Annotated in this window: 48 protein-coding genes and 3 tRNA genes (2 of these 51 cut by a window edge); 15 read left to right on the top strand and 36 right to left on the bottom strand. The window is 48.5% G+C overall.

All coding sequences use genetic code 11. The features are described 5' to 3' along the window. The 5 genes from V8Q34_RS21370 to V8Q34_RS21350 form a co-directional block, all read right to left on the bottom strand. Window positions 1–1138, bottom strand: the 5' portion of a protein-coding gene (locus tag V8Q34_RS21370; RefSeq protein WP_335836279.1) for a M18 family aminopeptidase. 131 nt of this gene lie to the left of the window's left edge; only the first 1138 of its 1269 coding nucleotides appear in the window; the start codon lies at window positions 1136–1138; the stop codon falls past the left edge of the window. Window positions 1139–1273: 135 nt separating this feature from the next. Beyond that, window positions 1274–2692, bottom strand: coding sequence for an APC family permease (locus V8Q34_RS21365; RefSeq protein ID WP_033141414.1), 1419 nt, complete (start codon window positions 2690–2692; stop codon window positions 1274–1276). A gap of 95 nt (window positions 2693–2787) precedes the next feature. After that, window positions 2788–5097, bottom strand: a complete 2310-nt coding sequence (locus V8Q34_RS21360) for a xanthine dehydrogenase family protein molybdopterin-binding subunit (protein ID WP_103731107.1) — start codon at window positions 5095–5097, stop codon at window positions 2788–2790. Beyond that, a complete protein-coding gene (locus tag V8Q34_RS21355) occupies window positions 5094–5573 on the bottom strand; it encodes a (2Fe-2S)-binding protein (RefSeq protein WP_335836278.1) in 480 nt (159 codons plus the stop codon). Before V8Q34_RS21355 ends, V8Q34_RS21360 begins: the two co-directional genes overlap by 4 nt. Beyond that, window positions 5563–6381: an FAD binding domain-containing protein gene (locus V8Q34_RS21350; RefSeq protein WP_103731117.1), complete on the bottom strand. Its 819-nt coding sequence runs from the start codon at window positions 6379–6381 to the stop codon at window positions 5563–5565. The genes V8Q34_RS21355 and V8Q34_RS21350 overlap by 11 nt, the downstream gene beginning before the upstream one ends. A gap of 284 nt (window positions 6382–6665) precedes the next feature. Between V8Q34_RS21350 and V8Q34_RS21345 the strand changes: the two genes are divergently transcribed. The 3 genes from V8Q34_RS21345 to V8Q34_RS21335 all read left to right on the top strand — a co-directional run bounded on the left by V8Q34_RS21345 (window position 6666) and on the right by V8Q34_RS21335 (window position 9871). Next, a complete protein-coding gene (locus V8Q34_RS21345) occupies window positions 6666–7700 on the top strand; it encodes a serine hydrolase (RefSeq protein ID WP_335836277.1) in 1035 nt (344 codons plus the stop codon). A gap of 79 nt (window positions 7701–7779) precedes the next feature. Beyond that, on the top strand, window positions 7780–9147 hold the full coding sequence (locus V8Q34_RS21340) for an MATE family efflux transporter (protein WP_118593795.1): 1368 nt from the start codon (window positions 7780–7782) through the stop codon (window positions 9145–9147). Between the two features lie 76 nt (window positions 9148–9223). Beyond that, the gene (locus V8Q34_RS21335; protein ID WP_335836276.1) at window positions 9224–9871 is read left to right on the top strand and encodes an SH3 domain-containing protein; all 648 of its coding nucleotides are present in this window, start codon (window positions 9224–9226) and stop codon (window positions 9869–9871) included. Between the two features lie 336 nt (window positions 9872–10207). Here the strand turns inward: V8Q34_RS21335 and V8Q34_RS21330 are convergent, their stop codons facing one another. The 15 genes from V8Q34_RS21330 to V8Q34_RS21260 all read right to left on the bottom strand — a co-directional run bounded on the left by V8Q34_RS21330 (window position 10208) and on the right by V8Q34_RS21260 (window position 29468). After that, entirely contained in the window at window positions 10208–11779 is a 1572-nt protein-coding gene (locus V8Q34_RS21330) for a BCCT family transporter (RefSeq protein WP_052099452.1), read from the bottom strand. Continuing rightward, window positions 11780–13342: a BCCT family transporter gene (locus tag V8Q34_RS21325; protein ID WP_052099454.1), complete on the bottom strand. Its 1563-nt coding sequence runs from the start codon at window positions 13340–13342 to the stop codon at window positions 11780–11782. It lies immediately after the preceding gene. A 30-nt stretch (window positions 13343–13372) separates the two neighbouring features. Further along, complete coding sequence (locus V8Q34_RS21320; RefSeq protein ID WP_227210987.1) at window positions 13373–14806, bottom strand: trimethylamine methyltransferase family protein; 1434 nt, start codon at window positions 14804–14806, stop codon at window positions 13373–13375. Between the two features lie 187 nt (window positions 14807–14993). Beyond that, complete coding sequence (locus V8Q34_RS21315) at window positions 14994–15644, bottom strand: cobalamin B12-binding domain-containing protein (protein ID WP_335836275.1); 651 nt, start codon at window positions 15642–15644, stop codon at window positions 14994–14996. A 21-nt stretch (window positions 15645–15665) separates the two neighbouring features. Continuing rightward, window positions 15666–16970 carry a PocR ligand-binding domain-containing protein gene (locus V8Q34_RS21310; protein WP_227210988.1) on the bottom strand — a complete coding sequence of 435 codons (1305 nt, stop codon included), beginning with the start codon at window positions 16968–16970 and terminating at the stop codon, window positions 15666–15668. Between the two features lie 548 nt (window positions 16971–17518). Next, window positions 17519–18265 carry a nickel pincer cofactor biosynthesis protein LarB gene (gene larB / locus V8Q34_RS21305; RefSeq protein ID WP_033141423.1) on the bottom strand — a complete coding sequence of 249 codons (747 nt, stop codon included), beginning with the start codon at window positions 18263–18265 and terminating at the stop codon, window positions 17519–17521. A 13-nt stretch (window positions 18266–18278) separates the two neighbouring features. Beyond that, window positions 18279–19286: an aspartate--ammonia ligase gene (gene asnA, locus V8Q34_RS21300; protein WP_033141424.1), complete on the bottom strand. Its 1008-nt coding sequence runs from the start codon at window positions 19284–19286 to the stop codon at window positions 18279–18281. Window positions 19287–19459: 173 nt separating this feature from the next. Beyond that, entirely contained in the window at window positions 19460–20800 is a 1341-nt protein-coding gene (locus V8Q34_RS21295) for an MATE family efflux transporter (protein WP_103731114.1), read from the bottom strand. 113 nt (window positions 20801–20913) lie between these two features. Continuing rightward, window positions 20914–22428, bottom strand: coding sequence for an arabinosylfuranosidase ArfA (gene arfA, locus V8Q34_RS21290; protein WP_033141426.1), 1515 nt, complete (start codon window positions 22426–22428; stop codon window positions 20914–20916). Window positions 22429–22515: 87 nt separating this feature from the next. Then, window positions 22516–23376 carry a carbohydrate ABC transporter permease gene (locus V8Q34_RS21285; protein WP_033141427.1) on the bottom strand — a complete coding sequence of 287 codons (861 nt, stop codon included), beginning with the start codon at window positions 23374–23376 and terminating at the stop codon, window positions 22516–22518. A gap of 1 nt (window position 23377) precedes the next feature. After that, window positions 23378–24271, bottom strand: coding sequence for a carbohydrate ABC transporter permease (locus tag V8Q34_RS21280; RefSeq protein WP_033141428.1), 894 nt, complete (start codon window positions 24269–24271; stop codon window positions 23378–23380). Window positions 24272–24349: 78 nt separating this feature from the next. Further along, a complete protein-coding gene (locus tag V8Q34_RS21275; RefSeq protein WP_033141429.1) occupies window positions 24350–25714 on the bottom strand; it encodes an ABC transporter substrate-binding protein in 1365 nt (454 codons plus the stop codon). Window positions 25715–25738: 24 nt separating this feature from the next. After that, window positions 25739–25867 (bottom strand): hypothetical protein, encoded by a 129-nt coding sequence (locus tag V8Q34_RS21270; protein WP_255611035.1) that lies wholly within the window; start codon window positions 25865–25867, stop codon window positions 25739–25741. 34 nt (window positions 25868–25901) lie between these two features. Continuing rightward, window positions 25902–27854: a glycoside hydrolase family 127 protein gene (locus tag V8Q34_RS21265; RefSeq protein WP_227210989.1), complete on the bottom strand. Its 1953-nt coding sequence runs from the start codon at window positions 27852–27854 to the stop codon at window positions 25902–25904. A gap of 540 nt (window positions 27855–28394) precedes the next feature. Beyond that, window positions 28395–29468 (bottom strand): LacI family DNA-binding transcriptional regulator, encoded by a 1074-nt coding sequence (locus tag V8Q34_RS21260; RefSeq protein ID WP_033141431.1) that lies wholly within the window; start codon window positions 29466–29468, stop codon window positions 28395–28397. 163 nt (window positions 29469–29631) lie between these two features. Here V8Q34_RS21260 and V8Q34_RS21255 point away from each other — a divergent pair, with 163 nt between their 5' ends. The 4 genes from V8Q34_RS21255 (at window position 29632) to V8Q34_RS21240 (ending at window position 35680) form a co-directional block, all read left to right on the top strand. Continuing rightward, the gene (locus V8Q34_RS21255; protein WP_335836274.1) at window positions 29632–31335 is read left to right on the top strand and encodes a family 43 glycosylhydrolase; all 1704 of its coding nucleotides are present in this window, start codon (window positions 29632–29634) and stop codon (window positions 31333–31335) included. Between the two features lie 128 nt (window positions 31336–31463). Further along, window positions 31464–32840 carry a YfcC family protein gene (locus V8Q34_RS21250; RefSeq protein ID WP_335836273.1) on the top strand — a complete coding sequence of 459 codons (1377 nt, stop codon included), beginning with the start codon at window positions 31464–31466 and terminating at the stop codon, window positions 32838–32840. A 398-nt stretch (window positions 32841–33238) separates the two neighbouring features. Continuing rightward, complete coding sequence (locus tag V8Q34_RS21245; protein WP_335836272.1) at window positions 33239–34660, top strand: MFS transporter; 1422 nt, start codon at window positions 33239–33241, stop codon at window positions 34658–34660. Window positions 34661–34690: 30 nt separating this feature from the next. Further along, entirely contained in the window at window positions 34691–35680 is a 990-nt protein-coding gene (locus V8Q34_RS21240) for a uroporphyrinogen decarboxylase family protein (RefSeq protein ID WP_033141435.1), read from the top strand. Window positions 35681–35738: 58 nt separating this feature from the next. Here V8Q34_RS21240 and glyA read toward each other — a convergent pair whose 3' ends face one another. The 4 genes from glyA to V8Q34_RS21220 form a co-directional block, all read right to left on the bottom strand. Then, window positions 35739–36977, bottom strand: a complete 1239-nt coding sequence (glyA, locus tag V8Q34_RS21235; protein ID WP_033141436.1) for a serine hydroxymethyltransferase — start codon at window positions 36975–36977, stop codon at window positions 35739–35741. Between the two features lie 123 nt (window positions 36978–37100). After that, a tRNA-Phe gene (locus V8Q34_RS21230) sits at window positions 37101–37173 on the bottom strand. 165 nt (window positions 37174–37338) lie between these two features. Further along, window positions 37339–38232, bottom strand: a complete 894-nt coding sequence (locus V8Q34_RS21225) for a fumarylacetoacetate hydrolase family protein (RefSeq protein ID WP_335836271.1) — start codon at window positions 38230–38232, stop codon at window positions 37339–37341. Between the two features lie 146 nt (window positions 38233–38378). Beyond that, window positions 38379–38810: an Lrp/AsnC family transcriptional regulator gene (locus V8Q34_RS21220; RefSeq protein ID WP_052099459.1), complete on the bottom strand. Its 432-nt coding sequence runs from the start codon at window positions 38808–38810 to the stop codon at window positions 38379–38381. 232 nt (window positions 38811–39042) lie between these two features. Between V8Q34_RS21220 and V8Q34_RS21215 the strand changes: the two genes are divergently transcribed. Next, window positions 39043–39978 (top strand): agmatinase, encoded by a 936-nt coding sequence (locus V8Q34_RS21215; protein ID WP_335836270.1) that lies wholly within the window; start codon window positions 39043–39045, stop codon window positions 39976–39978. A gap of 65 nt (window positions 39979–40043) precedes the next feature. Continuing rightward, a complete protein-coding gene (locus V8Q34_RS21210; RefSeq protein ID WP_054351972.1) occupies window positions 40044–40730 on the top strand; it encodes a site-2 protease family protein in 687 nt (228 codons plus the stop codon). Between the two features lie 20 nt (window positions 40731–40750). On the opposite strand, the gene V8Q34_RS21205 is transcribed toward V8Q34_RS21210, so the two are convergent. The 7 genes from V8Q34_RS21205 to V8Q34_RS21175 all read right to left on the bottom strand — a co-directional run bounded on the left by V8Q34_RS21205 (window position 40751) and on the right by V8Q34_RS21175 (window position 45876). Beyond that, entirely contained in the window at window positions 40751–41248 is a 498-nt protein-coding gene (locus V8Q34_RS21205; protein WP_033141441.1) for a DUF2798 domain-containing protein, read from the bottom strand. A gap of 240 nt (window positions 41249–41488) precedes the next feature. Further along, the gene (locus tag V8Q34_RS21200; RefSeq protein ID WP_335836269.1) at window positions 41489–42796 is read right to left on the bottom strand and encodes a sodium/glutamate symporter; all 1308 of its coding nucleotides are present in this window, start codon (window positions 42794–42796) and stop codon (window positions 41489–41491) included. A 10-nt stretch (window positions 42797–42806) separates the two neighbouring features. Next, window positions 42807–43508, bottom strand: a complete 702-nt coding sequence (locus tag V8Q34_RS21195; protein ID WP_335836293.1) for an RraA family protein — start codon at window positions 43506–43508, stop codon at window positions 42807–42809. Between the two features lie 60 nt (window positions 43509–43568). After that, window positions 43569–44492: a hydroxyacid dehydrogenase gene (locus V8Q34_RS21190; protein WP_335836268.1), complete on the bottom strand. Its 924-nt coding sequence runs from the start codon at window positions 44490–44492 to the stop codon at window positions 43569–43571. Window positions 44493–44773: 281 nt separating this feature from the next. Continuing rightward, window positions 44774–45637 (bottom strand): MurR/RpiR family transcriptional regulator, encoded by an 864-nt coding sequence (locus V8Q34_RS21185; RefSeq protein ID WP_033141445.1) that lies wholly within the window; start codon window positions 45635–45637, stop codon window positions 44774–44776. Between the two features lie 90 nt (window positions 45638–45727). Then, window positions 45728–45800, bottom strand: a tRNA-Gly gene (locus tag V8Q34_RS21180). Between the two features lie 5 nt (window positions 45801–45805). After that, window positions 45806–45876: transfer RNA gene (locus tag V8Q34_RS21175), tRNA-Gly, on the bottom strand. 288 nt (window positions 45877–46164) lie between these two features. On the opposite strand from V8Q34_RS21175, the gene V8Q34_RS21170 reads away from it, so the two are divergent. Genes V8Q34_RS21170 through V8Q34_RS21160 form a run of 3 tightly spaced genes read left to right on the top strand, consistent with a single transcriptional unit; the run spans window position 46165 to window position 48478 of the window. Next, window positions 46165–46539, top strand: coding sequence for a metal-dependent transcriptional regulator (locus V8Q34_RS21170; protein WP_033141473.1), 375 nt, complete (start codon window positions 46165–46167; stop codon window positions 46537–46539). Between the two features lie 17 nt (window positions 46540–46556). Continuing rightward, window positions 46557–47756, top strand: a complete 1200-nt coding sequence (locus V8Q34_RS21165; protein ID WP_244806498.1) for a glycosyltransferase — start codon at window positions 46557–46559, stop codon at window positions 47754–47756. After that, window positions 47720–48478 carry a lysophospholipid acyltransferase family protein gene (locus V8Q34_RS21160; protein WP_052099464.1) on the top strand — a complete coding sequence of 253 codons (759 nt, stop codon included), beginning with the start codon at window positions 47720–47722 and terminating at the stop codon, window positions 48476–48478. The genes V8Q34_RS21165 and V8Q34_RS21160 overlap by 37 nt, the downstream gene beginning before the upstream one ends. A gap of 29 nt (window positions 48479–48507) precedes the next feature. Here V8Q34_RS21160 and V8Q34_RS21155 read toward each other — a convergent pair whose 3' ends face one another. Further along, window positions 48508–51729, bottom strand: a complete 3222-nt coding sequence (locus V8Q34_RS21155) for a YhgE/Pip domain-containing protein (protein ID WP_335836267.1) — start codon at window positions 51727–51729, stop codon at window positions 48508–48510. Window positions 51730–52434: 705 nt separating this feature from the next. Here V8Q34_RS21155 and V8Q34_RS21150 point away from each other — a divergent pair. Next, entirely contained in the window at window positions 52435–53013 is a 579-nt protein-coding gene (locus V8Q34_RS21150) for a TetR-like C-terminal domain-containing protein (protein WP_033141447.1), read from the top strand. Window positions 53014–53196: 183 nt separating this feature from the next. Here V8Q34_RS21150 and V8Q34_RS21145 read toward each other — a convergent pair whose 3' ends face one another. The 3 genes from V8Q34_RS21145 to V8Q34_RS21135 form a co-directional block, all read right to left on the bottom strand. Continuing rightward, window positions 53197–53919, bottom strand: coding sequence for a DUF975 family protein (locus tag V8Q34_RS21145; protein ID WP_033141448.1), 723 nt, complete (start codon window positions 53917–53919; stop codon window positions 53197–53199). A gap of 147 nt (window positions 53920–54066) precedes the next feature. Next, the gene (locus tag V8Q34_RS21140; RefSeq protein WP_225305190.1) at window positions 54067–55014 is read right to left on the bottom strand and encodes a carbohydrate kinase family protein; all 948 of its coding nucleotides are present in this window, start codon (window positions 55012–55014) and stop codon (window positions 54067–54069) included. Window positions 55015–55091: 77 nt separating this feature from the next. Next, entirely contained in the window at window positions 55092–56174 is a 1083-nt protein-coding gene (locus V8Q34_RS21135) for a helix-turn-helix domain-containing protein (protein WP_335836266.1), read from the bottom strand. Between the two features lie 276 nt (window positions 56175–56450). Here V8Q34_RS21135 and V8Q34_RS21130 point away from each other — a divergent pair, with 276 nt between their 5' ends. Further along, window positions 56451–56963 (top strand): ferritin, encoded by a 513-nt coding sequence (locus V8Q34_RS21130; RefSeq protein WP_033141451.1) that lies wholly within the window; start codon window positions 56451–56453, stop codon window positions 56961–56963. 1 nt (window position 56964) lies between these two features. Further along, window positions 56965–57153 carry a (2Fe-2S)-binding protein gene (locus V8Q34_RS21125; RefSeq protein WP_033141452.1) on the top strand — a complete coding sequence of 63 codons (189 nt, stop codon included), beginning with the start codon at window positions 56965–56967 and terminating at the stop codon, window positions 57151–57153. 69 nt (window positions 57154–57222) lie between these two features. Here V8Q34_RS21125 and V8Q34_RS21120 read toward each other — a convergent pair whose 3' ends face one another. Further along, window positions 57223–57671 carry the final stretch of a YeiH family protein gene (locus V8Q34_RS21120; RefSeq protein ID WP_033141453.1) on the bottom strand. 583 nt of this gene lie beyond the right edge of the window, so 449 of the gene's 1032 nt are visible here — the last part of the coding sequence; the start codon falls outside the window, past its right edge; it ends in the stop codon at window positions 57223–57225.

Genomic DNA, 57671 nt, shown 5'->3' with positions numbered 1-57671 from the left:
AGATATTTCCAAGTGTGGAGCCTCCCAGAATGTCGGAACGGTTTGTAAATGTCTGGAAAGGCACACCTGCCTCCCTGCACAGATCCTTGAATATGGCAGCGGATACGCCGTCTGTACAGTATTTCTGGTTTGCGCTGTGTTTGATAACAATACCCTCGTTCATATAAGGACGGTTCACCGGGTCTGCCACCTCCTTGTGATTCGGATGTACTGCATGGGCATTGTCAGCGGAGAGCATGAAGCTCTTTGCAAGTCCTCTTAAATACTCCTCATAAGACAGCCCCAGGCACTCATTCACACGCACCAGTGTATCATACAGGAATGTGGATGCAGCGCCCTGTTTTGTTCCGCTTCCCACTTCCTCATTGTCAAGCACACAGTGTACTGCCACGTACTCCTTTTTCTCCCCCTTTAAAAATCCCCGAAGAGAGGAAAATGCGCACTGCAGATCATCCAGACGTGAGGAGGATACAAACTCCTCATTTGCGCCCCAGATACTGCCCTTAACACGGTTGTACAGGAAAATGTCATGTCCTAAAATGTCCTCTTCCTTCACTCCTGCAGCCTTTGCGATGGTCTTCATAAAGGTAGCTTTTGAAGAGATATCACCGTACAGCGGAAGCATATCCACCTGGGCATTATATTTATATCCGTCATTGACTTCCCTGTTCATATGGATTGCCAGATTGGGGATCATCAGCAGGTCCCTGTCCACATCCACAAGCTTTGTGACAAAGCTATCCCCTTCTTTCACGATCACCCTTCCCGCTACGGAGAGCGGACGGTCAAACCAGGGGGCGCAGAGCATACCGCCGTAACGCTCCACATTCAGCTTCACATACTTATTATCCACTTCCATCTCCGGATTTTCCTTGATCTTAAAAGTAGGGGAATCGCTGTGGCTGGCCATGATGCGGTATCCGGTAAATCCGGTTTCCGGTATGGTGAATGCCACGATGGAGGAGTCATTTCTGGTGACAAAATATCTGCCGCCCTTTTTGATCTCCCATTTCTCTTCCTCTTTCAGCTCTGCGAATCCGTCTGCCGAAAGAATCTCCTTCATATTTTTAATAGCATGAAAACAGCTTGGGCTTTTTTCAATAAATGCAAGAAGCTGTTCTGCAGTCTCTCTGTACATTAATTTTTCCTCCTGTAGTTCTGCCCGCCAATGTGGGCTTTTTCTTCTATTGTACCTGTCCGGCGCTGTTCTGCCAACAGGAATTTTCATACAACAAACGCCCGGCCGCTTTTGGCAGCCAGACGCTTCTTTTACTTATGCCTGATTCTTTGCTTTGGAACGTTTTGCGATCTGAGGCATAATGAATCCCAGTCCGATCAGTACGAAAGGAGTCACAATATTCAGTACGAACTGGAAGGTATCCTCAGAGTAAATACCCAGAACACACGCAAACGCGGTAAACAGGAAACACCACGCTCCCAGAACAACGCCAAGCGTTTTGTTCTTCACAAAACGGTACTGTGCCGGGAATCTCTCCCCTGCTTTTTTCAGCGCAATATATGCCACGAATACCCACAGGTAACGCAGAGGCATACACACGGAATTCACCTTTACCAGCCAGCGTACCAGTGTATCCACGCTGCCGATGCCGATTGCCGGAACAATGATCAGAATAGAAACAATGATCATGACCAGCTTATGGCCGTTGGTGTATGTGCCGTGTTCGTTCTGTTTGAACATGGATGCAGGGATGAAGTTGTCATCCGCATTGTCAAGCAGCATACGAAGAGGCGCGTCGATGGAAATGATCATAACTGTAAACTGACCGATCAGGTTACAGATTGCATAGACCACCACGAAGAAATTACCCAGTCCGTAATACTCTCCCAATGTCTGGAATGCATAGTAAGCACCGTTTGTCATAAGGTCTTCCGGAATGTTGTTGGAGTCAAACATCATGCCCATGGCAATGGTTCCCAGCATAGCGCAGACAGCAACCATAATAGCCAGGGCGATCATGCCCTTTGAGAAATCCTTTGCGGGATTTTTCGTCTTATTTACATATGGAGAAATTTTCTCACATCCGCCCACGGCAAATACCAGAATGGACAGGTTTAATAAGAATTTCGCATCAAAGGACGGCATAAAGGTCTTCACAGACCAATCTATATCCAGTACATTTGCATGGGTGATAGCCGGAGCTGCAAGCATCATGACCACAAACAGCAGGGACATAATGAACATGGTGGAGCCTGCCAGTGTGGAAAGCTTTTTCAGCACATTGATTCCTTTGGATGCCACCCAAACGGCAAACAGGAACAATACCAGACAGAGTACCTGCAGTACCCTGGTGTTCATGGAGCTGATCCTGTTGTCCCTAAAGATTGCCCAGCTCGCTGCAATAAAAGATGCACTGGGCTTCTGGGAAATATAAGGCATATGGACGATCCAGTAAGTCCATCCCGCCATATAAGCCATCCTTGGGCTTATGGTTTCCAGAATCCAGGAACTGACACCGCCGCCTGCGTCCTTGAAGGCACTGCCCAGTTCACCTACCATCAGAGCATATGGCACAAAGTAAATGGCAAATATGATCACCCAGGATATGATTGCCTTTAATCCGCCGTACTCTGAGAATCCGTTGATCACATTTCCGAATCCCCACACCGTGGAGAATGCCATAAATGCAAGGCTGTACCACAAGATTTTCTTTTCACTTTCGTGTTGTTTCATTGTTTTCCTCTCCTTGATTTTTTCTCCCGGTTTTTATCAGTCTCACCGGGAATCGCCAGCCAGTTCAAGGTAACAAAGCAGCCGTCAAAATTTCGTCAAAATTCATCTTTTTTGCAATTTTCGCATTCAATTCCTGCAATTCCCATGGCTACTTTTTCCGGCGTGATGGGCATCTCCGAAACCCTTACACCTGCGGCATTATAAACGGCTGCCGCTATTGCCGGGCATGGAGTGTCAATCACAATCTCACCGATGGATTTGGCACCAAAGGGATGGCTTCCTTCAAAGCTGCTCTCAAAATCCACGCGGATCTTACCTACGTCTAAGCGGGTGGGAATCTTGTACTGCATCAGGGAATTGTTCAGCATCTGTCCCCGTTCACTGTACTGGATATCCTCAAAGAGGGCCATGCCGATCCCCTGGGCGATACCGCCCTCTGTCTGCACCCTGGCAAGGTTCGGATTGATCGGGGTGCCGCAGTCCACCACTGCCACGTAGTCGATCATTTCCACAGACCCGGTCTCTCTGTCCACTTCCACTTCCGCCATGCCCACCATGAATGGCGGCGGGGATATGGGTGAGGATGCATTTTCTGTCACCTGAAGGGAATCGTTGTTGCCGAAGGTACCGCGGATGCCGATCTCCTCCAGGCTGACCGCCCCGCTTCCGTCCTTCCTGCTGACTCTGCTTCCGTCAAAATCCGTCTCCTCCCTGGGAACCTCCAGCATCCCGGCACCCAGATCCCAAATCCGTTCTTTCAGACTTTCACAGGCCTTCACCACAGCCTTGCCTGCAATATAAGTGGTGGCGGAGGCGTAGGAACCGGAATCATACGGTGAGATATCCGTATCCACCCCAAACACCACAATGTTGTCATAATCCGTCATCAGCGTATCTGCTGCCATCTGGGAGAGCACCGTGTCACAGCCGGTACCCATATCCGTGGCCCCGAGGCTTAAGGTGTAAGAACCGTCCTCGTTAAGCTTCACGCTGGCGCCTCCCACATCCACGCCTGCGATGGAGGAGCCCTGCATGGCCATGGCAACACCCACGCCGCGCACTTTTCCGTTCTCCATCACTCTGCGGGGGAACTTCTCGTCCCAGTGAAACATCTCCTTTGCCCTTGCCATACAGCGGTCCAGAGCACAGCTTGTGACCTCTGTGCCGCCGTCGTATCCGATAAACCTGCCGCCCTCTTTTGTCATATTTTTCTCGCGCAGCACAACCGGATCCATATGCAGCTTTTCCGCCAGCTCATTCACAGCGGATTCCACTGCGAAGATTCCCTGGGTAGCTCCGTATCCCCTGTAAGCGCCTGCTGACATCTGGTTGGTATACACAACGTCGTATACAAAGCGGTATGCCTCTGTATTCCGGTAAAGAGCAATGGATTTGTGGCCGGAAAGTCCCACTGTGGTAGGACCGTGCTCACCGAAAGCCCCTGTGTTTGACAGGGTATAGACGTCAATGGCCCGGATGGTCCCCTCCCTGTCCGCACCGATGCGGACCTTTAACTCCATCTCGTGACGGGGGGAAGAACATATCTGGGATTCATAGCGGGAAAAGATCATTTTCGCCGGCTTTCCTGTCTTCACCGTCACGATCGCTGGGTAGACCTCAGATACCAGCGTCTGCTTTGCGCCGAAGCCTCCGCCGATACGCGGCTTGATCACACGGACTTTCGATGCCCCGATTCCCAGTGCCCGCCCCAGGATTCTCCTCACATGGAAAGGCACCTGTGTGGAGGATACAATATTCAGCCTTCCGAAATGGTCCATATAGGTATAGCTTCTGAATGTCTCCATCATTGCCTGCTGATTGGCCTTTGTATGGTATGTGCGTTCCACCACACAGTCACAGTCTGCCAGGATCTTCTCCACATCCCCGTCCCCTTCCTCGGCATGGGCACAGAGATTCCGCTTATTGTCTGCTCCCACAGGAAAACGTGACTCCCAGTTGTCCTCCGGGTGGATACAGACCGCATTGTCCTTTGCCTTATGGAAATCCAGAACCGGCTCCAGCACCTTGTATTTCACCTTAATGATCTTCAGTGCCCGGTCCACGGCCTTTTCCGTCTCCCCTGCGACAATGGCAGCGGCATCTCCCACAAAACGCATTCTTCTGTCAAGGATCAGCCTGTCATAGGGGCTGAATTCCGGATAAGTCTGTCCCGCCATGGTAAATCTGTCCTGGGGCACATCCTCGTAAGTGAGGATACACGCGATTCCCGGAACCTTCATGGCATTCTCTGTCCTGATCTCCTCGATCCACGCATGGGCATGGGGGCTGCGCAGAACCTTTACCACCAGACAATCCTTCGGCGCCAGGTCATCCGTGTACACAGGCTGGCCTGTCACAAGGGCCATGGCGTCCTTTTTCCTCACCGGTTTGTTTACATAACTCATCTGTCGCTGCCCCCTTCCCTCTGCTCCTTCTTATATTTTAAAAATGCCAGAATACTTCTCGTCTGCCCCATGAATCCGGAACAGCGGCAGAGATTTCCGGCAAGATATTCGCCGATCTCCTCCTCCGTTGGCTCCTTCATCTCCTCCAGCATGGAAAAGACATTCATGATAAATCCCGGATTACAGAAACCGCACTGCTCTGCTCCCTGGTCTGCTAAAAAGGAACCGAACTCCTCCGCTTCCCTCTGCATTCCCTCCAGGGTCACGATTTCATGTCCGTCCGCGCGGACCGCCAGCATACTGCAGGAGAGCACCGGCTTTTTGTCCATCAAAACAGTACAGAGGCCGCAGTTGGCAGTCTCACATCCCCGTTTCACGCTGTAGCAGCCCTTCTCCCGAAGAAGGTCTAAAAGCAGCAGATCCGGCGCTGCATCCACCTGCATTTTCTTTCCGTTTAAAATAAATTTAATTTCCATTTTCCATACCTCCTGCTGCCAGCAGCGCCCTTTTGGTCAGAACACGGACCAGATGGGTTCTGTACTCTTTGGAAGCCCGCATATTGCTTCCCGTGACAACGCACTCTGCAGCCTTTTTGGCCAGCAGCTCCGCCTGTCTGTTCCACTCCCCGGCACTCATATCTTTTTTATTGACAGGGGTATCCATCTTCTCTTTCAGAAGAGCCGCTCTGCCGGGCCTTGCTCCGATGGAAAGCCGCATACCTTCCTCGTCAAGACATACCGCACAGGCCAGTACAGGGAAATCCGTCTTAGCATTTCTCTGGCTTACATATGCGGATCTCTGGTGATGTTTCTTAACAATTATATTTACCAGGATATCTCTGTCCGCTTTTTTTTCTGCAAACTCTTCCATGGATATCCTGCCGCCTTTATAAAGCTCCACATAGGAATCCAGCGCCAGAAACATGGTGAGCACATCAGAAAATCCAAATCTGCCATAAATGCTGCCTCCTGCAGTCGCACAGTTTCTGAACTGTACTCCCACAATATGCCGCAGGCTCTCCCGCACAGCTCCGTCCGTGCAGGCATTTAATCCCGCGTGTGTCTCCAGAGTCCGCAGGGAGGTCATACAGCCGATCACGAATTCGTCCTCTGTCTCTTTGACCGTATCCAGTCCGAGACCGGACAGATCAATGGCCGTTCCCACGCTTCGGTTCATCATCTTCATCCAGACCATTCCCCCAAGCACGCGGGATGACTTTTTCTGGTTCAGCTCATAGGCTTCCTCCAGACTGTTCACCTTCACATACTCTTTAATCTTCAGCATAATCCATTCCTCTCCGTTTTTGACATCCCGCGCCTTTTGCGGGCAGACATCACTCAAAAAAACACTGCTGATGCAGTGCTCCCAAAAGTCATTTTCTCTCTATGAGGGAATTATAACATAGGCTGTTTGTGAGGTGCAAGCTGTTTTGCCGTACCCCCGTAAATTCCAAAGGAAAATACCTGAAATACTAATGACAAATTTCTGCTTTTTATTTATAATGAGATGAGTAATGCAAAAATTTACAGACAGCCTGAAATAACAGACAGAAAAGGCAGATGATACCAATGAAAAAGAACTCTGACATACGAAATATCCTGGTGCTGACATTTCTGTTCCTCCTCAGCATCATACCTCTGGGCTTCCTGACAGATGCCTCCCAGGATACTTTTGCCTATGCACCGCTGCCGAATACGGATTACGCTTCCCCGGATCTTGATCTGGAATACGAAGCCCTGGAGAACATGGCCGATTATATACTTGTGGAATCCGATATTGCTGAATATTCCCCTGAAAGAGAAATTCCCGAGGGCAGCACAGCCGAAAGCCTGCTGGATTCCATTCTGGAAGAATACGGACTGAATGAAGAAAACTTTTCCTTCTTCTACCGCAATACCTTCACGCAGGAAATATATATATACAATCCTGACACCCTTTTTACGGCAGCCAGTACCGTGAAGGTGCCTGTCAACATGCTCTACTACGATGCCGTCAACAGCGGGGAGCGCACCCAGGAGGACGGGCTTCCCTACAATGCCTCAGCCACAGATACGGAGGGAGACGGCTCCACCCCCTATGATTACCGGCCCGGCAGCCTGGTTCCCCTCTCCTATCTCATGGAGGAGAGCATAGTGTACAGTGACAACACCGCCAATAATATTATGATCCAAAACCTGGGCGGTGTTTCCGCCTACCGGCATATGATGCTGAAATATTCGGACAACACCTACCCGGATGCGTTTTTTGCCAGCAACAAGCTTTGTGCTGATTTTTCTTTTGATGTGATAAATTATCTCTATGAACATTCCTCCGCGTACACTCCGCTTCTGGAATACATGAAAGAAGCTGCGCCGGGCACCTTTTTACAAAAATACATAGACCTGGACCTCTTCCCGGTGGCCCATAAATACGGAGATTACGACGGGTGTCTCCACGACTATGGGATTGTCTACACACCCGCACCATTTTTGATCGGTGTGTTTACTGACCACGTATCCAATGCGGAAGATCTGATCGGAGTGATCGGCGAGACCTACTTAAACTATACCCTGAGCGTTGCCGAACCAACTTATGTAAGAATATCTGTGGTACCGGCATCATAATTATTCTGTAGGCCTGCGCATTTACCTGTCATCATAATACAAGGGCTGCGCGCCCCTGAGACGAAAGGAAACAAAAAACATGAAACAGACAACTGACCTGGGCAGGGACAAGGTATGGCTGCTGGTCCTCAAACTGGCTGTCCCCTCCATGATCGCCCAGTTCGTCACCGTACTTTACAGCATCATTGACAGAATGTTCATCGGAAACATACCCAAGATCGGAGATCTGGCACTTGCGGGAGTGGGAATCTGCGGCCCTATTGTCACCCTTCTCACCTCCTTCGGAACCCTGATCGGACTGGGCGGCTCTATCCTCATGTCCATGCGTCTGGGTGCCGGGCGGAAGAAACAGGCCCAGTCCATATTGGCCCACAGCTTTGCCATGCTGGTGGTCTTCTCCGCTGTACTGACCCTGCTCTTTCTCCTGACGAAAAAATATCTTCTGCTCTGGTTCGGGGCAAGTGCCGCCACCTTTGTATACGCGGACACCTATCTCACCATCTACACAGCAGGAACGTTCTTCGCCCTCATGGCGATCGGGCTTAATTATTTTATCACCTGTCAGGGGTTTCCCGGTGTGGGAATGACCACTGTGCTGATCGGCGCTGTCACCAACATAATCCTGGACCCTGTCTTTATCTTCGGTCTGCATATGGATGTGGCGGGTGCAGCCATTGCCACGGTCATCGCACAGTTTGCATCCTGCGCCTTTGCTTTCTGTTTCCTGATCGGCAAAAAGGTTCCCATCAAAATAACCAGGCTGCGGAAACCTGCCTGGTCCCCCATGATCGTCAAAAGGATCCTGGTACTGGGTGTCTCCCCCTTCCTGATTCTGGCAACCGACAGTGTGATCATCATTGTCCTGAATGCCATGCTGCAGAAGTACGGCGGCCCCGGCGAAGGTGATGTGCTCATCACCTGTGCCACCATTGTGCAGAGCTACATGATGCTCATAACCGGCCCCATGCTGGGTATTTCCAGCGGAACACAGGCCATACTCAGCTACAATTACGGCGCAAAAGCTGTGGACAGGGTGAAAAAGGCAGAAAAATATATCCTGCTTCTCTGCCTCTGTTTTACAACCGTAATGTTTATACTGTCCAGGATTGTGCCTGTATACTTTATCCGGATCTTTACCGACGAGCCGTCTCTGGTATCCCTTTCCACCTGGGGAATCCATGTGTTTACGCTGCTGATCATTCCGCTCAGCTTCCAGTATGTGTTTGTGGACGGTTTTACTGCGCTGGGACTTTCCAGAACTGCCCTGTTTCTCTCCATGTTCCGGAAAGGGGATTACATGCTTTTTACTATTTTCCTTCCCATCTTTTTCGGGGCCAGAAGCGCGTTCTACGCGCAGCCTATTGCAGACGGAATCGCCTCGGTTATGGCGACTGCTGCCTTTTTCCTCTTTTTCCGCAGACATCTGGAGAAGCGTCTGCAGCAGTGATACTTTAGAAAAACTTTCGTTGACATTTTGCTGAAATACTTTAAAATATTAGGAAACGGGAAAGGGGATGTAATTGATGAGAGACAAACTGAAATATCTTCTCCTGTTGCTGCTGTCTGTTCTGTGTCTGTCCGTACTGGGCGCCTGCGGCAAGGACGACAGCGCTGCGGAGGAGGAAGCTGCCCTGGATTCTGTATCTGCTTCCATGGACGGAACCGTGACAGCTTTTACCGGAAAGGAAATCAGTATAAATACTTCAGATAATGAAACACTGACTTTTGATATGACAAAAGCGGAACTGGACTGCAAAAACGGAATTATCCCGGGCAATGAAGTGACGCTTATTTATGTAGGTCCCCTGGACGGAACAGATACCAGTAAAGTCCGGCTTAGAAAGATCATCACCACAGACGATAATTCAGGCCTGCTTCCCGCAGACGGGACAAAAGTGATCTCACCCAGCGGCGGCGCAGAAGGTTTTAATTCCGGAAAAGCCGGATACGATGAACCGGATTCCGGTGCCAAAGTGGAGGAGAAGACAGAGACCGTCACCGTAAAAAGCCCTGTAAATGTAAGAGCCGACGCGGCAAGCCAGGCAGAGGTCCTGGGCGTGCTCCAGGGAGGTGTCACAGTGACACGGACCGGAATCTGTGACAACGGATGGCATCGGATCGTCTATGAAGGGGAAACGGGATATGTGTGGGGAGATTATCTCTCTGACTGAAAAACCCAAAAAACTGGGACTGTCGGTTAATCCTGATTTTTAAGTTTTCTTCTACAAAATAAGTATATCTCACAGAATTTTGTGTTTTCAGAACACGATTCTCTGTGAGATATACTTGTTTTTTTCTTTGGGTGTTCTCCCAATCGCATACAACATGAATTCACTTTATATTTTTTATTTGCGTCAGTATTTGAACCGCTGAAAGTTTCCATTTTCCTTAATGTCTGCAAAAAGTCCTTCCATCCGGATATGGCACCTCTCTTGCATCATGGCAGATATAATGAACTTGTTTTTGTGCATAGGAGACCTCCACGCCAGCCCCATGATTTTTAATCATTATTTAATTTTGTCATTGACAAGTATTTTCGGTACTCCAAAATCCTCTTTTAACCAGCGTAATACTGAAATAATAAAAAAGATCTGAAGGACCAAAATAGGTATACAAGTCAGGATGGATGAGGTTTTTACTACCTCCATACCACCTACAAGTATCAATGACATAGTTGCCAGGTACACAAAGAATGACCAGAACAGGCGCACCCAGCGCTTGGGTTCTGCATTGTAACCAACTTCCTGGCTGGTGATGTTGGACATGGTGTAAGCACCTGAGTCAATACCGGTAGCCTGTGCTATCATGAGAAGCAGCACAAACAAAGGAATGATCACTGTCTTGCCGGGCAGGGTATCCAGGATTGCATAGATTGCCTTAGGTCCTCCCTGAGACTGCATGATACCAATCAGATCCATACCCTTATTAAAAATCAGGTCCTGAACGTAACCGCCCATGATGCCAAAGATAAGCATTGTACCGCCGCCTGCCGTGACGATCATATTAAGTACAAAGGCCCTCAGTGTTCTGCCTTTGGAAATACGGGCCATGAACAGACCAATATAGATTGCCCATGACAACCACCATGCCCAATAGAATACAGTCCAATTTTGAGGGAAACCGGATCTGCTGACTGCGTCGGTATAGAAGCTCATTCTGAAGAAGTTTTGTATCATAATACCCAGGGAATCACTGAAATAAGACAAAATCCATGAGGACGGTCCTACCAGAAATACATAGATCACAAAAGCGATAAACATAACCATGTTGATGTTTGAAAGCTTTGCGATACCCGAGTACAAGCCTTTGAAACAACTCCAGCTATATATGCAGGTGAAAAACAATCCTACTGCGATCTTCAGCGGCAGAGTATCCGGAATTCCGAAAAATTCTGATATTATGCAGGAAATCATAGGAAATACGAAGGCCAGAGAGGTAGCGAAACCACCCATCATACCGATAACTACCAGCACATCAATGGCAATACCGACTTTTCCGTATGCTCTTTTCCCCAGAAGTCCGCTGCATGCATAGCTTGCCTTAAAATGGAACTTCCGTCTGTTGTAATAGCAGTATGCAAATGCAATTGCAGGTACGGAGAATATAGCCCACGGGGTAAATCCCCAATGAAAAAAGCTGTAAGCAGATGCCCATTCTCTGGCTGCTGCAGACATTGGTTCAATACCAAATGGCGGTGATGAGAGATAGTACAGAGGCTCAACGCAAGCCCAGTACATGGCTCCCGCACCGATTCCTGCGCAGAAGAACATGGCAACCCATGTAAAATCTTTAAACTCCGGCTTATCGTCCCTTGTTCCCAGTTTTACGGAACCAAATCTGCCAATTACAATCCACAAACTAAAGGCAAGACTGACAAATCCCACCAGTTCAAACAGCCAATCCAGTCCATATGTAACCTTGTCCATTACCAGATTGACCAGTCCCTGTGCCTCATCCTGCATAATGATCAATGGAACATATAGCGCGAGACAGCCAATGACAGAAGCCAGAAATATCGGTTTTGATACATTAGCCATCTGTTTTTTTCTGTTCTTCTGTTTCCCTTCGTCGCTGTTCATTTATTGCTCCTCGTAAATAATCTCTTTCTGTACGGTTCCATCATCATTCAGGATAGTCCATTTTTTTCTGATTTCCTTGAAGAATGTAACAACCATTAAGGTAATAATAATAACTGCAGGTACAGAACCAATGATGGTAACTGCCTGTGCTGCGGAGATACCGCCGCAAAGCAGCAGAACGATCGCGATTGCACCAACGCCCAGGGACCAGAAAATTTTGTTCCATCTGGGAGGCTCATCCTCAGGTCCAAGGTCCTTTGTGGTGATCATGGCCATACTGAACACATTTCCGTTCAGCAGAGTCTGCATGCACAGGAAGCCATAGATCATCAGGATAGGATATAAGAATTTAATAAAAGGGATGTAATCCCAAAGTGCTACAATCGCTTCACCCTGTCCGGATGTTGCAATTATGGAAGCCAGATCCACATGATGGTTCTGATGAATGTAGATAGAGTAATTCTGAAATACACCGAAGAACAGCCATGAACCCAGTGTCTGAGCTGCCAGAGCACCGATAACCGTCTGTCTTACGGTACGGCCGCGGGAGATCTTTGCGAAGAATAAGCCGTTGTGGATCGCCAGAGCCAGGTACCAGCACCAGTAAAATACTGTCCAGTTCTGAGGTGTGCCGGATGCTGCATATGTATCTGTGTTGAATGTCAGACGAACAATGTTCTGCAGATACATACCGATGTTATCCAGTGTACCGTTCAGAATATAGGATGTAGGGCCTACGATCAGCAGAAATGCCAGCAGTCCAAAGCCGACTACTACACGAAAGTTGCTCAGGTATTTGATACCCTTGGAAAGACCGGTATACAGCAGTAAAGCCATTACAACTGACCACATGATGATGACAACTGCCTCTGCCTGGAAGCTCATCTGGATACCAAAGCTTCTGCCGATGATGGCGAACAGAGTAGGTACGTTTGTTCCTACGCATGTTACAACGCCGGCAAGTATGGATACAGCGAATAATGCATCGATCACCTTGCCGAAAATACCTTTGGCATTCTTCTCGCCAAGGAGAGATACGCATGCCGTGGAGGGGCGTACATCTTTAACCTTTTTGCAGAAGATCTGATATGCCCACACAACACCCATCAGCGTTGCTGCTGCCTGAATAACAAGACCCCAGTGGTGAAGAGGGTAGGCGGTTGCTTTATATAATGCTTCCATTGAATAAGGCTCAACTCCCTCAGTGGGTGTCTGATAGTAATAAAACCACTCGATTGCTGTCCATGTTAATACACCAAGACCTGCAATGGAGGTGAAGATCATGCTCAGCCATGAGAATGTGGAATGCTCAGGTGCTTCTGTACCAAAGCGCATCTTTCCAACAGGATGAATACACAGGAAGATACATAAGGCGATCATCATGAATACAAACAGTTCAAAGAACCAGCCCATATCAGCACAGATCACGCTGAATGCCAGGGTGCTCAGTGCAGCACCCGCAGATGCAGGGTCATTTATAACCCATACTACCAGCGCAATGATCACAAGCAGAGGCGGAATAAATACAACCGGCTCAATTTTGGCGTTTTTTCTCTTTTCCATTCTATTGCCCCTCCCTCTTTAAATTTTTGTTTAATCAATAATTTTTGCCATATAAGCACGCAGGTCCTTATCTGTCTCAGGATCTAACAGTGTATCGGGAGCCGCTGCCAGAATCTCTTTGTATTTCATATTTGCGCGCTGGATGATATCCATAGAACCGCTGTTAGCCCAGGTATTGTAATTTTCACACTCTGAGATGTCATTGTCGAATACCTCTCTATAATGTTCAAAGGTATCGTCATGCTCAAGATAAGATCCTCTGGGACCAACTTCCTTGATAACATCAACAGACATGGCATCATTATCTGTCTCTATGCCCTGTTTCAGATACAGAGCTCTCTTGATGATCTCCTCGTCTACGATATGCTTCTCGTAAGATACTGTCATAATAGCATCCAGAACGCCGAGACACTCGTTGATGATATCTGCTTCTGCAAAGACTGCCATCATTACATTCTGCATGGTCTCCAGACCTGCCTGCATATCAGGCACTTTAGAGTCGGTCATACCGCACATGCATCTGGAAGGAATATGATAGAAGTCATGAGCCATCAGCAGCAGAGGAATGTTGATCAGGGACATATCCGGCGTACCTGTTGTGTAGGTACCCTTCTTCATATAGCCGACAGTTGAAGAAGGTGTGTAAACAACTGGAGCTTTCTCATTGATCAGATTCATCAGTACAATACCGCTGAGCACTTCTGTATTCTGCAGTACCAGCATACCCATATGACGCATGGGACCGGAAATACCTGCCATAATGCAGGGCAGCAGATAAACGCCCTGTCCGCGTTTGGTGTACTCCATCATGGATCCCAGTGTATCATGTGACCATGACAGAGGGCTTAATGGATTGGCACTGAAATTGCTGTACTGAATATCAGTCTCTTCACCAGGCGCCATACCCATGGAAATCTGAATCATATCCAGAAACTCTTTGCTGTTCTTCTGATTCATGGTGAAGCCCAGTACAGGCTTATCAGAGTTCTTCAGGACTTCATAGCACATATGCAGATGTTTGAACTCTGAAGGAACATCTGAAGGATCCAGCGGATGTGCTCCTACCAGGTTTATAATGTCGCTGGCCTGGGCCAGTCTCATCATGTTGCCATAATCCTCAATGCCGGCAAGCCTTTTACCATGATCCAGATCCTGAATAAATACAGCACCTGCATTAGGCTGTACTGCAAAATCTTTACCGATTTCTACCGTCTGTTCCGGATTACGGCTGTATAGCTTGTAAGTACGAGGCAGTGTTTTCAGAGCCTTATCCACCATATCCCTGGTGATGTAGACACGGTATCCGTCTACCTTTGCTCCATGTTTTTTGAAGATTTCAATTGCTTCGTCATTCTGGAATATGACGCCGGTATTCTCCAGAATGTCAATGGACGCCTCATGGATTCTTCCATAATCTCTGTCCTCGATGAAACGCAGTGTTGAATACAATCCTTTTTTACCCATATACCCTCCCTAGCAATGCTATCGGTACCAGTTTTTGATTCGATAAATACTTTCATTCTGGTCACATATAATACTTCTCCTGATTTAGTTTCGCTGATATGAAAAAAACCGGTTTTGTTTTCATCTCTACTGAAAAGATAGCACAAAACCGGTCTTGACATTTTTGTTAAATCTTATGATTTTTTGCTCATTTGTCCTTTAAAAGCCTATCCAGATTTTTTCCGAGAAAATCCCGCAGTTCCAGGCCGTCCTGAGTAAAATAATCCGCCCCGATGGACTGGGCATAGGACTCTGTGACCGGCAGGCCGCCCACAAAAATGGTCACCCGATTCCGCAGGCCTTCCTTTTCCAGTTCTTTGATCACCAGCTCCATCTCCCGCAGTGTTGTGGTGAGAAGTGCAGAGATCAGAACCAGCTTCGCATTATATTTCCGGACCGCTTCTACAAATTCTTCCTTTGATACATCTACCCCCAGATCGATCACTTTAATCTCCAGGGTAGATATATAAATTTTTACCAGGTTTTTTCCGATATCATGATAATCGCCTTCCACCGTCCCCAATATGGCAGTACATTTGTAGCCGTTCTTCCGCTTCAGATACGGCCGAAGGTTTTCCAGTCCGATATTCAATGCCCTGGCAGACATCAGTGCTTCCGGGACGAACATACTCATAGACTGAAATTTCTCTTCCATTTTTTTGATGCCGCCGACCAGACCCTGTTCCAGGATCATCTCAGCCGGATACATTTTTCCCAGTGCCTCTCGCACCAGGCTGTCTGTTTTTTCCGCATTTCCTATTAAAAGGGAATTACTGATCTCTTCATAGATATCCAACATACACCTCCCAAACGTATAAGGCTATGACAACAATTTATTTCTGTATTGTCCAGGCGTTAAACCTATAAACTTTCGGAATACCTTTGTATAATGACTCTGGCTGGAAAATCCGCATTTCCGGCCAATTTCCCCGGTATTCCACGCCCGGCTTTTCATCAGTTCTATAGATTTCTCCACGCGTACCCGCAGCAGGTAATCATTTATGGTCATATTCATATTTTTTTTGAACAAAGCGCATAGATAAGATCTGCTCAGGCAGACGTGGGCGGCGATATCGTCAAGAGTAATATCCTCTCCATAGTGCTGCTGTATATAATTTACCACTGACTGTATCAGCCCGGTATGAGAATTTCCCTGGGACTGAAAGATCATATCAAGGTAATTGCAGATCATTCCATAAGAAACCGCATAAATCTCCTCTGAATCTTTCAGGTTCGCCGTCTCTTTTTCATACTGGCGAAGCATTTGCTGCGCCAGCTCGGCTTCCAGTCCTGCTTCAGCGCAGGCCCTGGACACCAGTACCATAAAATCCCTTACGCTTTGTCTCACCTCTGTTTGGTCATATCCTGAGAGAATCTCCATATCCGTGTACAGGACCGGAAACAGTTCCACAATCTTTTCTTTATTTTCCATCCGTACATGCTGAAGAAAGTTCCGCTCCCGCTTCAGATAAACGGAACGGTCAAATGCTGTTTTCTCATATGTTTTTTTTCTGTCCCGAATCTGGGATAGCACCATATTTCTCCAGTTATATTTATTCTTCTGATCGATCAGAAGATAATAACCGGTATTGCTGAAATGTTCCACTACTGCTTTCAGAAGTTCCGCTGCAGCCTGGCACTGCCTGACGGAAATCACCTTCAGTTCCCTGGCTTTGTTCAGCAGCTGGTCTGGATGTCCCGCATAAAGAGGCAGGCTTTTAATCTCATTTAAAAACAAGCGGTCCGCTTTCCAGAGCAGCACCTGGCCGCACACAATAGCGCCCACCCTGGTCTGCTCGATCTGCAGCGGCGCAGCCCACATCACCAGCCCGCCATGACAGCGGAAGAAATAAGGTTCATCCCACTTAAACGCCTCTTTGCACGCCTTTTCATAGCACCGCCTGCACCGCTCCCTGCCCTCTGCAATGGACTGAATATACTGGCAGAATGTATTTTCCTCATATTGTGCGCCGGACAGGAAAACCTCTCCATACAGATTGACAGCCACAACGCTCAGTCCGGTGGATAATGAAAAATTATCCATCACCTTGCGCAGATTTTCCTTTTCCAGCGCCAGTTTTTCATTCTCCAACTCATCATCCCTCTCAACAACTGTTCTTTGCACCGGTCCCTCCTCTTTTCTGAAATGTAACTGCCACTTTTATTACATTTCATACCAGAAGGTTTCATCATGGACAAATATCCCTGCGTGGCTTTGCCGAAAAACACACATTCGACTATGCTTAATGTTTTAAAACAGCAAAATATCCTGCATGATCTTAACAGTTTTACCAGACAGATCTGTATAATACCTGTCAGTATTATACCACATTTCGCGCAATCGTGGAAATTTTTGATTTTGCCGCTGATTTGTACCTTCCGGACATACGCCACAAGGCTCAAAATTAATTTGTGATATAGGCAGTCTATGGATGGAATGATTTCAATCAAATGACTGCCTTAAAAGTATTCGTACTGGATGCGATTGGGAGAAACATGAAATTGAGAAATAAGAAAGGAAACCGAGCAGAAGACAGGGTAAATAAGTCACCCAAAGAAAAAAAGCATATCTCACAGAAACTTGTGTCCTTAAGAGCACAAAATTCTGTGAGATATGCTTATCTTATAGCAGGAACCTTATCAAAATCGTGATTAACCGACAGCCCCTGTTTTCTATTTTCTGCATATCAGCCGGTTTATCTGGGCTCCCATATATCCTCCTCCGAACCCATTGTCTATATTCACCACCGAAATCCCTTCCGCACAGGAATTCAGCATGGTCAGAAGGGCTGACAGGCCGCCGAAGTTGGCTCCATATCCTATGGAGGTGGGCACTGCAATGACCGGCACCTCCACAAGGCCGGCAACCACACCGGCCAGGGCGCCCTCCATTCCGGCCACGGCCACAATGGCGTTGGCGTGGCGCAGACGGTCCTGCTGGGAGAGAAGGCGGTGGATTCCCGCTACACCTACATCGTAAATACGCTCCACATTGGCGCCAAAATACTCTGCGGTCCTGGCTGCCTCCTCGGCTACCGGAATGTCGGACGTACCGCCGGTGCAGACAGCCACGCATCCCTCTTTTGCCGCATTCTCCTTCTCAATGACAAGGATATGGGAAAGGGGGTCGTACTGTACCTGGGGAAGTACCTCCTTCACAGCAAGATACTGGTCCTCTCTGGCTCTTGTGCCCAGGACACAGCCGTCCTGCTGGTAAAAATGCTGATAAATGCCTACCAGGTGGTCCGTGGCTTTTCCGGAACAGAACACTACTTCACCGAACCCGGAGCGGATTCTGCGGTGATGGTCAAGCTTTGCATAGCCCAGGTCCTCGTAAGGTATCTTTTCCAGCATTTGCTCCGCGGTTTCAAGAGACATCTCTCCGCTTTTCACCTGGAGCAGTATATTCTGAATATCCATATATCTTTCCTCTTTATAAGATTTCAACACCGGCATTGCTGCAGGCAGTCAGGGTAGCTTCGTCCCAGATGGAGGACTGTACCTCTCCCACATGTACCTTCTGCAGAAGAAGCATGCACACCCTGGACTGGCCGATGCCGCCGCCGATAGTGAGGGGCAGTTCGTTGTTTAAAAGCATTTTGTGGAAAGTCAGATTCCTGCGCTCATTGCATCCGGCTTTATCAAGCTGTTCACTGAGGGTTTTGGCATCCACACGGATTCCCATAGATGAAATCTCCATGGCACACTGCAGAGGCTCATGCCAGAACAACAGGTCACCGTTTAATTTCCAGTCATCATAGTCCGGTGCCCGGCCGTCATGCTTTTCCCCTGATTTTAACAGGTCACCGATCTGCATGATGAAGATCGTCTTCTTCTCCCTGGCGTAGGCGTTCTCCCTCTCCTTCGGCGTCAGGTCAGGATACATATCCTCCAGTTCCTGGGAAGTAATGAAGGACACCTCACGGCACAGCTCTGTGTCCAGGTTTTCATAGTGGTATTTCACCTCTTCCAGCGCGTTGCAGATGGAGTTCACGATTCTGGTCACCGTATCCTTCAGATAATCCAGGTTCCTGTCTTCCGCTGTGATGATCTTTTCCCAGTCCCACTGGTCCACATACGCGGAGTGCAGATTGTCAAGCTCCTCATCCCTTCGGATGGCGTTCATATCGCAGAGGATTCCTTTTCCCACATGAAAATCATAGCGGTAAAGGGCCATACGTTTCCATTTTGCCAGGGAATGCACGACCTGGGCATTCATATTTGCATCCGGGATATCAAATGTTACAGGGCGCTCCACACCGTTCAGATCATCATTCAGACCGGAAGCCGGATCTACGAAAACCGGCGCTGTCACTCTTTTCAGATTTAAAGCCAAACATAGTTTCTTCTGCATCAGATTCTTGATGATACCAATCGCTTCCTGTGTCTCATAGCTGGATAAGCATGAATGATACTTCTCTGGTATTGTTACTTTTCCCATGTCTCTTTCCTCCCGTTTTTTATGTTCTATGGAATGTCTGCATCTGCCCGTTTTCGGCGGATAACAACTGTTTTTTATTTTATTATAAAAAAGCAGTGTTGTAAATAGTCAATTCCCTCATCAGCTTACTGTCCGCTCCGTGTCCGGCGGGACAGCGGCGTGTGAGCAGCATCTTAATCAAACCGCCGTATCCGCTTTCTGTACGCACCTATGAGGATCACCATGGCGCCCAGCCAGGCACCTGTCTCGGCAAAATAGATGCCCTCTTTTCCTATTATAAGGGGCAGAAGGAGCGCAATAAGGATTCTCATGACCAGCTCCGCGATTCCGGAGCACATGGGAATGAGGGTGTCACCCATGCCCTGCAGGGCGGAACGGTAAATATGGAGCAGATAGAGAATGATCAGCGTTGCCCCCATGACCGCCAGATAATTATATGCAATGGTCAGCACTTCTGATGCATTGGATGCCTCCGGGGAGATAAATATTTTCAGGATACTGCGCCCGAAAAGGAGAAGCACAGCACCGATGGCAACTGCGATCCCTATGGATATCTTCGCTGAGGCACGGACACCTTCCTTAATTCTTCCGTATTCCCCTGCACCCAGGTTCTGTCCCACAAAGGAGGATGTGGCGTAGCCAAAGGAGACTGCCGCCAGCTCCAGAAGACCGTACAGCTTGTTGGTTGCCGTAAAACCGGCTACATATAAAAGGCCGAATCCGTTGATGACATACTGGATGACAATGCCTCCGAAACCGATGATCACATTCTGGAATGCCACGGGTATGCCAAGGCCCAGCAGATGCCCTGCCATCTCCCAATCCCATTTCCAGTCCGCTTTTTCTATATTCCAGATACCGTACTTTTTAAGCTGCCAAAAGCAGATGGCGCCTGAGCATACCTGGGCCAGCACAGTTCCCAGCGCTGCGCCCTCCACGCCCCAGTGAAATACCAGGACAAAGATAAGGTCCAGGATAATATTCACGGCAGAAGCTCCTATCATGGCCCGCAGCGGCGTCTGGCTGTCCCCCATGGCCCGCAGGATACCGGAGCAGATATTGTAAAGAGCCGTTGCCACCAGTCCGAACATGAGGATCAGCAGATAATTATGGGCCGGCTGGCGGATATTATCCGGCACACGAAGCAGGCCAAGCAGGCGGGACAGATTGCCGATGAACAGAGCCATGATCAGCAGAGTGATCAGGCTTCCCGTCCACACGGACATTGCCACTGCCTTTTTCAGGCGTTTTTCATCTTTTGCCCCGAAGCACTGGGCAATAAGTACGGAAAAGCCCTGGGCCACGCCTGTGATCCCTCCCATGGCCGTAAAACTCAGCCAGTCTGAAGTTCCAAGGGCTGCAAGAGCCTCCACACCCACGCCGCGCCCTACAATGACACTGTCCATCACGGTATATAGCTGCTGGAATACGTTTCCCAGCATGAGGGGAAGGGCAAAGGAAACGATGATACCTGCCGGCTTCCCGCTTGTCATATCTCTTGTCTTTTGTCTCATCACATTCTCCTCTTTCACCTGTGCCCGGTACAAAAAAACGCACAGCCTGTAATGTTGTATTATATCACTTTTACAGGCTGTGCGGTAGACATTATTCGATTCTGTTTTTCATTCTATTTCCCGAGACGGATCACATTCCAGGATGCTTTTTTCAGTACACTGGTCATGACGCCGTCATCCAGGCTGCTGCGGTTATCCGCATTGGCGGGAGCGACTTTTTCCATCCCCAGGCCGTTGACTGCTTTCAGGTCTTCATTTTCCAGAACGATGTGTTCCAGGATACGGTATCCCTCAAAGCTTCTCACATCTGTGCTAAGTTCCACATCTTCCTCCAGGTTACGGTTCACGGCAAAGATGGTCACCTCATCTGCCTCCTCATTGTAGACAGCTACAGACTCCACGTCAGTGATCTCATCGTGTTTTGCCGTGGCATGTTTTGTACTGTTCATAACAGGCAGAAGAGCCACACCGCGTCCGTATTTGGATGCGTGCATAAACGGATAGAAAATGGTCTGTTTCCAGGCGCCGCCTGCGGCATCGGTCATGATGGGTGCGATCACGTTCACAAGCTGCGCAAGGCATGCCATCTTCACACGGTCTGCGTGTCTGATCAAAGTGATGAGCATCAGGCCCACCAGCAGGGCATCCTCGAAGTTGTAGATATCCTCCAGCATGGGCGGTGCCACCTGCCACGGATGGTTCTCTGTGATGTCATCATCCGCCGCGTTGGAGTGGAACCATACATTCCATTCATCAAAGCTCAGATTCATAACCTTCTTACTACGTTTTTTAGCCTTTACATAGTCACAGGTGGAAATGATGGTGCGGATGAAATCATCCATATCATCTGACTGTGCCAGAAAATCATTGCTGTCATCATCCCGGTTTCCGTAATACTGATGCATGGAGATATAATCCACGTAGTCATATGTATGGGAAAGTGTAACTGCCTCCCAGTCAGGGAATGTAGGCATATCCCGGTTGGAGCTTCCGCAGGATACCAGCTCAATGGACGGGTCGATCAGGCGCATTGCCTTTGCGGTCTCCTCAGCCAGACGTCCGTACTCCTCCATGGTCTTATGACCGATCTGCCAGGGGCCGTCCATCTCATTTCCCAGGCACCATACTTTGATGTTGTGCGGGTCTTTCACTCCGTGTCTGACACGCATATCACTGTATTTTGTTCCTGACGGGTGGTTGCAGTATTCCAGCAGATTGCAGGCATCGGAGATCCCCCTTGTGCCCAGATTCACTGCCATCATCACCTCTGAGTTCACCTGTTTTGCCCATTTTGAAAATTCGTTGAGGCCAACCTCATTTTTCTCCAGGCTTCTCCAGGCCAGTTCCAGGCGGTTTGGACGTTCCTCCACCGGACCTACGGAATCCTCCCAGTAGAAATTGGAGACAAAGTTTCCGCCCGGATAGCGGATGATGGGTACGTCCAGCTCCTTTACAAGCTGTACCACGTCCTGACGGAATCCGTCCTTGTCCGCAGCCGGATGTCCCGGCTGATAGATGCCTTCGTACACGGCACGTCCCAGATGCTCAATGAAGGAACCGTAAATCCTCTTGTCCACAGGTGCGATACGGAATTCCTTGTCCAGCACCATCTTTGCACGTCTGCTCATAAAATCAAATCCTCCTAAAATAAGTCATGTACTATGGGGTAATTATAACACTTGTATGGAAGTCCGGTAAACTTGTACTTTCCCTTGTCACTCTTTCACAGCGCCGGCTGTCATACCTTCGATGAAATACTTCTGGAAGCATACGAACAGGATGAAGATCGGCACAATGGAGAAGAAGGAACCCACTACCAGCAGGCTGTAATTATCTCCGTAAGGGTTGATCAGGGTGTTCAGACCAAGGGTCAGCGTATACTTTTCAGAAGAACGGATCACCAGCAGCGGCCACAGGTAGTTGTTCCATGCATTCATACCATTTAAAATAGCCATTGCGGCAAAAGCCGGCTTCATGATCGGAATGATCAGTTTGAAGAAAATACCGTACTCTGTGGCACCGTCAATACGTCCTGCTTCTATCAGAGACTTCGGCAGCCCCAGCAGATACTGCCTGAAGAAGAAGATGGTTGACGCGTGAGCCAGGAAGGGAAGCACAATTGCTCCGTAATTATCCATCATTCCCCAGCTTGAGATCTGTTTGTACAGAGGAAGCATAACAACTTCCAGAGGAATGGAGAGGATGATCAGTACAATCACAAAGAGTACCTGTCTTCCTTTAAATTCATAGGCCGCAAATCCGTATGCCACGAACGCGCTGATGAGCAGCGTGAGCACCACTGTGATCACGGTCAGGATGATACTGTTCGTAAACCAGGTCCAGTAATCATGGGAGCCTGTGAACAGAAGCACATAGTTGTCCAGGTTCATGACAGAAAAATCCAGGTCCAGATTCAGCCCATACTGAAGCAGATGTCCGCCCGGCTTAAAGCTTGCCAGAAATATGGCATAGATGGGCAGGATGATCAGAACAGCCAGGATGGTAAAAAGGACGAGCAGACCTGCTGTGGCAAATCTGTCTTTTTTTCTTCTTGCTTCGTTTTTATCCATAGCCATATCAGCGTTCCTCCTTCTTGAATGTTCCGGTCACGGTAAGCTGGATCAGATTGACGATCATGACCACGATCAGCAGGACCAGACCAACGGCACAGGCATAACCCATAGCCCGTTTTTCAATACCCTGGCGGTACAGATATCCCACAATGGTAAGACCGATATTCTGCGGTGAGTTGTTTCCCTTCCATAACATGTAGCTTTCCAGGAACATGGACAGACCTGCATAGATACTGATGGTCAGCACGTATACGGTTGTTGGTTTCACAAGCGGAAAGGAGATTTTTTTGAACTGCTGCCATTTGGACGCACCGTCTATGGATGCTGCCTCGTATAAATCCGTGGAAATACTCTGTAATCCGGCAAGGAAATAGAGAATATTTACACCGGTCCATCTCCAGCAGGCTACCAGAAGCAGTGCAAAATATCCGGTCCACTGGCCTTTCAGCCATTTGATGGGGGAATGTCCGAAAAATTCAATCACGCGGTTTGCCAAAGCTGTATCCATTTCTCCGAAGATCAGACGGAAAATGGTACCTGCAACAACGACGGATGTCAGCGCCGGCAGGAAATAAATGGATTTGAAAAATCCGGGTTTTTTCATTAATTTACTGTTCAGAAGACTCGCAAATAAAAGCGGGAACGGAATCAGCAGCGCGCAGGTTCCGATCATATATTTTACACTGTTCCAAACTGCCTTCAGGAAAATCTTATCAGACAGAAGCCTCTCATAGTTTTTTAATCCTACCCATTTATCTTTTAACACATCCTGAAAGCTTAAAAGTACGCCGTTTCCAATCGGGAAAATCCAGAATAACAGTACCGTAAGTACAAACGGCAAGACAAACACGTAAGGAGCTGCTTTCTGTGAGTAAAAGAATTTTTTCACTTTGTTCATTTTATACTCCTTTCTCTCTCCTCCAACAAAACTGCAGCCTGACCCGACGGTCAGGCCGCAGCGATAACTTATGAATTTTTATTCAGCAAATTCGTTCTCTAAGGAATCCTGTGCATCGTCAAGAGCTGTCTTCACATCTGCGTCAGATTCAAAAATATCGTTCAGTGTAACGGTACAGAAGGTGTTGTTTACAGACGGCATTTTCTCGTCTGTATAGCATTTCAGAAGGCCGATGCCGTCAGCCAGTTCGTTCAGTGTGTCAAATGGTTTTGTATTGAAATACTGGATAAATGCATTGTCCGGGTTCTCTGTAATGGCTGTGTCTGTCCAGAGAGCTGTGTTGACCGGGTCAAATCCCAATACATTCCATACTTCCTCGTTGGCTGTCTCGGAAAGTTTGATATAAGCAAATACTTCTGCTGCCAGGTCTGCGTTCTCACTGCCTGCCACAACTGCGGTACCTGTTCCGCCGCCGCCGATGGTCTTAACCGCGTCGTTGTCCCCCCATACCGGAGGAGCTGCGATTGCTACTTTGCCTTTCAGGTCTGTCATGTAGCTTGTGTAACGGCTTGTCTGCCAGAACGGCATGATAGCTGCTGCCACATCACCGGAGTTGAATAACGGATATGCTTCCTCATTGTCCGGCTGTCCGCCTGCGATGGTATCCAGGGCGCCTGCTGCCTGCATGTCTTTCATATACTGTAAGCACTCTACCATTTTGTCATTGTTTACATCCAGCTTGCCGTCCTCTGTCATGTAGTCTCCGCCCTTCTGAGCCAGCATCAGGTTCAGAGTCCACTGTGCTGTTGTCTCAGCTGCCGCGAAGGTTTTTCCTGTAGCTTCTTTGTATTTCTCACCTGCTGCTTTGAAGTCATCCCAGGTCTTGATCGTGGTGTAATCAACGCCTGCTGCGTCAAGAGCCTCTGTGTTGTAGAAAGCAACGGTTGTTCCTACATGAGTGGGCAGTCCGTAATATTTTCCGTCCTTGGAGTATAAGTCAAGTCTGGACTCAACCACGTTCTCTTTGTAAGGTGCGATCACATCAGATAAGTCTTTCAGTCCGACTTCGCCTGTCATGAATGCCGGGAATTTACCTAACTCAATATCAACTACGTCGGGAGCACCCTCGCCGGATTCCAGAGCCAGAGATAATTTGTTGTGCATATCATCATATGCCATATTGGAAAGAACCAGTTTTACTTTCTTGTCCGGATTTTCCTCATTCCATTTCTCTGCCATATTTGTATAGAAATCCTGGTGGTTCTCAATGAATGTCCAGACAGTAAGTGTGGTGACATCATCACCTTCCACTTCCATCTCTCTTTTACCTGTCTCTTTGGTGCTGCTCTCTTTTGCGTCGTCTCCGCCTTTGGATCCGCATCCTGCTAACATAGTGCCGATCATGGCTGCGCTGAGTAATGCTGCTAAAACCTTCTTCTTCATTGTTGTTGCCTCCGTTTCTTAATATTATAGATGCTTTGTAACTTTCAGTGTCTCCACAGCTCCGGGCAAAAGTCCATGTAAGATCGTCTTTCGTGATGTGATTTTCACCTGGCTGTGAAGCGCTGTCGCTGAATCGTTACGTTCCTTTATCAAATCAGAGGATTTCTCCCTCTGTATGATACAAATGTTACAGCAGTTCTTTGATCCAAACCAGCATCTCGCCGGTTGTACGGTTGCCCCAGTGGCAATAGGGAACTGCTTTTAATTCAATATCTTCAAGTTCTGTCTTACATTCCCGGTATAAGGTATCGTCATCCCAGCAGGACTCTGTTATTTTCTTACCCTTCAGGCAGATCACAGTGGTTCCGCCCAGAAGCTCCGGTTCATAATGCTCTGACAGTTCCTGTCCCGTATCCACAAAAACAGATGCCAGGTTGCTGCCGTTGTCCGTCTCCTCCAGACAATACACAAGGGGCCCTCTCATAAGTGCTGCCTTGCCGCTGTCTGCCCGTACTTTTGGGTTTGCGTGGACAAATCTTGGTTTTATGTCAAATTTCAGGGTGATCTCTTCCTGCTCCAGCTCACCGCTTATGAGCAGGTAGCCCTTCTCTGTCTTTGGCTCTCTGATCTTTTCACCGTTTCGGAATACACAGTAGGTTTTCACCCAGCCGGGAATCCTAAGTGCCAGGGTTCCTGTTGTCTTGTGCTCCGGGTGAAGACTTATGTTCACTGTGCCGTCATCCAGATATCCGCTGTCAATCTTTACGCTGCATTTTACACCGTTTATGACAGTCTGCGCCTCGTTGGAGACGTATAAGTTTATGTACAGCGAATCCTTTCCCTTTCCGTACAGGTATTGCCCCAGGGATGCCAGCGTTCTGGCTATGTTTGGCGGGCAGCATGCCACGCCGAACCATTTCTGCCGCACAGGCTTTACATGTTCCTTTGAAGTTCTCTCCAGGCAATTGTCCGGCCATACCTCCAGAGGGTTTACATAGAAGAAGCTCCTGCCGTCCATGGCGATTCCCGCCAGGACCGTGTTATAGAGTGCTGTCTCCGCCACATCCATATATTTTGCTTCCCCTGTGATCTCGGCCATCCTTCTGCCGAACAGCGCCAGGCCGATGGATGCACAGGATTCTGAGTAGTTACAGTCATTCGGCAGGTCATAATCCGTGGTAAAACGTTCCAGAAGCCCGGAAGAACCTATGCCTCCTGTGATGAACATTCTCTTCTTCACCATATTGTCCCACAGGGTTCTGCAGGCATCCAGCAGGGATTCATCCCGGTACTCGTATGCCAGGTCTGCCATGGCACAGTACAGATATACGGCACGCACTGCGTGTCCCTCGGCGGTCTTCTGTTCCCTGACCGGAAGGTGGGATTGTGAGTATGCCGGGCTGTAATCCTTGAATTCCGGGAAGATCTGCCGGTATTTCTCACCTTTTTCCTCCTGGAAGAAGTAATTCTCCCCCACACCTCTCTGCTCTACAAAATATTTGGATACCTCCAGATATCTTTTCTCTCCTGTTGCCCGGTAGAGCTTCACCAGCGCCAGTTCCACCTCCGGATGTCCCGGATAGCCGTGGCACTGTCCCTCATCCGGACCGAACTTTTCACAGATAACATCCGCAAACCTGGATACGATCTTCAGAAACGCGTCCTTGCCTGTGGCTTCATAATAGGCAACAGCAGCTTCTATCATATGTCCCGCTGTGTATAGCTCATGCCCTTCTTTCAGGTTTGACCATCTGCGATCCGGCTCCTGAATGGTGTAATAGGTATTCAGGTATCCGTCAGGACACTGGGCCTTACCGATCAACTTAATCGTTTCATCAGCCAGACTTTCCAGCATCTCATCCCTTCCGCCGGAAGCCAGGGTGAACGCGGCGGCTTCCAGCCACTTTGCCACATCCGTATCCTGGAAAACAGCTCCCTGAAAGGTGCCTTTCTCCTCGCCGGCGGCGATTCTGAAGTTTTTGATGCAGTGGCTTGGCTCTGCATCCGGTACATTGTCATTCAGTGTTTCCCATTGGTAAGGGAGAATCACATCTTTTACCAGCCGGATATATTTACCCCAGAACGCGTCCTCTATCCTTATGTCACCAAGAGGCAGGGACTGTAATTTCTCACCGTTCATACTTGCTCTCCCTTCATATCTCTTTCCTTGCTCCGGTCAGCCCGGAGCATTTCGCCCTCAGATCATTGGCTGCTCGTCCTTTGATGAGGTTTTTGTTATTAAACGTTTAAGCGTACATCTTTTCCATCACTCTTATTTTGTTTCGGATATCCGCCTGTTTTATTTTTTCTGAGCCATTCCTGCTGTTTTAGTTATTTTTACTCAGCGGCTCTGTGTGTTTTTCTCTTTTATAGACCACTTTTCAGATGTTTTCAAGTTTGTTAATTCAGATATATTTCCATTAATTTCTATTCTAAATCACTTATTCTCTGTTTTTCTCGTTTTTACTCTTATTTTAAATATTTACACAACTATTTTTATTTTTAAATCGTTTAAGTATGTGCACATTGTACAATTCTTTATTTTGATAAAGCCTTTTTTGCGCTGTTCCCCCTTTCATTCTTTGTACAAAACCACAAAAAAACAGCCTCCGGGGGATGTGCTCCACATTTCCCCGAGAGGCTGTAAAATTTTTCTGTTTTCCTTACTTGTACCATCGTTTCAGGAACTTGTACCATTGCTGCTTTTTTGTCCCTGACTGATATTTCTGACGGATTTACGCAGCAGACGCTGGCATTTCACCTGGTAGACTGCTTCTGTTTTCTGTTCCGGAATCTCTTTTTCAAGAAGACCAATCATCACTTCCCCGGCACGGTATCCGATATCGTGCAGAGGCAGGGTAATGGTGGTCAAAGGCGGTTTATAATAACTGGAAAGTTCCCTGTTGTCATACCCTGTTATGGAAATATCCTGTGGAATCTTAAGTCCCAGCTCATCCAGACGGTCATATACGCCGCCTGCCATCAGGTCATTCATGCAGAAAATGGCTGTCACCCCTTTTTCCAGCAGTTCATCTGTATACATGTATCCTGCAGGCCGCGTCCAGTCTCCTGTCTTTACAAGCTCCGGGTCATACAGGATTTTATGGTTCAGCAGGGCTTTCTGGTATCCGATCAGACGCGCCTGCATATGAAGGCTGTCCGCTTTACCTGTGATCACCCCAATCTTCTCATGTCCGTTCTCAATAAGATGATTGACAATATCCAGCGCTCCGTGCTCGTCATCCACCACAACGGAAGGCACCTTACCGCTTCTTGTATAGCCGTATGCCATCACCGCCGGTATGGGAAGGTCCTCGGGAATACACCGTATCACACGCTCATGGGCTGTCACATAGATGATTCCCTCCACCTGCTTTGCCATGAGTTTTTTGATTTCCTGCTGCACAATCCCGTAAAAATCCGTTCTTCCATAGTAAGTGTCATTATATTTCTTATAGAGCCTTAAGTTGGTCAGCAGTATCTGGTAGTCCACTTCCTCACAGTATTCTGTTATCCCGTCTATGATATCCGGAATGCTGAAAATGGTCATATCCTCAGCAATAACCCCTATGCTCCTGGAATTCTTCGTCTTCAGGTTTTTAGCCATGTAGTTGGGCATATAGTCCATCTCCCTGGCCACCTTCAGAACCATTTCCCTTGTATTCTCACTGGCCCCCGGCTTGTCGTTCAGAATATTCGACACCGTAGCCACCGAGACATGACATGCCTTTGCAATTTCTTTGATCGTAGCCATAATTACCCCCGTACCGCATCGGCGGACTGCCCGCCGCATCCTTTACTTAAACGTTTTATATATTAATTAAATACTTGTTTTTACCTGCTTGTCAACCCTTTTCTTTTGTGTTAAGATGAAAATACTCTTATTTTGTTAAAACATCTGCCCAAAAGGAGTTATTATGAAGAACATGCATATACTTCCCTGGGATGATTCTCTCTGCAGAAAAGGTCAGAAAACGGCCTGGCTGCGTCCTTATACCCTGGATTGGAACAATCCGGAATCTGACAGTCTTCACCTGGAATACAGCTACAACGGGTCTGACTGGTATCAGTTAAACGGAAACAATGGAATCTGGTTCCCGGATTTCGGTTCCAAAAGGCTGCATTCCCCATCCATTTACCAATTAATCAACGGCACTTATCTGATCGCGGCGTCTGACGCGGTATATGAGTCCAGCATGCATCTTGTATGCACAACAGATTTTATCCATTATACGGGAGCAGTCTGCACAGGCAGGGATTATGAATTTGAACAGCTCTACCCGATCACACAGAAGCCGGCCCCAAACGGCGCCGTTGAAATTCCGATGGAAATTCTCTCAGAACTTCAAAAAAATTACGGAAAACCTGAGCCGGTGCTCCTGCACGCGGTGGAGGAAGTCCATATCACCGCAAAACCGGGAGAAAAACCGTCTTTTCCGGAAAGAGTCACTGTGGAGTATACAAACGGTATGCAGGAAGAGCGGAAAGTCCGCTGGAATCTGTCCGAAACTGATAGGATAACCAAGGACTGCCAGACCTGTGAGGTGACCGGCCGCCTGGAGGAGACACGTTTTCCAAATCCCTTTATTTATCACAGAGCGGACCCGTTTATTTACAAGCACACGGACGGTATGTATTATTTCACAGCATCCCATACCGATATGGAGCACAATCTGGACGGAAAATGCCAGTATCTTTACATAATCCTGCGCCGGGCTTCCACCCTGGGCGGGCTGGCAGACGGTTCCGGGGCCTATGAGGAAAAGGTGGTCTATGAGCGCCGGCCCATAGCCGGAGGCACCTTAAGCCCTCATATCTGGGCACCTGAGATCCATTATATTGACGGAAAATGGTATATTTATTACACCACCACCATATCGGAGGAATCCTCCTGGCGCATCCGCCCCCACTGTCTGGAGTGTAAAGACCGCGATCCCCTTACCGGGACCTGGGAGCAGAAAGGCCCGGTGGTCACTGAGGTAAAAGGCGATATTGCTTTCACGGATTTTTCTCTTGACCATACACATTTTGAACATAAAGGAAAACATTATTTTCTTTGGGCGCAGAAAACAAACAATATCTCTGACATTTTCATTGCACAGCTCTCCAACCCCTGGACGCTGTGCACCCCGGCTGTCCGTCTGTCCCATCCGGAATACGCCTGGGAGCTGCACGGGTTCCCCGTAGATGAAGGCCCCGGCATTATCAAACACGGAGGTAAGATATTCCTGACCTTCTCCGGCAGCGGCACAGACGCCCTGTACTGCGTGGGACTCCTCTATGCAGATGAAAATGCAGACCTTCTGGATGCTGCCTCCTGGAAAAAACTTCCCTTCCCCGTATTCCAGAGCAGTCGGGCCACCGGCCAGTTCGGACTGGGACACAACAGCTTCACCAAATCAGACGACGATACGGAAGACCTGATCATCTACCACGGACGCCAGGAGGAACGCTACCTGGTTGATGAGGATTACCAGCCCCTTTACGACGCAGGGCGCAACGCCTCCGTGGGCAAAATATTCTGGGATGAGGACGGAATGCCGAATTTCTCCGTGCCCTCTGAGAGAATCACGCGCAGGGAGGAAGACTTAACCGTCCGGGCAGTGATAACAATAAAATAAACGTATGACAGGAAAGAAAGAGTTCAGCGGTGAAAAATTCCCCTCCTGATTTCAACAAAAATTCAACAAGTTATTCATATACTTTTGTATCATACGAAAGCAAATCAAGAAAGAAGGAGGAAACACAAATGAACAAAAAGAAACACGAATTTCCGCATGCATTTGTCATTCTGTTTGCCATTTTGATATTGATGGTGATCTGCACATGGCTGGTTCCTGCGGGGCAGTACAACAGAGTGGAGGTAGACGGAAAACAGGTCGTGGATGCGGACAGCTTTCAATATGTGGAATCTTCTCCTGTAGGTTTTATGGGATTATTCCAGTCCATTCCCCAGGGAATCCAGGATGGAGCGGCTTTGATCACCATGATCTTTACAATCGGCGCCGCAATCGGTCTTGTAAACAGTACGGGGGCTTTAAAAGCCGCAGTCATGACACTATCCAAAAAGCTGGGTGAAAAGCACAGTAAACTGGTATTGATCGGTATTATGGTCTTCTTTCTCTTCATCGGAGGGTTTCCCGCAATGCTGGAAGGCACGATTCCCTTCGCAGCCGTCTGTATCCCCATCTGTCTTGCACTGGGATACGACGTCATAACAGGGATATCCGTCGTATTCATTGCAGATATTGTAGGGTGGTCCGCCGGCCCGGCAAACTATTACACGGTTGGAAACGCCCAGATCATCGGCGGCCTGAAACTGTTCTCCGGTTTTTCCTACCGTATGGTGGCTCTGGTCGTACTTGGTTTGGTCAGTATCTTCTACGTGATCCGCTATGCTGAAAAGGTTCGGAAAGACCCATCAAAAGGACTCATGGCCGGACAGGACTATTCTGATCTTGCAGGGGACCAGGAGGAAACTGCGTTTACCGGACGCAGAAAACTGGTGGTTGTGGTATTTATGGCTGCTATCCTTCTCATCGTTATCGGCTGTCTGAAATGGGGATGGGGAATGCCGGAGATGTCAGCCGTCTATATCATCTGCGGGATCGTATGCGGAATCATTGCAGGCTACAAGAGCGGCAAGATTGCAGACGAGCTTTTAGAGGGAGCCAAATCCGTGTTTATCGCGGCGATGGCCATTGGAATGGCAAGGGCCATCTCTGTTGTCATGCAGCAGGGACTGATTCTGGATACCATTATCCACGGTCTGTCCGGTGTGCTGGCGGGACTGCCTGAAAGTCTTACCAGTATCGGAATGCTGGTGGTACAGACCATTCTGAATTTCTTTATCCCTTCAGGAAGCAGCCAGGCACTGGTTACCATGCCCGTACTTATGCCTGTTGCAGAGATAACCGGACTCAGCAAACAGCTTACCATCCTGGCATTCCAGTTTGGAGACGGCTTGAGCAATCTCTGCTATCCTACTATGGGCGCACTGATAGCATTCCTGTCCTATGGACGTGTTCCTTTTAACAAATGGATAAAATTTATCATGCCATTTATGCTTCTGGCATGGGGTGCCTGCATTATCCTTCTTATTGCCGGCACTATCATCGGATATTAGAAATCTTATACACCATTCTGTCACGCAGTTTCATCCTGCCTGCCGGAATGGTGTTTTTCATCCCCCTCATTCCGCTGTAATTCTGAAAAAACATCTCCTCTCTTCTATTTGCATTCCCAATTATTAAAATAACCACAAATTATATTGACGTTATTTTTTACAGATGATATAATCCACATATAACATTTGCAATATATTTATTTGCATAAGTCGGTCAGGAGGTGAATTTTAAAAAGACGTCATAAATATCATTGCAGACAACACAGACGGAAAACAGCGACAACAAAGCCATACTGTACTGCCAGCCGCCGGCATCTGTACACAGCCGCAGATTTTGCAGCGACAGAATGGCCGCCTGTTAAGATGCCCATCAGACCGGGCAGCAGAAAGGAGAAGATATGGGGGATTCAGATGGAGGGAAGAAGCGAAACGGAATCAGCAGATCCCTGAAAAGATTTTTTGGTGTGGGGGACTTTGGCTTTTCCTTTATGACCAATATTGAAACGTATTATTTTACTTATTTCCTGACAAATATTGCAGAATTTTCACTCCCGATCGTTACCATGATCACAACCATAGCCAGTGTAGTGGATGCTGCACTGTCCTGGATATACGGAGTTATTCTGGACACATTTAAGCCTATGAAATGGGGGCGCTACCGATCCTGGCTGGTGGTCATCCCATGGCTGGTGCCGTTTCTTTACGCATTCCAGTTCGTACGCGTGGGAAGCGGAACCGCAGCCGTGGTGATCATCATCGCAGCCACGATCACAAGCCATATTGCATGGAACATTCCATTCGTAGCCAACATTTCCATGATCAACATGGCTTCCAAGACCCCGGAGGACCGCATGGCTCTGTCCTCATCAAGAGCTATCTGGCAGTCTCTGGGCCGGGTATTTTATTCCTATGTAGGCCCGGCAGTGGTAGCTGTCATGGCCGGTATTGTTGGAGAAAAGAATTCCTACGGCGCCACAGCCTTTGCCTTTGCCGCACTGATGGCAGCCGGATATTTCGCGCATTTTAAAATGTTTGAAGGCTACGAGGAAACCGGTGCCCAGGAAATTGAGAGGATGCGGCGTGAACTTGCGGAGAAGAAAGCCCGCGGCCGCCAGGATAAGGGAAACAGCCTTCTGAAGTGCCTCACCACCAATCCCTACCTCTTAGGGCTGACTGTAGCCGACCTGGCAAAATATATCTACAGTTTTGTCGCCAGCGGCATTGCCGTATATTATTTCACCTATGTTGCGCACAACAAGGACCTGACTGCTACATTCATCCTTATCTCCAGCCTGCTGGGAGTTGCAGCTTCTTATCTTTCCAAAACAGCAGCCAAAAAGTTCTCTGCCAGAAACACTGTCATCTACGCCTATCTTGCCATGGCAGTTGTGCTTGTGCTGGGATTTCTCTTCTATCGGCAGCCCTGGGCAGTGATCATCCTGGTCAGCCTGGCTCAGTTCTTCTGCACCATGACAAACGCGTGCGGTCCCGCTCTCTATGCGGACTGTGCCATTTACAGCGAATACAAAACCGGAAAAAATGCCACCGGACTGATCATGGGACTCAGCAACATCCCACTGAAGATTGGCGTGGTGAGCCGCGGCATTTTGATCAGCGCCTGTCTCGCCATCGCAGGCTTCAATCTGGAAACTGTGGAAAAAGGGATCACGTCCCCGCAGTTAGAGCGCGGAATCAGCATGGGCTTTACGATCATTCCCGCCATTGCCGTAGCTCTGGGTGCTGTCATCATGATTTTCGGTTTCCGCCTCACAAGGGACAAAATAGAAAAATATTCTGCAGAACTGGAAAAACGGAAATAGTATGTGAATAAGAAAAGGAGGAATAATATTATGTTAACCAAACGTCAAAACCTTATGGAGACGATCAGAGGCGGCAGTCCTGACCGCTTTGTCAATCAGTATGAGGCCTTCCGGCTCATTCAGAATCCTCTTGGCGGACACAATCCCAACCCCAAATACGGGGAGATGAATGTAAAGAATGCCTGGGGTATCACACGTTCCTGGCCCAAGGGCACACCGGGCGCTTTCCCTGTACACACGCCTGAAAAGGTGGTGATCAAGGATATCCGGCATTGGAGGGATTATGTACATGCACCCAGTGTCAAATTCTCTGACGCGGAGTGGGAGCCTTTTATCAAACAGGCAGAGGAGACAGACCGCAGGGAATCTTTTGTTATGCCTTTTGTAGCCCCGGGCCTTTTTGAACAGTGTCACCATCTGGGGGAAATCCAGACCACCCTCATCAATCTGTACGAGGAACCGGAAGCCATGCATGAACTGATCGATTACCTCACGGATTTTGAACTGCAGCTTGCAGAGGAGATCTGCACACACCTGAAACCGGACGGCCTGTTCCACCACGATGACTGGGGCAGCCAGACCTCCACCTTTATGTCCCCGGCCATGTTTGAGGAGTTCTATCTGCCGGGCTATAAAAAGATCTACGGATACTATAAATCCCATGGTGTGGAACTAATCGTACACCACTCGGATTCCTATGCAGCTACCTTTGTGCCCTATATGATCGATATGGGCGTGGACATCTGGCAGGGCGTCATGACCACCAACCGGATACCGGAACTGATTGAAAAGTACGGCGGCAAAATTTCTTTCATGGGCGGGATTGACAGTGCCAAAGTGGATTATGAAGGATGGTCCAGAAATGTCATTGCAAGAGAGGTCAAAAGAGCCTGCGATGAAAACGGAAAATACTATTTCATCCCCAACGCATCCATCGGCCTCCCCACAAGTACCTATGAGGGGGTATATGATGTGATAACCCAGGAGATTGACAAGTACAGCAGGGAAGTCTTCGGATAAAAAAAGATAAAAAAACTGCCGGACACGGGTATTTCCCGGTCCGGCAGTGCTGTATTTCTTATGCATTCAGCGGATATTTATCTGTCAGTTCCTTCACAATAGCCTTGGCCTGCTCTTTCTTCTCCGGTTCTTTCACCATAATGGCAATAGCCTCTGCGATCTTATCCATGTCTTCCTCATTCATGCCCCTGGATGTCACTGCTGCTGTTCCCAGACGCACACCGCTTGTCACAAACGGTGATTCCGGGTCATTGGGAATGGCATTTTTATTGCAGGTGATGTTTGCTTCATCCAGCAGGTTTTCCATGGCTTTGCCTGTCACCCCTGTGCCTCTTAGATCCACCAGCATCAGATGGTTCTCTGTGGTTCCTGACACAATGTTGATACCGCGTTTCAGAAGGCCGTCGCAAAGCGCTTTGGCATTCTTCACAATGTTTTTCTGGTACTCTTTATATTCAGGCTGCAGCGCCTCTTTTAAGCAGACTGCCTTGGCAGCTACCACGTGCATCAGCGGACCGCCCTGGATTCCCGGGAATACGGCTTTGTTGAAATTGAATTTTTTCGCGATCTCAGCGCTGCACATGATCATACCGCCCCTTGGGCCTCTCAGTGTCTTGTGGGTTGTGGTGGTGGTCACATGCGCATACGGGATGGGGCTTGGGTGTACGCCTGCTGCCACCAGACCTGCGATATGGGCAATATCTACCATCAGGTAAGCACCTGCCTCGTCGGCAATCTCCCTGAATTTCTTGAAATCAATGATTCTGCAGTAGGCACTGGCGCCGGCCACGATCAGCTTTGGTTTTGACTCCAGCGCAATTTTGCGGACTTCCTCATAATCGATCACACCCTCATCATTTACTCCGTAAGGCACAATGTTAAAGTACGCGCCGGAGAAGTTAGCCGGGCTTCCGTGTGAAAGGTGTCCGCCGTGGGCCAGATTCATGCCCATAACCGTATCACCTGGCTTCAACATAGCAAAGAACACAGCCATATTTGCCTGCGCACCGGAATGGGGCTGTACATTCACATATTCACAATCAAACAGTTCTTTTGCGCGTTCTACAGCGAGACGTTCCACTTCATCCACACATTCGCAGCCGCCGTAGTAGCGTTTTCCCGGATATCCCTCCGCATATTTGTTTGTCAGCGGGCTTCCCATAGCAGCCATGACTGCCTTGCTTACCCAGTTTTCTGATGCGATCAGCTCGATGTGGGAGTTCTGACGCTCAACCTCATCATTAATACACTTCGCTATTTCCGGATCTGTTGCCTGAATTTCTTCCAATGAATACATGTTTTCCAATCCTCACCTTTCTTATAATTAACCTTAGAATCCGCTGTGCGGATACTTTACCGACAATATCTTTCTTATAAAGATATTTGTTTTCCACCGAAAGACATTTGCCGTGTAAAAAAATGCCCAGAGCCGGAATCGAACCAGCGACACGAGGATTTTCAGTCCTCTGCTCTACCAACTGAGCTATCTGGGCATGTATGGGAATACGATAACAATACACCGTTTTCTCAAACAACACTGCAATATTATCATATTCCCTTTCATATTTCAATAGTTTTTTTCATTTTTTTACATTAATCTGGTAAATTGTTACTATTCACAAATCTATGAACTTCAGCGGGCTCTGCCCTGTACACAATTACACAATTGTGTTCCTGATACATCCAATACCTTCAATTCCGCACTCCACAACATCCCCGGGATTCAGGAATCTTGGGGGAATCATCCCCATTCCCACCCCTGCCGGTGTTCCCATGGCAATGATGGTGCCGGGCTTTAATGTCATGCCCGCAGATAATTCCGCGATCACATGGGGAATATCAAAAATGAACATATCCGTACTGCTGTTCTGCCGCAGTACCTCATTGACCCTGCTCTTGATGGCCAGCTTCGGCGGTCTCGGAACATCGTCCTCTGTGACGATAAATGGTCCCATGGGGGTGAATCCATCCAGGCTCTTTCCAAAATACCACTGCTTATGGCGTGTCTGCACATTTCTGGCACTCACATCATTGATCACCGTATAGCCGAATACATAGTCAAACGCGTCTTCCTTCTTTACATTCTTCGCTTCTTTCCCTATGATAACTGCCAGCTCCGCTTCGTAGTCCAGGCTGTCCACCAGCCCGGGATAGGAGGGAATGGTACCTCCGTCAGGTGTTGCCTCATTCACGCGTTTGGAAAAATACACTGCGTAAGGACGTTCCTGATCGAATTGCTCTTTTTTAAAACGGCTGGACTCCACTGCATGCTCCCTGAAGTTCATGCCCAGACAGATCATATCCTGTCTCGGATGGGGAATCGGGGCACACTGGACAACATCTTCATAACGCAGAAGCCTTCTGTCCGGCTGGTCACAGGCCTGTTCCATAATATTCCTCTGTTCCGGGGTTATATTCTCGATCAGATCATTCATATCCCTGAAATGAATCCCCAGATCTTCAATAGGGATAAAACGATGGAATGCAAAGGAGCACATCAATCCCAGCCGTTCCTTATCATCACCCTGCAGTTTATATGTAAGTAATTTCATGTTTTTTCCTCCTCATGCAAAACACCCGTCAAAGATTTCAGCACGTTACAACATAAAATTTCGTTATACATAATAGTATCACAGTTTTCCGGTGTTTTCCACTAAAATCTCATAAAATTTTATGTTATTTGCATAAATATTATTCCTTATTCCGGCAATTCCTTCTTAGAGAATTTTGACGAGAGGATCACCGATGACACGGTATTACCGAACTTTCCCAATTCTCCCAGGAGTCCCTCGAACTGCCCGGTATCCGGGACAAAGACCTTCATGGTGGCTCCGTAAACGCCGATGGTGTGGTACAGCTCAAGCACATAAGGGGAATCTTCACAATATCTGGCCAGTTTCTGCCAGCTGCTGCTCGGTATCTCCATGTTGATGAACGCTGCCATTCCTTTCTGGATTCTTCCTCTTTTTATAATGGTCCTGTATCCTTCAATGATCCCCTCTTCCTCCAGGCGCCGCACCCGTTCAGTGACCGCCGGGGAGGTGAGACCCACCAGGGTACCCAGCTCCTTCATGGAGATTCTGGCATTTCCCTGAAGGATATTCAGGATCTTTTTATCCGTACTGTCCATACGCCTCTGCCGCCTCCTGTCCATTCACTTTGTCCATTATAAGTCTTTCCCCACACCTTGTCCATCTATTTTCCCGCCTGTATACTACTTTTCATTTTTAAGAAAATCCATGAAAATACTTTAAATGTATAAGTCAGATGCCCCATATACCTTTTTCCCTCCATGTTCTTAATGACCAGTGCCTGCTACAATATAGACAGTTACAAAAATAGTTTTTCAGGAGGTATCCATCATGGAAAATATCAACTTACCCATTACAGGAATCTGTTCCTTTGCCAAATATCCTATCTGTACCGACATGGACACCCTGGACGCCGATATAGCGGTCCTGGGCGTGCCATATGACCAGGGCGCAGCCTGGTACGGAGGCCAGAGACTGGCGCCCCGGGCCATCCGAAACATATCCACTGCCTATGCCAGAGGTGAGACCGGCTTCTACGACCCTGAGGAGGATGCCTGTCTTTTGGCCTCCCCCATCAAAGTTGTGGACTGCGGGGATGCGGATATGCTCCACGGTGACCGCGAATACTGTTTCTCTTCTATAGAAGAAAGTGTGCGCAGGATCATAAAGCGGGGTGCCGCCCCGGCCGTTATGGGCGGTGACCACTCCATCTCCATCCCCGTGGCAAAAGCACTTGATGAGATCGGGGAAACCATCAACATCGTACAGTTTGATGCTCATTTGGATTTTGCCATGTCCCGTGGCCCCCAGAAATACGGAAACGGCAGCCCCATCCGCAGAATGCGTGAAATGCCCCACATCGGCAGTATTGTCCAGATCGGCATGCGGGGTCTGGGCAGCAGTTCCCGTCAGGACTGGGAGGAAGCCAGGGCAGCCAACACCGTCATAACTGCCAAAGATTTTCACCGTCTTGGTGTGGAAAAAGTGCTGGCTCAGATACCGGCGGGCAAGACCTTCATCACCTTCGATATTGACGCCTACGACATTTCCCTCATGCCCGCCACAGCCGCGCCTTCTCCCGGGGGGCTGCTCTATGATGAGACCTGCGAACTGCTCAGCGGCATCTGCGCAAAAACGGACATCATAGGCTTCGATCTGGTGGAAACCGCGCCGTCCTACGACACTCCCGCCACTACCGGCTGCCGTCTGGCTGCACTGACCATGCTGCATATCATGGGGCAGATGACGAAAAAAACACTGGCGTAATTCTCCTTCATTGATTATAATGGTTCAAAACGAACACATTATATATAAGATTGGAGGAAATGCTTATGCTTCGTTCCAGTTATTATCTTCAACAGCTCCGTGATATTCTGTATATTGCCCCTGTGGTGCTCATAGCGATCATGGGCCACGAATTTGCCCACGGCTGGGTCTCTGACCGGCTGGGTGATCCGACTCCCAGAATGGACGGCAGACTGACGCTGAATCCGCTGAAACACCTGGATCCTTTCGGCACTCTGTGTCTGATTTTTTTCAGAATGGGATGGGCAAAACCCGTGAGGATCAACACCCGGTATTATAAGAACCGAAAATCAGGCATCATCATGGTTTCCCTGGCCGGTCCTTTCATGAATTTTATCCTTGCCTTTCTGTCCCTGCTTCTCTATGGCCTTCTTGGAAAATACGGAAGCGCTGACTCCGTGTCCGTCACCGTATTTATCCGGCTGCTGTATTATTCGGCAGTTATGAACATCGGCCTGGGGGTATTTAACCTGATTCCGATTCCGCCGCTGGACGGTTCCAACGTGCTGGCCGAATTATGGCCCGGAGTCTCCGTCTTTTACCAGCGCATCCGCCCTTACCGCACCTGGATTCTGGTCATTCTGCTGGCAAGCGGTGCTCTGAGCCGGCCTCTGGGAACAGCAAATGCTCATATTTTCAACACTCTCTGGGGATTTGTGAAACTGCTGCTGAATCTGACTCCGCATATACCACAGACAAGTCCGTTCATATAATGCCAAAGCGGGAGTCCGGTTTACCGGGCTCCCGCTGCCGCTTCCCCGGCACACGCCTCCTTATCCTTAAACAAATGTCTGAAAATCCATCTCACAAACGGCCCCGCAAAAAATATCTGCCAGCAGAACGCCATGGGAAAGTTCAAAACCGTTGTCTGAAGCCATTTTGCGACAACCTGGGAATCCACCCCTTTAAAGAGAAGCGTAGCGATAAGACTCATCAGGGGACACATAATACACACCGTCATGGCTGACACCACAAGGATCACAACAATCTGCCTGTCTTTCCCCGGATCTGCTATGGAAAACGCCAGCTTCTTTGCCAGCGGCCCCGCAAGGAACATTTCCAGCAAAAACGCCGCGATTCCCATGATCACCAGTTCCCCAAAGGCCATTACGAACACCTCATTGGTAAGTCCTCCTCTGTCCAATGAAATGTTGTACACCACCAGTGCATAGACCATCACCACCACCATGAGAAGTGTAAAGATAACATCCTGAAATTTTGTTTTCGGCATAATAAATTCCTCCTTCTTCCGGCATCAAAAAAGGCAGCAAGATATATGACTCGTAACTTTCGCTGCGATCATGTCATATAATCTCACTACCATTTTCATCTGATACCATTATTTATTTTTTTCTGCTATCCTATGGTAACAGAATTTTTTTCCCTGTGTAAGCACTTTTTTTAATTTCAGCACTTCGCCCTCAGGACCTGTTCTCATCTGTACGGCATTCGTCAGATTCCCCTGTTACTCTTATCTTTGTTTTCTTACAAATAACTCATTAAACAAAATCGTAACGATTGTGACAGCTGCCCCTATCCCTGCCAGAATCCATAGATTATTCACGGCGATAACAGGCCAAATTGCTACGAACACAGAAGTACAAGGTACAAAACAGCCCTGCGCCACACCAAATGCCTCCCAGCTTTCCGTCTTTACATCCGGGTCAACACAGCGGGCCAGCGCCAGGCCGCTGGGTGTAGAACCACAGCCTGCCCCGAAAAACATCAGTGCCAGAGGAAACCAGTCCTTTCCAAACCAACGGCGCATAAATACCATACACAACAGTGACATTAAAAGGATTATGATAACCATATGTATCAGAATCGGCGCAAGATATGTTGCAAAGAATGATAAATTTAATGTTGCTGTTGCAGAGCAGATACAAATTTCCAGCGCCACACCGCCGATATTATCCACGGCCGCCTTATCCGCGTATTTATCCAGATGTGTTCTTGTCAGGAAAAACCATACGATAATCGCACCAACTATGCCGTACAGCAGAGAGGGAATATTCTGCGCTGCCGGGATCACTTTTGCAATTCCGCCGAATATAACGCTTCCAAGCCACATACTCAGAAATACAAAACACATCTGGAGTGCCAGGCCGTTAATGGAATCAGACGCAATGGTGGCTCTTCCCAGGGATTTCTGTTCTTCCGGCAAAACATAGTCATTTTTTCTTTCCCTGCTGTTTCCCCCTTTATCCAGTGCTCTTGCCCAGCCCCTGCGGACCCCCACATTAACCCAGAACATTCCCGCTACCATGGCAACGATCAGACCTAAGGTTGCCAGGATGAGGCCAATACTCAGCATCCCCTCTACACCTAATTCCTCGAACAGCGTGCCGGATGATGTAGCCGCACCATGACCGCCCCAATAGGTAAATACGGTCATAACACCCCAGCTTTCAGGCAGCCCTTTCCAAATCTTTTGCAGTCCTACGCCTGCAAGAATACCAACCAGCATCTGTGAAAAATACGACAGCATATTACTGCTGATCGCACCTGCATAGGATTTCATTTTTGATTTATTGATTGCGATACCGAATAATGTAGTAGTCAGTACAATATTGATCATTGGTGACGCCATGCTTGACCAGGTATCGGGCATTGCAAACAGGTTCAAGACCTGCGGCCCCATGATCAGTGCAGCGGTACCCCCGATCAGTCCCGAAGGAAGATACAGCTTGCGCAGAGGCTTTATAATCTGCCGAAGCACCACTCCTATCATTAAAAACAAAAATAGTAACATCAAATCATTGACTGCTGTTGTATACATAATTATCCTCCTAACACTTCGTGTAATCCATATAGTCCGTGTATTCCACTCCCAGCGCCCGCAATTTTTCCTCGACCCAGGGACGTATGTAAGTTCCTTCCTTTTTCATGGTATCCAATATTTTTCTCTCATTTTCCTGTATTTTTCGTACCTTGTCCAACAATTCCGGGGCTTCCTCAGGCCTGATAAAAATCACGCCATCCTCATCTCCCAGAACGATATCTCCGGGATTGACCACTCTTCCTCCACACACTACAGTGGTATTGATCTCCCCCGGCCCGTTTTTATAAGGCCCATCCGGTGTCACGCCTCTGGCATAGACAGCAAAATCCTCCATTTTAGACATTGCATCCACATCCCTGACTGCTCCGTCCACAACAATCCCCCTGATTCCTTTCATCCTGCAGTAAGTTACCATCAACTCTCCAAAGACAGATCTTCTTGTGTCCCCGCCGGCATCAATGACAATGACATCCCCCGGCTTTGCCAGATCCATCGCTGCATGAAACATCAGATTATCCCCTTCCGGAACCTTTACGGTAAAAGCCGTGCCCAGCAGTCTTGTTTTATTTACAGGGACAATATCCTCATGCACTGCAGATATCCGCCCCATACAGTCATCCAGGTTTGCTACGGCAACTCCTGCAAACTGGTCTACCAGTGTTTTTTCCGGTCTCTTTATATCCTTTACGATCCTGCATCCTGTTTTCATATTTTCCAATCCCTTTCCACTTTCTTTTATGGTTTTCTTTTATGTTTTTTTCCATGCCTGCTATATTACTCTATGCTTCGGTTCCTTCCCTTCCAGAACGCTGAGTACCTCCTCCACAACCTCCATTCCCATGCGGTAGAGGGCCTCCTCTGTATTCGCCCCTATGTGGGGTGTTGCGCAGAAATTCTCCAGTGTCATCAGCTTATTGCTTCCATCAGGCGGCTCACTGACAAACGCGTCACAGGCAGCCGCTTTTATTCTTTTCTCTTTCAGAGCCTTATATAAATCCTCTTCATTGACGATCCCGCCCCTTGCTGCATTTATTAAAATGGCATTCTTTTTAAAATACTGAAATTCCGGCTCTGCGATCATATTTTCAGTTGATGTCGTAAGCGGCACACTGATATTCACAATATCCGAAACCATAAGCAGATTCTTCAGCTCCGTGTACTTTTTTATCCCCCAGGCTTTCGCCTGCTCCTCCGTACAATAGGGATCATATCCCGCGAGCACTGCCGAAAAGCCATTTTTCAGTATCTCTCCTACACGCCGTGCAATATTTCCCATGCCGACTAACCCTACCGTCTTATTTGTCAGCTCAATACCTGTCATCTCCGGAGGGGCGATCCTTTCAAATCCTTCTTCTCTGCATTTTGCATCACATACGGATATTTTTCTGCTGACCGTCAGCATTAAGCCCACAATCAGTTCTGCCACAGAATTTGTGTTGGCTGACGGGGTGTTGAGCACGGTAATTCCGTATTCCCCGGCAGCTTCAAGGTCTATCGTATTACAGCCAACGCCATGTTTTCCTATTACCTTCAAGTGCTTTGCTCTCGCCATAATTTCCCTGCTTACCTCTGCAGTCCGCAGGATAACCGCATCAATATCCTCCGCATGCTCAAAAGAGTCCACTACCTCTGCTCTTTTCCTGAGTAAAGCCTCTGCATCCGGATGAATGTATTCACTTAAGTATACAACCATATTTTTTCTCCCTGTTCTATTCCTTGAGATCATGTTATCGTAACGGCCGTTACCTGCTTTATGCTTCTATTATATTTACAACATTCACTACATTCCATTGATGCTTCACACAAGAGTTTTCCTGATATTTTATATACTTTACACTACGAATTTTGTTATTTTGTTATATTTTCTTATGATTCAAAAATTTTCACTACATTTTTGTAACAGGGCATCTCTATCCTTATATCTCTGCATAAAAATAAGGCGCACGGTTTCTGCGCCTTATCCTGTCCGTATAATTATTGGGTCAGTCTATACTCATCTAAGACTTTATCCCTTTCTATCAGTTTCTGGCGGAATGTCTGCGGCTCCTTCCAGCACATGAGAATCAGCAGATATTCCAAAACACCCTCCACCCCTATCATGGAATGAAAAAAACCGCAGTGTTCTGTTTCCACCAGCAGCACCTCGTCTGCGTATTTCACAACCGGAGACTCCATGCTGTCTGTGATCAGACAGCAGTACACGTTTCTCTCCGACAAAATTTCACCTATTTTTTCGTCTATCTTGTAATAACGGGGAAAATTGAGGAAAATGGCAGCATCTGACTCATCTAATTCCGTGAGTTTCGCAAGCTGGTCATGGCTCTCCTCTGTTACCGCGCTCACTTTATCGGTAAGATGTCCCAACAATCTTGAAAACTGGACCGCGCACCCTTTACCGCCGCGTAAACCAATGATCACCTTCTTGTCTGCCTTCAAAAGTCTGTCTGCCGCATCTTCATACCGTTCTTCGCTGTTCTGCCGCAAAGAGGTATCCAGATTGATTCCCATTAACTGAATCACTTCGTTTATGGAATCCTTGCTTTTTATATATTTATGGGTCTGCATGGTAAAACGGTCATATAAGGAATGTTTCCCTATTTTCTCTCTGTCCTTTGCAAGCTCATGCTGGATATACTCTTTCATGTCAGAAAAACCATCAAACCCTATCGTTCTTGCAAACCGAATGACAGAAGCATCACTGACGCCAATCTCCTTACCGATCTCTTTTGCCGTCATGCCAAGAACCCTCTTTTGATTTTTCAATATATAATCTGCAATCTTTCCCTGCCCCTTTGTCAAAGAATATTCCATAATCCGGTTCATCAACGTTGTATCCATATGCTATGCTCCTTCTCTTTGCTGCGGTCATCATAGCCATCCGCTTTCCCATGTAAAAAAGCCCCTGCAGATACAGGGACTATAAAAAAGAGCGCGAGACGGGACTCGAACCCGCGGCCTCGACCTTGGCAAGGTCGCGCTCCACCAACTGAGCCACTCGCGCATAAGAGCGGGTGATGGGAATCGAACCCACATATCCAGCTTGGAAGGCTGGTGTTCTACCACTGAACTACACCCGCAGGTTATTCTGTTGTGTTGTGTGTCTGTCCTTAGGACGTTATTTATAATATAATAAATTGTTCCAATTGTCAAGACATTTTTTACAATTTTTTTCAGGGAATTTTGAACGGTTATCTGTGTACCGCCAAACGTGCTGCCCGGCACGGGGTGAACGGTAATATTTGAACTTCTTTTCAATCTATGTTATGCTGTTAATATCTATGTGTGCAGAGGAGTTTTTTATACCTTTGGCATACAAAAACGGAGGATTTACTGACCTCTATTAACGAAAAGGAAGGATGTTGATTTTGAAAATACAAGAATCCGCAGAAAACTATTTGGAAACCATTCTCATGATCGGAAAAAGAAAGTCCCATGTGCGTTCCATTGATATTGCCAATGAACTGGAATTCTCCAAACCCAGTGTCAGTGTTGCAATGAAAAATCTCAGAATCAACGGCTACATTGAAGTTGATGCCGAGGGTTTTATCACGCTCACACCGGAAGGCCGGAAAATAGCAGAAAAAATATATGAGCGTCACCAGCTCCTCTCCGGATGGCTGATCCGCCTGGGCGTTGACCCCAAAACAGCCGCTGAGGATGCCTGCCGCATGGAACATGTCATAAGCGCGGAGAGCTTTGAGGCCATCAAAAAGCATACACACCGTACTATTACAGAATAGAAAGCGTTTTATTTATCATGAAAATATTATTAGTAACGGAACAGTTCTGTCTTGCAAACAACGGCATGACGATTTCCAGCCAGCGTTTTGCCCGAATCCTGCGGGAACACGGGCATGAGGTCCGTATGATGGGATACAGCAGAGAACCCGTGGATGCGGATGGAGAATACGCCTATGCCATGAAAAAGCTCACCATCCCTGTTTTTGACAATCTGATCACATCCCAGGGAATGATATTTGCAAAAGTGAACAGAAAAATCATCCGGGATGCCCTTGTATGGGCTGACCTGGTGCACATCCTTTCTCCTTTTGCCCTTTCCCACGTAACCATTAAAATGGCCCGGCTTTACGGTGTGCCCTTTACAGGTGCCTTCCATGTACAGCCTGAGAATATAACATCCTCCATCCATTTGAGCAGAGCAGATTTAGTCAATGATGCCATATATCACTGGTTTCATTTTTATATTTATCGTTACTGCCGTCATATTCACTGTCCCAGCAATTTTATCGCCGGAGAACTCCGCATGCGGGGCTACCATTCACAGCTCCATGTAATTTCCAATGGTATTGATCCTGATTTTGTATACCGAAAATCCCCAAAGGTCAAAGCTCTGGAAGGAAAATTTGTAGTGCTGATGGTGGGACGGCTTTCCATTGAAAAAAGACAGGATGTGCTGATCAGGGCTGTGGCCCGCTCCAGATACGCCGACCGGATTCAACTGGTCCTGGCAGGAAAAGGGCCGCGGAAAGAAGCGCTGCTCCGGCTTGCGGAAAAAGAACATCTTGCCAATCCCTTACAGATTCACTTCTTTCCGAAAAAACATCTGCTGGAATTGATCTCCATGAGTGATCTGTACGTGCACGCAGCGGATGTGGAGATAGAAGCCATGTCCTGCATGGAAGCATTTGCCGGCGGCCTGGTGCCTGTCATTGCCGACAGCCGCAAATCCGCCACGCCACAGTTCGCCCTGGATCAACGAAGCCTCTTTCAGGCAGGCGACAGCAATGACCTGGCTGCAAAGATCGACTACTGGATCGAGCATGAGGCGGAACGAAAGGCCATGGAGTACAAATACAGTGCTCTCGGCAAAAAATATGCTCTTGAAAACTGTGTCCGCCAGGCAGAGGAAATGTTTCGGCAGGAGTTGGAGGAGCATGCAGGAAAAAGGAGGCGTTTTATTTGCCGGAGAAGAAAACAGAGTCAAAAGGATTCCTGAAAGAGGATGAACATGTGATCCACATGTGGCAGCCTTTTTCTTTTGAGGTAAAAAAGGGATACGATTACCGGCGCGCCAACCCGCTCTCCCGCCTTACCTCCTCCCTCCTAAAAACAGTGGCAGTGCCTGTCCTGACAGTATTTGACCGTGTTGTACTGGGATCCCGCATTGACGGCTGGAAAAATCTGCGCAGGCTCAGAAATACCGGCGCAGTCACCGTCTGCAATCATGTCCATATGCTGGACTGTACCCTGGTGGAACAGGCACTCTTTAAAGAGCGCACGTATTTCATCACCCTGGCATCCAATTTTAAAATTCCCCTTGTCCGGCATCTGATCCGTATTCTGGGCGGCGTACCTCTCTCCGCCGATGTGCAGACCACTGCTGAACTTTTTTCAGAGATGGGAAAGGCCCTGAAAAAGGGCGCCTGTGTACAGATATACCCCGAGGGAGTCCTGCTCCCCTACTGCCGGGAACTCCGCCCCTTCAGAAGAGGTGCCTTCTATCTGGCGGAAGAGAACCAGGTCCCCGTTCTTCCCATGGTGATCACCTTCCATACCCCCACAGGCATCCGCCGCATATACAAAAGAAAGCCCTGCCTGCGTCTTCACATCCTGCCGCCCCTCTGGCCGGACAGCACTCTGCCTAAAAGGCAGCAGATAAAAGATCTGCAGGATCGCTGTTTTTCTTCTATGTATAAAAAAATCACGGAAACCCGCTGAACGCTCTGCGGTTTCCCGTGATTTTTTTGTTATGCCAGACCCTTTTCTTCCAGCCAGTCTGCCAGAATATGTTTGCCGGCTTTGATCTTCCTCGCCCTGAGCTGGAATTCTATCAGGGTAAGCCCCGTAAATACCACGCACAGGATGATCATAAATACAACCGCGCCCTGGATACTCTCTCCACCCGAGATCGTGCTTCTGAACGCTTCCACAGAATATGTGAACGGCACCCACTCATGAAGATAAGGCACAAAAGAACCTGAGATCTCCAGCGGATAAGTCCCCACAGACCCTGCTAACTGAACCACCATAAATACAAGCATCAGGAAGCTTCCCACTTTGCCGATAAAATTGGTAAAGAAATACATCACTGACATAAATGCCACACTGGCCAGACATGCAAATCCAATGGTCCGCCCCATCTCCATAGGACTGAACCCGTCAAATACGTGGAGAAGCAGCACCATGGCAACTGCCTGCAAAACAGCAATGGCATAGAGCACAGATGCCTTGCTGAGCCACCAGGAAAAGCCTGATTTTAATTTTCCCTTATATTTTGTCAGCGGATACATCAGGCTGAATGCAATACATCCCACCCAAAGCCCCACACTCATCATATACGGTGCCATGGCATGCCCGTTATTTTCCACGGTTGTTATCATGGTCTCTCTCGTCTCCACCGGACCGGCGAACATTTCCACCGTATCATCCGTGGTTTTTGTATCCTTCACCTGTTCTGCACCGTCCAGCAGGCTGCTGCTGAGTGTATCGGACCCGTCAGCCGCCTGGCTGATGCCGTCTCCCAGCTCTTTACTGCCATCCTTAAGTTTCCCGGCACCTTCCTGAATCAGTCCGGCCCCCTCGCTTAACCGGGATGCCCCATCCAGAAGTGTGCTGTTGTTGGCGGTAAGCTCGCCGGTCCCGGAAACCAGGGACCCGGTTCCGTCCTTCAGCCTGGATGCACCGTCATAGAGCTGGCTGCTGCCCTGAAGAAGTGCTTTCGCACCGCTGTCCAGCCGTTTTGCTCCGTCCGCCAGGGTGCCGGCACCATCATCCAGACTGCCTGCGCCATCATTTAACTGACGGATCCCTGTCTCCAGTTCCGGTACCTTCCCCTGCAGCGTACCGGCTCCATCCTTCACCTGTACAGCTCCGCTGCCCACACCGGTAATACCGCTCAAAAGACTGTCTGCACCGTCCTGAAGCGGTTTCATAGCCTCTTCCCGGAACTGCTGTCCCCCTGCTGCCGCCTGTTCTATGCCGGCTTTCAGAAGCGGGGATTTCTGATCCAGCTCATTTGTTCCTGCCTCCAGCTGCTCCGCTCCTGCCTTTGTCTGGCTGGCACCTGCGTTAAGAGCCGCGGCCCCGGTCTCCAGCCCGGACATTTTATCCGTCACCAGTTTCACACCGTCCGTATACGCAGCCGTTTTATCTGCAAGGACCTCACTGCTGTCCCGCAGTTTCTTCACTGCCTTTATAACCGGTTCCATCATCTGGGCCTCTGTGCCCGAACCCTGACGGCTTTCCACAGAAGTTACGGTCTGTCCGCTGACGCCTGCAAGACCGTTCTCTGCCGCATCCGCTGCTGCCGATACAGCCTCCCCGGCCCCTCTTAAGGCACTGCCGCTCTCCTTAAGCAGAGAAGCCGCGCCTTCTAAACGTCCGTTTGCCTCATACACTGCACGCTCATTTTCCTGTGCTGCGGCAACCGCCTGACCGGCTGCCTCTGTAATCTGGCTGATATCACCGGAAGCCACAGCCGCATCAAGCGCCTCAGCCAGGCCGTCTGCAGAAACAGCATTTACACTTGCAATTCCATCCGCAGAAGCTTCCAGCTCCCCGGCCTTTCCCTGCAGTTCGTCTGCCTGCCCGTGCAGGGGTTCCAAAGCCGCCTCTGCCTCTGTGACATCCACATCTGTCTGAACGGTTGTCACTTCCTCAGCACCCTGCACACTGCTGTTTCCGCCTGCTGTCAGCATGGCATATAACTGTTCCAGCCCCTGATGCAGCGCGGAAACGCCGTCTGCCAACTGTGCAGAACTTGCTCCCTCTGCCCCGTTGACAGCCTCCATACCTGCCCTCAGCTGTTCTATTCCTGTCTTCAGATTCCCACTTCCGGCCTCCAGTGCTCCCGTTCCCTGAACAAGAGCCTCTGCACCCTCATGAATCTGCTTTGCGGAATCCGGCAGCGTCTCCGTGCTCTGCCGAAGCACTTCCAGCCCCTTACACAGTTCTGCCATTGCCGCATCCGCATTCGATACTCCCACTTTTAAAGCTGTACCTCCGGCTTCCAGCCGGGCGGCTCCGTCTGCCAGTGCTCCTGTCCCCTGTGCAAGCTGATCCACCCCGTCCTTCAGTGCCGGCACCTGCCCATCCAGTTGTGAAAGTCCGGTATGCAGCGCTCCTGCACCGCTCTTTAATTCCTCAGCTCCCGAAACCAGCGTACCGGTACCATCCGAGAGTTCACTCACTCCCGCTCCTGCAGCCGTCACACCGTCCTTTAGTTCAGCCGCTCCCGAATCCAACTGATCGGCTCCGTCCTTTACCGTGCTCACGCCGTCCACATAAGTTTTCAACCCCACGCGCAGCGTATCACTCCCTTCCCGAAACGTAAGGGAGCTGTCCGCCAGAGTCTCAAGATTATCCGTTATGGTCCTGTTTCCGTCCGATATCTTGCTCACACCGTCCTTTAAATCCCTGGACCCATCGGCAGCCTCCTGCATCCCATCCCCAACCTCAGCGATCTGATCAAACACAGCCTGGGTATACGTCTTCGTCACTTCCTCCGCCACACTGTTTTTCACCTTCTCCATAGCTGTCTCACTCATCTTGGACGCAATATAATTCGTCCCCGGATTGGTCTGATAGGCAAGTTCCATCTTCTTTGGCTTCTCATCCATCACCGTAGACGCATTCTCGGAAAAATCCTCCGGAATCGTGATCACCATATAATAAGTACCATTTCTAAGCCCTCTTTCGGCGTTCTCCGCATCCACAAAATTAAAACAAAGCGATTCCTCCTCCCGGAGCTTCTCAACCAGTTCCTCCCCCACATTCAGCTCCCTGTCATTATAAGCAACCGCCTTATCTTCATTCACCACCGCCACCGGCAGCTTATCCAGATTCCCATAAGGATCCCACATAGACCCCAAAAACAGTGTAGTATAAATCGTAGGAATCAAAACAATCGCCACAACCACCACCAAAAGCAGTTTATTATGGACCAGTCCCTTCCATTCCTTTCTCAGCAAATCACATTCCCCTTTCTGTCACCATTATTCCCAACACGCCATCCACCAACCCCCTCTACCATTCTATGCCCCACTTTCACATTAGCACACTCCAAATCCATTAATAGATACCGTGTTGATTTTCAAAGCAACCTGTATTATACTAAAACCATCCCACCCCCACAACCATCAATCCCCCCTCACCCCATCCATTACTAGACACCCCGCCCCAAATATGTCTCATTTTATACTTTTTTAACATTTCCCCACATTTTCACTCTCAGCCACCCGCACTTAATAACCAACCGCCCCACACCTTCACTCTCAGCCACCCGCACTTGATAACCAACCGCCCCACACCTTCACTCTCAGCCACCCGCACTTGATAACCAACCGCCCCACACCTTCACTCTCAGCCACCCGCACTTGATAACCAACCGCCTCACCCCTTCACTCTCAACCACCCGCACTTGATAACCAGGTGAAGTCACAGCGGCAGGGCCGGGAGGGCGGGGTGTCAGGTGAGGGATGTCTCAGAGGAGCGCCAGGGAGATCCACCTGCCCCAGTTACTTAATGAAGAGGCCATTGCCGATGAATTTAGTAACTGGGAGCAGGTTAGCTCCCTGGCAGCGGAACGCTTCCCTCACCTGACACCCCGCCCTCCCGGCCCTGCCGCTGTGACTTCACCGTCCCCTTAATCCAAACAAGAAAGGAGCCCAAAAATAATGCCCAAAAAACCCGACCGCCGCATAAGAAAAACCAAATCCCAACTCCGCGCCGGCCTCTCCAAACTCATGCAGCACAAAAGCATCAAAGAAATCACCGTAAAAGAACTGGTAGAAGAAGTCGACATCAACCGTTCCACCTTCTACCTCCACTACACAGACATCTACAACATGCTGGAAACCATAGAAAACGACCTGCAGGAAGAAATCCTGAAAATCATCCAGGAACACCCTGTCAGCCCTTTCAATGAAGCCAGCTTCCCCTTCATAGAGGACATCTTCCTGATCCTCTGGGAAAACAAAGACATCTGCAGCGCCCTTTTAGGCCCCAACGGCGACATGTCCTTTGTCAGCCGCATAGAGAGCATTATCTCCGAGCACAGTCTGAAGGTCCTGAAAGCCACCTTCCCGGAAAACATGGACAGCCTGAAATACTCCTATTCCTTCTGCCTCACAGGATGCATCGGCCTGATCAAAACCTGGCTGGACTCCGACACAGGCGAATCCCCCCAGCACATGGCTGACCTGACCTTCCGCCTGATCATGAACGCCCTGAAAGACATTTACCCCAAACCATAACCCGCCGCAGCCTGCCCCAAGCACTTTCAGACTGCACAGGGAAAAACGAACAACTTTTCTGCACAACAAAAAACCGGCCTGCCGTCCTCCATACGAATCACCATGCAGTCCAAACTGCATCATACATCCATATAGAGTCCGGCAGGCCGGTCCTGTCAGCTCATTCAAACACAGGAAAAACCATCAGCTCCTGGCAGTCTTGCCAAACCAGTCCTCCCTGAGTGCCACATAAAGCTCCGCATTGGTGGCATCCACATAGGGCTTCACATAAAAAATCCCAGCTACTCCGCATGTGATTCCACCAACTATCAGCCACCCGAAAAAAGAAAGGTCCAGAATAAATGCTTCCCACTTCTGCCCATACATCATCTCCTTGCTGATGCGAAGAGCCTCCCTGTAATCAATATCCGGCTGTTCCGCCAGAATATAGGGAACCATTCGGTAAGCATAACTCATCACAATTCCCGGGATCACAAGCAGCAGCGTCCACAGAGCCACAAACAGATTTTTCATGAACATAACCAGCACAGAGTTTCCGTAATACCCGCTCTTAAACCCAAACAGCAGCTTAGAAACCGGCGCATTATAATCCCTGTTCTCCACATAAAATCTGCAGGCCCCCATCAGCAGCATCTGAAACACAAAAATATCAAGTAAGATCACTGCCAGGGAAACAGCTCCCGCACTGTAAGCGCTTCCTCCCCAGTTAAAAAACGAATGGCTCCAGTCAAATTTCAATTGCAGTCCGGAAAACTCAAGGAACGATCCCGAAGGGCCGTCACTGCTATAGCTGCGCCCATATTTTGTCGCCACAAGAGCCGATATCAGGGATACCAATACTGCCGGTCCGTAATTTTTCAGGAAATTTGCCTTACCGTTCATTTTCAGGTCAATTCTGTTCCACATAACTTCATCCCCCATTCTCCGGAACCAGTGCCTGTCAGAAAATTCATTCCGATCAACTGTGACGCACAGCCTCCCGAAACCATTTTCAAACACGCTCCGATGAATATATATCCGGATAATTTTTCACTGTTCCATATTACCATACTTTCATGGAGAATGATACTTCTTTACCACATTTTCTACCTGAACAATATTGTCAATTCCTTCCGCAGCTCCCAGTTTCTGCACTGCCAGCGCACCGCATGCGTTTGCGTATGCCGCTGCTGTCTGCAGGTCCATTTTCTCTGATAATGCGTACACGAAACCTGCCGCAAAACTGTCGCCGGCTCCTGTGGTATCCACACACGGTACACCGGGAACGGCAGGGCTTGTAAAAAACATTTCCCTGTTTTTCACAAAACATCCCTTATCCCCGCATTTGATCACCACATTTCCCACACCGCAGTCCAGAAATGTATCTGCGATCTCATGCAGTTCTCTTTTCCCGGTAACCAGCACTGCCTCCTCATAATTCGGAAAAAGATAATCCACATAGGCCAGCGCCCCGCGGATATCCTCCGCGGTTTCTCCGTTCTTCCTCTTTGTCATGTCCGCACACACCAGCACGCCCTGTTTTTTCGCCCGCTGAAACAGCCGCTCCATCTCCGCATTTCCAAGCCTCGGAAAGACAAAGATACTGGCAAAACACAGGATCTTTACATCCCGGAAAAGTTCTCCCTCCAGATGTTCCCCGGAAAGAACGCGCAGTGTGCCGTGAGGATTTGTCAGGAAACTCCGTTCCCCGTTCTCCTTCACCAGAACCACATTGATGCCTGTATCCACACCCGGCTCTGTCCTGGCAAGTTCAAGTCCGATCCCATATTTCCGGCAGTGGCCCCTGATGATCTCTGAAGCCGGGTCGCTGCCCAGCACGGTCAGAAGCCGGACATTCCTCCCCAGTTTTGCCAGAACTGTCGCTTCGTTCAGAGCATCCCCTCCTGTCCTCATGGTGATGGCATCTGCCGGGCTTGAACCGGTCTCAAAAACATGTTCGTCGGCCGGCTCTGCCAGCACATCCAATATGGCCGCACCCACAACTAAAATCTTTTCCTTCATATCCGTACTCCTTTGCTCTGCCATTTATCAGCAAATGACTGCACAGCCTCCGCCGCACATTCTCCGGCCGGTCATCTTCAGGCCGGTCCGCCGTCTTCCCGGAACTTTTCAATCAATTCCGTAAACTCCTGCCTGTCCCTTACAAACGCAAACTCCTCACTCTTTTCCAGCTCCGTTAATAACCCGGTTCGCATACGCTTAAATATTTCCGTCTGCTGCCCGCTGTTCTCCTTCTGCCCAGCCAGTTTATAATACAGCCTGCTTTTACTCAGTTCCCACGGTGTCCCCATTTCTTCCAGAATATTTCCGAGCAGCTCCAGCGTTCTGTCCGCGTCTTTTTCTGCAACCGCCATCTCGTAATCCACCATATACTTTCCGTATTGCCACAGATCCAGCAGTTCCACCACATCTCTGCATTTACCTGCATAATATTCCATGTTCTCCCAGTCACTCTGCTTCTTATAAATTTCCATAAGCGTGATCAGGCAGTTCTGCACATCGCCCGCTGCCTGGAGAAGCTTTTGCTGTGTCATTTTCACTGCCTCCTCAACTTTCCCCTGTTTTCTGTACAGAAGTGTGAGCATTGGCCTTTTATCCACCCCAGGCTCCGGCATCTGCGCCAGCAGCTCCTCCGCTCTGCTGTAATCCTCCGCTGTAATATAATCAGACACCAGCATATTCAGAGCACTGCCCCTTATCCCCCAGTCAGTCTCGCTGTTCTTTGCCACCCTTTCAAATAATTCCCGGATTTCCTCCTCAAACTTTGCCTTATCTTCATCCGGAACCGGAAACATGAGCAGCGTACCCTTCAGAAAACCGGCCAGATTATAAATCAGACTGTCACTGTTTGGAAACTCCCGGATCTTCTTCATTGCCAGTTCATATCCTTCCTTATACCCGCTCTCCTTCAGCACGGAAAAGACCTCATTGCAGAAATGATTTATCTCCTCCCCCGTCAGATCATCCTCAAAGGACAGCAGGGTATTCAAATCCACCTTCAAAAGCCTTGCCAGCGGCGGAAGCAGCGTGATATCCGGATAGCTCACCCCTTTTTCCCATTTGTTGACAGCCGGCGCCGATATTCCCAGATATTCTGCCGCCTGTTCCTGGGTCAGCTTCAGTTCTTTTCTTCTTGTTCTGATAATTTCATTGATTTTCATAACATTGTCCTCCATCCTACAGAGGGACAGCCGGCGCCGGCTTTCGTTCTCTGTTATAGCTATTATAACAGATGTGCCTTTTGGGCACTATTGATTACTTTTTAATTTTCATTCAAATATTTTAACCACCGGTTATGCCCAATGGATCCAACCCGTAAACTATAGTCACACACGACCGGAGTCATAATTTTACCATTGTTGAAACCATCGTACCGTGCTATAATCTAAGTTGCAGGATACCTGCATAAAATAGTCCAATTTAAGGAGGTTTTTACAATGTTAGACAAAAATGTATCTGAACTGCTGAACACGCAGATCAACAAAGAATTCTACTCCGCCTATTTATATCTGGATTTTGCCAATTACTATAAAGACCAGGGACTCGACGGTTTTGCCAACTGGTATAACGTTCAGGCCCAGGAGGAGCGCGACCACGCCATGCTCTTCATCCAGTATCTGCAGAATAACAGTGAAAAGATATCACTGGAATCCATAGACAAGCCGGACAAGGTATTCGATGCCTTTGACCAGCCCCTGCATGCCAGCCTGGAACATGAGCGGTATGTAACCAGCCTGATCCACAATATCTACGACGCTGCGTACACGGTAAAAGATTTCCGCACCATGCAGTTTCTTGACTGGTTTGTAAAAGAACAGGGCGAGGAGGAAAAAAATGCGGAGGACCTGATCCGTAAGTTCGAGCTTTTCGGACATGACTCCAAGAGCCTCTATATGCTGGATTCCGAACTGGCAGCCAGAGTATACACTGCCCCTTCCCTGGTGCTTTGATATGAGCGGGGAGAAATATCTGTGTCCCTGTTTTAAGGTCACAAAAAAAGATATCAAGGAGGCCATAAAGGATGGTGCCTCCTCCTTCAAAGAAGTGCGGAAAATGACCAAAGCCGGAAAAGGCTGCGGCCACTGCCAGTGCAAGGTAAAAAAGTACGCAAAGAAACAGCTGAAAAAACACGCGTCCTGAATACTGACGCGCATACAAAATGCCTGCCGGGTCAAGACAATTCGTCTGTCGCCCCGGCAGGCATTCTTCTTACCATATTCCTAGTATTTTCTGCATAACCAGACTCACACATGTGATCCCGGCCCAGCAGCAGGCGCCCATGAAGATTGGCTTTCCGCCTGTTTTTATAAGTTTCACCACATTGGTGTTCAGTCCGATTGCACCCATTGCCATGACAATGAAAAATTTGCTCAGCGTCTTCAGAGGACTGAAGATCCCCGCCGGGACACCAAAGTACACAGCGACCGTGGTGATAACAGAAGCTGCTACAAAGTAAAGGATAAAGAAAGGAAATATTTTTCTTAATTCAACACTGTTCCCTTCCTCCTCTTCCAAATTCTTTGTACGTATTACTGCCAGCACCAGGGTAATGGGAATGATGGCAAGGGTTCTTGTCAGCTTCACGGTCACAGCCTTGTCAAGCGTGGCATTACCCAGATTATAAAGGGAATCCCAGGTAGATGCAGCGGCTGTTACAG

The sequence above is a fragment of the Blautia sp. JLR.GB0024 genome (assembly GCF_037000545.1).
In the GTDB taxonomy this organism is placed as follows: Bacteria; Bacillota; Clostridia; order Lachnospirales; family Lachnospiraceae; genus Blautia; species Blautia celeris.
The sequence above is the reverse complement of the archived record's forward strand: the minus strand, read 5'-3'. Positions and strand labels throughout refer to the sequence as shown.

Coding starts and splice junctions, on each gene's coding strand:
- V8Q34_RS21365 (WP_033141414.1), bottom strand. CDS start 2,692: ATGAAACAACACGAAAGTGAAAAGAAAATCTTGTGGTACAGCCTTGCA.
- V8Q34_RS21360 (WP_103731107.1), bottom strand. CDS start 5,097: ATGAGTTATGTAAACAAACCGGTGAGGAAAAAGGACGCCATGGCCCTT.
- V8Q34_RS21355 (WP_335836278.1), bottom strand. CDS start 5,573: ATGGAAATTAAATTTATTTTAAACGGAAAGAAAATGCAGGTGGATGCA.
- V8Q34_RS21350 (WP_103731117.1), bottom strand. CDS start 6,381: ATGCTGAAGATTAAAGAGTATGTGAAGGTGAACAGTCTGGAGGAAGCC.
- V8Q34_RS21345 (WP_335836277.1), top strand. CDS start 6,666: ATGAAAAAGAACTCTGACATACGAAATATCCTGGTGCTGACATTTCTG.
- V8Q34_RS21340 (WP_118593795.1), top strand. CDS start 7,780: ATGAAACAGACAACTGACCTGGGCAGGGACAAGGTATGGCTGCTGGTC.
- V8Q34_RS21335 (WP_335836276.1), top strand. CDS start 9,224: ATGAGAGACAAACTGAAATATCTTCTCCTGTTGCTGCTGTCTGTTCTG.
- V8Q34_RS21330 (WP_052099452.1), bottom strand. CDS start 11,779: ATGAACAGCGACGAAGGGAAACAGAAGAACAGAAAAAAACAGATGGCT.
- V8Q34_RS21325 (WP_052099454.1), bottom strand. CDS start 13,342: ATGGAAAAGAGAAAAAACGCCAAAATTGAGCCGGTTGTATTTATTCCG.
- V8Q34_RS21320 (WP_227210987.1), bottom strand. CDS start 14,806: ATGGGTAAAAAAGGATTGTATTCAACACTGCGTTTCATCGAGGACAGA.
- V8Q34_RS21315 (WP_335836275.1), bottom strand. CDS start 15,644: ATGTTGGATATCTATGAAGAGATCAGTAATTCCCTTTTAATAGGAAAT.
- larB (WP_033141423.1), bottom strand. CDS start 18,265: ATGGATATTCAGAATATACTGCTCCAGGTGAAAAGCGGAGAGATGTCT.
- asnA (WP_033141424.1), bottom strand. CDS start 19,286: ATGGGAAAAGTAACAATACCAGAGAAGTATCATTCATGCTTATCCAGC.
- V8Q34_RS21295 (WP_103731114.1), bottom strand. CDS start 20,800: ATGAGACAAAAGACAAGAGATATGACAAGCGGGAAGCCGGCAGGTATC.
- arfA (WP_033141426.1), bottom strand. CDS start 22,428: ATGAGCAGACGTGCAAAGATGGTGCTGGACAAGGAATTCCGTATCGCA.
- V8Q34_RS21285 (WP_033141427.1), bottom strand. CDS start 23,376: ATGGCTATGGATAAAAACGAAGCAAGAAGAAAAAAAGACAGATTTGCC.
- V8Q34_RS21280 (WP_033141428.1), bottom strand. CDS start 24,271: ATGAACAAAGTGAAAAAATTCTTTTACTCACAGAAAGCAGCTCCTTAC.
- V8Q34_RS21275 (WP_033141429.1), bottom strand. CDS start 25,714: ATGAAGAAGAAGGTTTTAGCAGCATTACTCAGCGCAGCCATGATCGGC.
- V8Q34_RS21265 (WP_227210989.1), bottom strand. CDS start 27,854: ATGAACGGTGAGAAATTACAGTCCCTGCCTCTTGGTGACATAAGGATA.
- V8Q34_RS21260 (WP_033141431.1), bottom strand. CDS start 29,468: ATGGCTACGATCAAAGAAATTGCAAAGGCATGTCATGTCTCGGTGGCT.
- V8Q34_RS21255 (WP_335836274.1), top strand. CDS start 29,632: ATGAAGAACATGCATATACTTCCCTGGGATGATTCTCTCTGCAGAAAA.
- V8Q34_RS21250 (WP_335836273.1), top strand. CDS start 31,464: ATGAACAAAAAGAAACACGAATTTCCGCATGCATTTGTCATTCTGTTT.
- V8Q34_RS21245 (WP_335836272.1), top strand. CDS start 33,239: ATGGGGGATTCAGATGGAGGGAAGAAGCGAAACGGAATCAGCAGATCC.
- V8Q34_RS21240 (WP_033141435.1), top strand. CDS start 34,691: ATGTTAACCAAACGTCAAAACCTTATGGAGACGATCAGAGGCGGCAGT.
- glyA (WP_033141436.1), bottom strand. CDS start 36,977: ATGTATTCATTGGAAGAAATTCAGGCAACAGATCCGGAAATAGCGAAG.
- V8Q34_RS21225 (WP_335836271.1), bottom strand. CDS start 38,232: ATGAAATTACTTACATATAAACTGCAGGGTGATGATAAGGAACGGCTG.
- V8Q34_RS21220 (WP_052099459.1), bottom strand. CDS start 38,810: ATGGACAGTACGGATAAAAAGATCCTGAATATCCTTCAGGGAAATGCC.
- V8Q34_RS21215 (WP_335836270.1), top strand. CDS start 39,043: ATGGAAAATATCAACTTACCCATTACAGGAATCTGTTCCTTTGCCAAA.
- V8Q34_RS21210 (WP_054351972.1), top strand. CDS start 40,044: ATGCTTCGTTCCAGTTATTATCTTCAACAGCTCCGTGATATTCTGTAT.
- V8Q34_RS21205 (WP_033141441.1), bottom strand. CDS start 41,248: ATGCCGAAAACAAAATTTCAGGATGTTATCTTTACACTTCTCATGGTG.
- V8Q34_RS21200 (WP_335836269.1), bottom strand. CDS start 42,796: ATGTATACAACAGCAGTCAATGATTTGATGTTACTATTTTTGTTTTTA.
- V8Q34_RS21195 (WP_335836293.1), bottom strand. CDS start 43,508: ATGAAAACAGGATGCAGGATCGTAAAGGATATAAAGAGACCGGAAAAA.
- V8Q34_RS21190 (WP_335836268.1), bottom strand. CDS start 44,492: ATGGTTGTATACTTAAGTGAATACATTCATCCGGATGCAGAGGCTTTA.
- V8Q34_RS21185 (WP_033141445.1), bottom strand. CDS start 45,637: ATGGATACAACGTTGATGAACCGGATTATGGAATATTCTTTGACAAAG.
- V8Q34_RS21165 (WP_244806498.1), top strand. CDS start 46,557: ATGAAAATATTATTAGTAACGGAACAGTTCTGTCTTGCAAACAACGGC.
- V8Q34_RS21150 (WP_033141447.1), top strand. CDS start 52,435: ATGCCCAAAAAACCCGACCGCCGCATAAGAAAAACCAAATCCCAACTC.
- V8Q34_RS21145 (WP_033141448.1), bottom strand. CDS start 53,919: ATGTGGAACAGAATTGACCTGAAAATGAACGGTAAGGCAAATTTCCTG.
- V8Q34_RS21140 (WP_225305190.1), bottom strand. CDS start 55,014: ATGAAGGAAAAGATTTTAGTTGTGGGTGCGGCCATATTGGATGTGCTG.
- V8Q34_RS21135 (WP_335836266.1), bottom strand. CDS start 56,174: ATGAAAATCAATGAAATTATCAGAACAAGAAGAAAAGAACTGAAGCTG.
- V8Q34_RS21130 (WP_033141451.1), top strand. CDS start 56,451: ATGTTAGACAAAAATGTATCTGAACTGCTGAACACGCAGATCAACAAA.
- V8Q34_RS21125 (WP_033141452.1), top strand. CDS start 56,965: ATGAGCGGGGAGAAATATCTGTGTCCCTGTTTTAAGGTCACAAAAAAA.